At 61.6% G+C, this 55,235-nt stretch carries 55 protein-coding genes (2 of these 55 running past the window's edge); 20 read left to right on the plus strand and 35 right to left on the minus strand.

Annotation, left to right across the window (positions count from 1 at the left end; translation table 11 throughout):
• Positions 1-260 carry the 5' end (the start) of a DUF2868 domain-containing protein gene (locus ACVWSC_RS01040; RefSeq protein ID WP_442111425.1) on the minus strand. 1,132 nt of this gene lie to the left of the window's left edge, so only the first 260 of its 1,392 coding nucleotides appear in the window; the start codon lies at positions 258-260; the stop codon falls past the left edge of the window.
• Between the two features lie 63 nt (positions 261-323).
• Between ACVWSC_RS01040 and ACVWSC_RS01045 the strand changes: the two genes are divergently transcribed.
• Positions 324-842, plus strand: coding sequence for a dihydrofolate reductase (locus ACVWSC_RS01045; protein WP_442111427.1), 519 nt, complete (start codon positions 324-326; stop codon positions 840-842).
• Between the two features lie 60 nt (positions 843-902).
• Here ACVWSC_RS01045 and ACVWSC_RS01050 read toward each other — a convergent pair whose 3' ends face one another.
• The 12 genes from ACVWSC_RS01050 to ACVWSC_RS01105 all read right to left on the minus strand — a co-directional run bounded on the left by ACVWSC_RS01050 (position 903) and on the right by ACVWSC_RS01105 (position 13,321).
• Positions 903-2,294: an L-cystine transporter gene (locus ACVWSC_RS01050; protein WP_442111429.1), complete on the minus strand. Its 1,392-nt coding sequence runs from the start codon at positions 2,292-2,294 to the stop codon at positions 903-905.
• Between the two features lie 222 nt (positions 2,295-2,516).
• Positions 2,517-3,161 carry a methionine ABC transporter permease gene (locus ACVWSC_RS01055; protein WP_442111431.1) on the minus strand — a complete coding sequence of 215 codons (645 nt, stop codon included), beginning with the start codon at positions 3,159-3,161 and terminating at the stop codon, positions 2,517-2,519.
• Positions 3,151-4,275 carry a methionine ABC transporter ATP-binding protein gene (locus ACVWSC_RS01060; RefSeq protein ID WP_442111433.1) on the minus strand — a complete coding sequence of 375 codons (1,125 nt, stop codon included), beginning with the start codon at positions 4,273-4,275 and terminating at the stop codon, positions 3,151-3,153. Before ACVWSC_RS01060 ends, ACVWSC_RS01055 begins: the two co-directional genes overlap by 11 nt.
• A 1-nt stretch (position 4,276) precedes the next feature.
• A complete protein-coding gene (locus tag ACVWSC_RS01065; protein ID WP_442111435.1) occupies positions 4,277-5,080 on the minus strand; it encodes a MetQ/NlpA family ABC transporter substrate-binding protein in 804 nt (267 codons plus the stop codon).
• Complete coding sequence (locus ACVWSC_RS01070; RefSeq protein ID WP_442111437.1) at positions 5,073-6,458, minus strand: LLM class flavin-dependent oxidoreductase; 1,386 nt, start codon at positions 6,456-6,458, stop codon at positions 5,073-5,075. The genes ACVWSC_RS01065 and ACVWSC_RS01070 overlap by 8 nt, the downstream gene beginning before the upstream one ends.
• Complete coding sequence (locus ACVWSC_RS01075) at positions 6,458-7,663, minus strand: SfnB family sulfur acquisition oxidoreductase (protein ID WP_442111439.1); 1,206 nt, start codon at positions 7,661-7,663, stop codon at positions 6,458-6,460. The genes ACVWSC_RS01070 and ACVWSC_RS01075 overlap by 1 nt, the downstream gene beginning before the upstream one ends.
• A gap of 21 nt (positions 7,664-7,684) precedes the next feature.
• Entirely contained in the window at positions 7,685-8,926 is a 1,242-nt protein-coding gene (locus ACVWSC_RS01080; RefSeq protein WP_442111441.1) for an SfnB family sulfur acquisition oxidoreductase, read from the minus strand.
• A gap of 174 nt (positions 8,927-9,100) precedes the next feature.
• On the minus strand, positions 9,101-9,820 hold the full coding sequence (locus tag ACVWSC_RS01085; RefSeq protein ID WP_442111442.1) for a hypothetical protein: 720 nt from the start codon (positions 9,818-9,820) through the stop codon (positions 9,101-9,103).
• Positions 9,821-9,990: 170 nt separating this feature from the next.
• Entirely contained in the window at positions 9,991-10,752 is a 762-nt protein-coding gene (gene tcyN / locus ACVWSC_RS01090; RefSeq protein ID WP_442111444.1) for an L-cystine ABC transporter ATP-binding protein TcyN, read from the minus strand.
• Between the two features lie 3 nt (positions 10,753-10,755).
• Positions 10,756-11,424: a cystine ABC transporter permease gene (gene tcyL, locus ACVWSC_RS01095; RefSeq protein WP_442111446.1), complete on the minus strand. Its 669-nt coding sequence runs from the start codon at positions 11,422-11,424 to the stop codon at positions 10,756-10,758.
• Positions 11,421-12,215, minus strand: a complete 795-nt coding sequence (gene tcyJ / locus ACVWSC_RS01100; protein ID WP_442111448.1) for a cystine ABC transporter substrate-binding protein — start codon at positions 12,213-12,215, stop codon at positions 11,421-11,423. Before tcyJ ends, tcyL begins: the two co-directional genes overlap by 4 nt.
• A gap of 107 nt (positions 12,216-12,322) precedes the next feature.
• Positions 12,323-13,321: a D-cysteine desulfhydrase gene (locus tag ACVWSC_RS01105; protein ID WP_442111450.1), complete on the minus strand. Its 999-nt coding sequence runs from the start codon at positions 13,319-13,321 to the stop codon at positions 12,323-12,325.
• A gap of 250 nt (positions 13,322-13,571) precedes the next feature.
• On the opposite strand from ACVWSC_RS01105, the gene epsC reads away from it, so the two are divergent.
• Entirely contained in the window at positions 13,572-14,504 is a 933-nt protein-coding gene (gene epsC / locus ACVWSC_RS01110; RefSeq protein ID WP_442111452.1) for a serine O-acetyltransferase EpsC, read from the plus strand.
• Between the two features lie 257 nt (positions 14,505-14,761).
• Complete coding sequence (gene betT, locus ACVWSC_RS01115; RefSeq protein WP_442111454.1) at positions 14,762-16,723, plus strand: choline transporter BetT; 1,962 nt, start codon at positions 14,762-14,764, stop codon at positions 16,721-16,723.
• Between the two features lie 81 nt (positions 16,724-16,804).
• Here betT and tauD read toward each other — a convergent pair whose 3' ends face one another.
• The 4 genes from tauD to tauA form a co-directional block, all read right to left on the minus strand.
• Positions 16,805-17,638 carry a taurine dioxygenase gene (gene tauD / locus ACVWSC_RS01120; RefSeq protein WP_442111456.1) on the minus strand — a complete coding sequence of 278 codons (834 nt, stop codon included), beginning with the start codon at positions 17,636-17,638 and terminating at the stop codon, positions 16,805-16,807.
• A gap of 19 nt (positions 17,639-17,657) precedes the next feature.
• On the minus strand, positions 17,658-18,497 hold the full coding sequence (gene tauC, locus ACVWSC_RS01125) for a taurine ABC transporter permease TauC (RefSeq protein ID WP_442111458.1): 840 nt from the start codon (positions 18,495-18,497) through the stop codon (positions 17,658-17,660).
• The gene (gene tauB / locus ACVWSC_RS01130) at positions 18,494-19,288 is read right to left on the minus strand and encodes a taurine ABC transporter ATP-binding subunit (protein WP_442111460.1); all 795 of its coding nucleotides are present in this window, start codon (positions 19,286-19,288) and stop codon (positions 18,494-18,496) included. The genes tauC and tauB overlap by 4 nt, the downstream gene beginning before the upstream one ends.
• Before the next feature lie 75 nt (positions 19,289-19,363).
• Positions 19,364-20,338, minus strand: coding sequence for a taurine ABC transporter substrate-binding protein (gene tauA / locus ACVWSC_RS01135; protein ID WP_442111462.1), 975 nt, complete (start codon positions 20,336-20,338; stop codon positions 19,364-19,366).
• A 455-nt stretch (positions 20,339-20,793) separates the two neighbouring features.
• Between tauA and ACVWSC_RS01140 the strand changes: the two genes are divergently transcribed.
• The 8 genes from ACVWSC_RS01140 (at position 20,794) to ACVWSC_RS01175 (ending at position 27,833) form a co-directional block, all read left to right on the plus strand.
• Complete coding sequence (locus ACVWSC_RS01140) at positions 20,794-22,128, plus strand: OprD family porin (protein ID WP_442111464.1); 1,335 nt, start codon at positions 20,794-20,796, stop codon at positions 22,126-22,128.
• A gap of 158 nt (positions 22,129-22,286) precedes the next feature.
• Positions 22,287-22,925 (plus strand): peroxiredoxin, encoded by a 639-nt coding sequence (locus ACVWSC_RS01145; protein ID WP_442111466.1) that lies wholly within the window; start codon positions 22,287-22,289, stop codon positions 22,923-22,925.
• A gap of 200 nt (positions 22,926-23,125) precedes the next feature.
• Entirely contained in the window at positions 23,126-23,719 is a 594-nt protein-coding gene (gene ssuE / locus ACVWSC_RS01150) for an NADPH-dependent FMN reductase (protein ID WP_442111468.1), read from the plus strand.
• A 93-nt stretch (positions 23,720-23,812) separates the two neighbouring features.
• Entirely contained in the window at positions 23,813-24,778 is a 966-nt protein-coding gene (locus ACVWSC_RS01155; protein WP_442111470.1) for a sulfonate ABC transporter substrate-binding protein, read from the plus strand.
• A 58-nt stretch (positions 24,779-24,836) separates the two neighbouring features.
• Positions 24,837-25,985 carry an FMNH2-dependent alkanesulfonate monooxygenase gene (gene ssuD, locus ACVWSC_RS01160; protein ID WP_442111472.1) on the plus strand — a complete coding sequence of 383 codons (1,149 nt, stop codon included), beginning with the start codon at positions 24,837-24,839 and terminating at the stop codon, positions 25,983-25,985.
• 10 nt (positions 25,986-25,995) lie between these two features.
• On the plus strand, positions 25,996-26,790 hold the full coding sequence (gene ssuC, locus ACVWSC_RS01165) for an aliphatic sulfonate ABC transporter permease SsuC (protein WP_133216432.1): 795 nt from the start codon (positions 25,996-25,998) through the stop codon (positions 26,788-26,790).
• On the plus strand, positions 26,787-27,599 hold the full coding sequence (gene ssuB / locus ACVWSC_RS01170; RefSeq protein ID WP_442111474.1) for an aliphatic sulfonates ABC transporter ATP-binding protein: 813 nt from the start codon (positions 26,787-26,789) through the stop codon (positions 27,597-27,599). Before ssuC ends, ssuB begins: the two co-directional genes overlap by 4 nt.
• Before the next feature lie 18 nt (positions 27,600-27,617).
• Positions 27,618-27,833 carry a TOBE domain-containing protein gene (locus ACVWSC_RS01175; protein WP_010221227.1) on the plus strand — a complete coding sequence of 72 codons (216 nt, stop codon included), beginning with the start codon at positions 27,618-27,620 and terminating at the stop codon, positions 27,831-27,833.
• Between the two features lie 47 nt (positions 27,834-27,880).
• On the opposite strand, the gene ACVWSC_RS01180 is transcribed toward ACVWSC_RS01175, so the two are convergent.
• The 4 genes from ACVWSC_RS01180 to ACVWSC_RS01195 form a co-directional block, all read right to left on the minus strand.
• Complete coding sequence (locus tag ACVWSC_RS01180; protein WP_442111477.1) at positions 27,881-28,528, minus strand: TetR/AcrR family transcriptional regulator; 648 nt, start codon at positions 28,526-28,528, stop codon at positions 27,881-27,883.
• 1 nt (position 28,529) lies between these two features.
• A complete protein-coding gene (gene gshA, locus ACVWSC_RS01185) occupies positions 28,530-30,116 on the minus strand; it encodes a glutamate--cysteine ligase (RefSeq protein ID WP_442111479.1) in 1,587 nt (528 codons plus the stop codon).
• A gap of 153 nt (positions 30,117-30,269) precedes the next feature.
• Positions 30,270-30,653: a PaaI family thioesterase gene (locus ACVWSC_RS01190; RefSeq protein ID WP_442111481.1), complete on the minus strand. Its 384-nt coding sequence runs from the start codon at positions 30,651-30,653 to the stop codon at positions 30,270-30,272.
• The gene (locus ACVWSC_RS01195) at positions 30,653-32,971 is read right to left on the minus strand and encodes a Tex family protein (protein ID WP_442111483.1); all 2,319 of its coding nucleotides are present in this window, start codon (positions 32,969-32,971) and stop codon (positions 30,653-30,655) included. Before ACVWSC_RS01195 ends, ACVWSC_RS01190 begins: the two co-directional genes overlap by 1 nt.
• Before the next feature lie 240 nt (positions 32,972-33,211).
• Between ACVWSC_RS01195 and ompR the strand changes: the two genes are divergently transcribed.
• Positions 33,212-33,952, plus strand: coding sequence for an osmolarity response regulator transcription factor OmpR (ompR, locus tag ACVWSC_RS01200; RefSeq protein WP_442111485.1), 741 nt, complete (start codon positions 33,212-33,214; stop codon positions 33,950-33,952).
• Between the two features lie 126 nt (positions 33,953-34,078).
• Complete coding sequence (locus ACVWSC_RS01205) at positions 34,079-35,392, plus strand: ATP-binding protein (RefSeq protein WP_442111487.1); 1,314 nt, start codon at positions 34,079-34,081, stop codon at positions 35,390-35,392.
• A gap of 36 nt (positions 35,393-35,428) precedes the next feature.
• On the opposite strand, the gene rimK is transcribed toward ACVWSC_RS01205, so the two are convergent.
• A complete protein-coding gene (gene rimK, locus ACVWSC_RS01210; RefSeq protein WP_442111489.1) occupies positions 35,429-36,334 on the minus strand; it encodes a 30S ribosomal protein S6--L-glutamate ligase in 906 nt (301 codons plus the stop codon).
• Positions 36,331-36,813: a retropepsin-like aspartic endopeptidase RimB gene (gene rimB, locus ACVWSC_RS01215; protein WP_133216441.1), complete on the minus strand. Its 483-nt coding sequence runs from the start codon at positions 36,811-36,813 to the stop codon at positions 36,331-36,333. The genes rimK and rimB overlap by 4 nt, the downstream gene beginning before the upstream one ends.
• A 141-nt stretch (positions 36,814-36,954) precedes the next feature.
• On the opposite strand from rimB, the gene ACVWSC_RS01220 reads away from it, so the two are divergent.
• From ACVWSC_RS01220 to ACVWSC_RS01235, 4 genes are all read left to right on the plus strand, one after another.
• The gene (locus ACVWSC_RS01220) at positions 36,955-37,356 is read left to right on the plus strand and encodes an RNA-binding S4 domain-containing protein (RefSeq protein ID WP_442111492.1); all 402 of its coding nucleotides are present in this window, start codon (positions 36,955-36,957) and stop codon (positions 37,354-37,356) included.
• Between the two features lie 62 nt (positions 37,357-37,418).
• Positions 37,419-38,321 (plus strand): Hsp33 family molecular chaperone HslO, encoded by a 903-nt coding sequence (hslO, locus tag ACVWSC_RS01225; protein ID WP_442111494.1) that lies wholly within the window; start codon positions 37,419-37,421, stop codon positions 38,319-38,321.
• Positions 38,322-38,500: 179 nt separating this feature from the next.
• Positions 38,501-40,048 (plus strand): phosphoenolpyruvate carboxykinase, encoded by a 1,548-nt coding sequence (locus tag ACVWSC_RS01230; RefSeq protein ID WP_442111496.1) that lies wholly within the window; start codon positions 38,501-38,503, stop codon positions 40,046-40,048.
• Positions 40,049-40,256: 208 nt separating this feature from the next.
• Positions 40,257-40,685 carry an acyl-CoA thioesterase gene (locus tag ACVWSC_RS01235; protein WP_442111498.1) on the plus strand — a complete coding sequence of 143 codons (429 nt, stop codon included), beginning with the start codon at positions 40,257-40,259 and terminating at the stop codon, positions 40,683-40,685.
• 11 nt (positions 40,686-40,696) lie between these two features.
• Here ACVWSC_RS01235 and ACVWSC_RS01240 read toward each other — a convergent pair whose 3' ends face one another.
• The 4 genes from ACVWSC_RS01240 to ACVWSC_RS01255 all read right to left on the minus strand — a co-directional run bounded on the left by ACVWSC_RS01240 (position 40,697) and on the right by ACVWSC_RS01255 (position 45,544).
• Positions 40,697-41,182 carry a glycine zipper domain-containing protein gene (locus ACVWSC_RS01240; protein ID WP_442111500.1) on the minus strand — a complete coding sequence of 162 codons (486 nt, stop codon included), beginning with the start codon at positions 41,180-41,182 and terminating at the stop codon, positions 40,697-40,699.
• Between the two features lie 212 nt (positions 41,183-41,394).
• Complete coding sequence (locus ACVWSC_RS01245) at positions 41,395-43,731, minus strand: FdhF/YdeP family oxidoreductase (protein WP_442111502.1); 2,337 nt, start codon at positions 43,729-43,731, stop codon at positions 41,395-41,397.
• Positions 43,728-44,564, minus strand: a complete 837-nt coding sequence (fdhD, locus tag ACVWSC_RS01250; protein ID WP_442111504.1) for a formate dehydrogenase accessory sulfurtransferase FdhD — start codon at positions 44,562-44,564, stop codon at positions 43,728-43,730. The genes ACVWSC_RS01245 and fdhD overlap by 4 nt, the downstream gene beginning before the upstream one ends.
• Before the next feature lie 92 nt (positions 44,565-44,656).
• Positions 44,657-45,544, minus strand: coding sequence for a LysR family transcriptional regulator (locus tag ACVWSC_RS01255; RefSeq protein ID WP_442111506.1), 888 nt, complete (start codon positions 45,542-45,544; stop codon positions 44,657-44,659).
• Between the two features lie 84 nt (positions 45,545-45,628).
• Here ACVWSC_RS01255 and lysM point away from each other — a divergent pair, with 84 nt between their 5' ends.
• The gene (gene lysM, locus ACVWSC_RS01260; protein WP_442111508.1) at positions 45,629-46,069 is read left to right on the plus strand and encodes a peptidoglycan-binding protein LysM; all 441 of its coding nucleotides are present in this window, start codon (positions 45,629-45,631) and stop codon (positions 46,067-46,069) included.
• Positions 46,070-46,355: 286 nt separating this feature from the next.
• Here lysM and yrfG read toward each other — a convergent pair whose 3' ends face one another.
• The gene (gene yrfG / locus ACVWSC_RS01265) at positions 46,356-47,018 is read right to left on the minus strand and encodes a GMP/IMP nucleotidase (RefSeq protein ID WP_442111510.1); all 663 of its coding nucleotides are present in this window, start codon (positions 47,016-47,018) and stop codon (positions 46,356-46,358) included.
• Positions 47,019-47,098: 80 nt separating this feature from the next.
• Between yrfG and nudE the strand changes: the two genes are divergently transcribed.
• Positions 47,099-47,665, plus strand: coding sequence for an ADP compounds hydrolase NudE (nudE, locus tag ACVWSC_RS01270; protein ID WP_133216452.1), 567 nt, complete (start codon positions 47,099-47,101; stop codon positions 47,663-47,665).
• The gene (gene cysQ, locus ACVWSC_RS01275) at positions 47,662-48,489 is read left to right on the plus strand and encodes a 3'(2'),5'-bisphosphate nucleotidase CysQ (RefSeq protein ID WP_442111512.1); all 828 of its coding nucleotides are present in this window, start codon (positions 47,662-47,664) and stop codon (positions 48,487-48,489) included. The genes nudE and cysQ overlap by 4 nt, the downstream gene beginning before the upstream one ends.
• Here cysQ and ACVWSC_RS01280 read toward each other — a convergent pair.
• The 7 genes in view from ACVWSC_RS01280 to rfbB are tightly spaced (at most 35 nt apart) and all read right to left on the minus strand, a layout consistent with a single transcriptional unit that may run on beyond the window.
• Positions 48,478-48,933 carry a YiiD C-terminal domain-containing protein gene (locus ACVWSC_RS01280; protein ID WP_442111513.1) on the minus strand — a complete coding sequence of 152 codons (456 nt, stop codon included), beginning with the start codon at positions 48,931-48,933 and terminating at the stop codon, positions 48,478-48,480. The genes cysQ and ACVWSC_RS01280 overlap by 12 nt on opposite strands.
• Complete coding sequence (locus ACVWSC_RS01285) at positions 48,930-50,342, minus strand: sigma-54-dependent transcriptional regulator (RefSeq protein WP_442111515.1); 1,413 nt, start codon at positions 50,340-50,342, stop codon at positions 48,930-48,932. The genes ACVWSC_RS01280 and ACVWSC_RS01285 overlap by 4 nt, the downstream gene beginning before the upstream one ends.
• Positions 50,339-52,153 (minus strand): sensor histidine kinase, encoded by a 1,815-nt coding sequence (locus ACVWSC_RS01290; protein WP_442111517.1) that lies wholly within the window; start codon positions 52,151-52,153, stop codon positions 50,339-50,341. The genes ACVWSC_RS01285 and ACVWSC_RS01290 overlap by 4 nt, the downstream gene beginning before the upstream one ends.
• 35 nt (positions 52,154-52,188) lie before the next feature.
• Positions 52,189-53,064, minus strand: coding sequence for a dTDP-4-dehydrorhamnose reductase (gene rfbD, locus ACVWSC_RS01295; RefSeq protein WP_442111519.1), 876 nt, complete (start codon positions 53,062-53,064; stop codon positions 52,189-52,191).
• On the minus strand, positions 53,061-53,606 hold the full coding sequence (gene rfbC / locus ACVWSC_RS01300) for a dTDP-4-dehydrorhamnose 3,5-epimerase (RefSeq protein WP_442111521.1): 546 nt from the start codon (positions 53,604-53,606) through the stop codon (positions 53,061-53,063). Before rfbC ends, rfbD begins: the two co-directional genes overlap by 4 nt.
• On the minus strand, positions 53,606-54,478 hold the full coding sequence (gene rfbA / locus ACVWSC_RS01305; RefSeq protein ID WP_442111523.1) for a glucose-1-phosphate thymidylyltransferase RfbA: 873 nt from the start codon (positions 54,476-54,478) through the stop codon (positions 53,606-53,608). The genes rfbC and rfbA overlap by 1 nt, the downstream gene beginning before the upstream one ends.
• Positions 54,475-55,235, minus strand: partial view of a dTDP-glucose 4,6-dehydratase gene (rfbB, locus tag ACVWSC_RS01310; RefSeq protein WP_442111524.1) — the 3' portion only. 322 nt of this gene lie beyond the right edge of the window; the window shows 761 of its 1,083 coding nt (coding positions 323-1,083); its start codon lies beyond the right edge, outside the window — the gene reads right to left on this strand; its stop codon occupies positions 54,475-54,477. The genes rfbA and rfbB overlap by 4 nt, the downstream gene beginning before the upstream one ends.

The following is a 55,235-nucleotide window of genomic DNA, read 5'->3' on the forward strand; positions in this document are numbered from 1 at the left end:
ACGATCGCCAGTACCACAAGCAGTGCCAACGCCAGGCGCGCACCTTGCTTCCAGTGCTGCAGGGCGCTGCGCATGCCGTCGCGTTCGGCCAGCCACAAGGCGCGGTGCTCGATGCGCGTGGGCAGATCGCCGCCCAGTTGGCGGGCGCGGCGATTGGCTTCCTGGTCTTCCAGGGCGCCAGCGTGTTCCTCGCGCAGGCGTACCGCTTCAGTCAGCCAGTGTTTGTCCAGGTCAGTCAGTGCAGTCACGCGGTCTTCCATTGATCAGGTCAGCCCAAAGCATAACCCAGGCATCGAACAACGGGCTTTGCTATCCTCGCCGACATGAAAACATCACTTCCTCTGAGCCTGATCGCGGCCCTCGCCGAGAACCGCGTTATTGGCATCGACAACAGCATGCCCTGGCACCTGCCGGGGGATTTCAAGTACTTCAAGGCCACCACCCTGGGCAAGCCGATCATCATGGGGCGCAAAACCTGGGACTCGCTGGGGCGGCCGTTGCCTGGGCGTTTGAACCTGGTGGTCAGTCGTCAGCCAGGCCTGCAGCTCGAGGGTGCCGAGGTGTTTGCCTCGCTCGACGAGGCCATGCTGCGCGCTGAGCAGTGGGCGCTGGCGCAGGGCGTGGATGAGCTGATGCTGATCGGCGGCGCGCAACTGTATACCCAGGCGATTGAGCGGGGGCTGGCAGACCGACTGTACCTGACGCGGGTGGAACTGAACCCGCAAGGGGATGCCTGGTTTCCCGAATTTGATGCGGGGCAGTGGCGGTTGGCGTCGAGCCAGGAGAATCCGGCTGAAGGGGACAAGCCGGCGTTTCATTTTGAGGTGTGGGAGAAGGTTTGAAAGCATCGCGGGGCAAGCCCGCTCCTACCGTAGGAGCGGGCTTGCCCCGCGATTATTGCCTCAGGAATGCGACAGCTGCGCATGCTCCTGAGCATCAAGCAGCGACTTGTCGGTCTGCTTGAGCATTTGGCTGGTGATCGCCCCGGCGGTCATCGAGCCATTCACGTTCAACGCGGTACGGCCCATGTCGATCAGCGGCTCAACCGAGATTAACAACGCCACCAGTTCCACCGGCAAGCCCATGGCGGGCAGCACGATCAGCGCGGCAAAGGTTGCTCCGCCACCCACGCCAGCCACACCGGCCGAGCTCAGGGTGACGATTGCCACCAGCGTAGCGATCCACAGCGGGTCCAGCGGATCGATGCCAACGGCGGGCGCGACCATGACCGCGAGCATCGCCGGGTACAGGCCGGCACAGCCGTTCTGACCGATGGTTGCACCAAACGAGGCGGCAAAGCTGGCGATCGACTGCGGAATGCCCAGGCGAAGAGTCTGTGCCTCGATGCTCAACGGAATGCTGGCTGCGCTGGAGCGGCTGGTGAAGGCAAACGTCAGTACCGGCCAGACCTTGCGGAAGAAGCGCAGCGGGTTGACGCCGCTGATCGCCAGCAACACGCCATGCACCACGAACATCAGCCCCAGGCCGAGGTAAGACACCAGCACAAAGCTGCCGAGCTTGAGGATGTCGTCCAGGTTCGAGCTGGCTACCACCTTGGTCATCAGCGCCAGAACGCCATACGGGGTGAGCTTCATCACCAGGCGCACCAGGCGCATGACCCAGGCTTGCAGGGTGTCGATGGCGTTCAGTACGCGATTGCCTTTTTCGGCATCATCTTTGAGCAGTTGCAGCGCGGCCATGCCGAGGAACACGGCAAAGATCACCACACTGATGATCGAAGTCGGTTTGGCCCGTGCCAGGTCGCCCACAGGGTTGCTTGGAATGAACGACAGCAGCAGTTGCGGGATGTTCAGGTCGGCAACCTTGCCCACGTAATCGCTCTGGATCGCCTGCATCCGCGCGGTTTCGGCCGTTCCGGCGACCAGGCCTTCGGCGTTCAGGCCGAACAGGTTGGTCAGGACGATACCGATCAGCGCGGCGATGGCCGTGGTGAACAGCAGGGTGGCAATGGTCAGGAAGCTGATCTTGCCCAGCGACGAGGCGTTGTGCAGACGGGCGACCGCGCTGAGGATCGAGGCGAAGATCAGCGGCATGACGATCATTTGCAGCAACTGCACGTAACCGTTACCGACCAGGTCAAGCCAGCTGATGGTGGCCTTGAGGATCGGGTGACCGGCGCCATAAATGGCATGCAAGGCGGCCCCGAACAGCACACCGAGAATCAGACCGACCAAGACTTTCTTGGCCAGGCTCCAGTTGCCATGACGGGTTTGTGCCAGGCCTAGCAGCAATGCCAGGAACGCCAGCAGATTGAGTGACAGCGGCAGGTTCATTAAAGCTCCAGAGAAAAAGCGGGGGCATCGCCTCTGTGTGCGATTGCGAACGGAAATGCTAACAGCATGAAAACGAACGAATTTATATCAATCGGTTATTTACTTAGCTGTTTTTGGAATATATGACACCCCTGTAGGAGCGGGCTTGCCCCGCGATGCGATGTGACTGACGAATCGCAATCGCGGGGCAAGCCCGCTCCCACAGGTGGTGCAAGACAAGGGTCAGCGTTTGTTGAGGTTTTTCGCCAGGCGGTCGCCGCCCAGCTGGATCAGCGCAACCAGGGCCACCAGCATGACAATCACGGTCAACATGATCTGGCTGTCGAAGCGCTGATAACCATAGCGGTAGGCAATATCACCCAGGCCGCCAGCACCGATGGCGCCAGCCATGGCCGAGGAGTTGATCATGGTCACCAGGGTGATGGTGAAGCCGCCGACAATGCCCGGCAGCGCTTCGGGCAGCAGTACGTGCCAGACGATGTGCCAGCGTCGGCAACCCATCGCCTGGGCCGCTTCGATCAGACCATGATCAACCTCGCGCAGGCTGACTTCGGCAATTCGCGCAAAAAACGGTGTAGCCGCAATGGTCAACGGCACCACTGCCGCCCAGACCCCATAGGTGGTGCCGACGATCAGCCGGGTGAACGGGATCAGCGCGACCATCAGGATCAGAAACGGGATCGAGCGAAACAGGTTAACGAAAGCCCCGAGCACCCGGTTCAGGCTGGGTGCTTCGAAGATTCCACCTTTGCCGCTGGTGACCAGAATCACCGCCAGGGGGATTCCGGCGAGCAAGGCGATCAGCGATGACACACCAACCATCAACAAGGTATCGAGTACGCCCTGGAGCAAGCGATCAGTCCACATAACCCAGTACCTCTACCTGCGTGGCCCACTGCCGGGCGCGTTCGATGATCTGTTCATGGCGGTGCGGCGAGTGCGTGACGCTGATCAGCAGTTGCCCCAGCGGTCGCCCCTGGATCGGCTCGATGCCACCCTGCAACAGGCTGATGCGCCCACCGAGGCTGGCGAACAAGGTGGATAACTCGGGCGCTTGCTGGTCACTGCCGGTGACCTTCAGGTTCAGCACCAAGGCTGAGTCGACGCTGGCTGGCTGGCTTTGCAAGCGTGCCTGCAATGCCGTAGGCAGAGGCGCCTGCAAGGGCGCGAGCAGGGTTTTGCTGACGTCATGCTGTGGGTCACCGAACACCTTCCACACCGCACCTTGTTCAACGATTCGCCCACGTTCGAGCACCACCACCCGATGGCAGATATCGCGGATCACCGCCATCTCGTGGGTGATCAGCACGATGGTCAGGCCCAGGCGCTGATTGATGCTGCGCAGCAGCTCAAGGATCGACGCGGTGGTCTCCGGGTCGAGTGCAGACGTGGCTTCGTCGCAGAGCAGGATGTCCGGGTCATGCACCAGCGCCCGGGCGATGCCGACCCGCTGCTTTTGCCCACCGGACAATTGCGCAGGGTAAGCCTGATGCTTGTGTTCAAGCCCGACCAGCTCCAGCAGCTCGGCGACTTTGCGCTGGCGCTGGGCCTTGGGGACGCCCGCGACCTTCAGCGGCAACTCGACGTTCTGCCAAACGGTTTTTGCCGACATCAGGTTGAAGTGCTGGAAGATCATGCCGATGCGCCGACGCAGGGCGACCAGGCGGTCTTCATCGAAGCTGCCGATGTCCACCTGGTCGATCAGCACCCGCCCGCTACTGGGTTGTTCCAGGCGGTTGATGGTGCGGATCAGCGACGACTTGCCCGCGCCACTGCGGCCGATGATGCCGAAGATCTCCCCGCGCTGGATGTTCAGGTCAATGCCTTCAAGCGCCGCAGCGGATTGCCCCGGATAGGTTTTGCCCAGGCCGATAAAGCGCACATGGGCAGTGCTCAGCTCAGGGTGCAGGGCCTGGCGCGGCGCCTGTGGCAACGGCGCGCGGGTGTCGTGCTCTGGTTTCAGGCGGGCAGCGGCACTCATCTCAGCTCTCCCAGCCCGGTTGGTACAGTTTGCCGTGGGCCTTGTCGAGCGCCGCGCGGACTGCTGGCGAGTGCTGGTAGATGTCGATGAACTTGGCCAGGCGTGGGTCATCCTTGTTTTGCGGGCGAATGACGAACTGGATCACGTATTCCTTGTGATCGAGGCCATCGAACAGCAGCGCCGAGGTGGCATCGAAGGTGTTGGCCAGGCGGATGTAGGCCGGATAGCCCTGTACCAGATCGGCATCGTCATAGGCACGTACCAGCTGCACCGCTTCGACCTGAAGGATCTTGAGCTGCTTGGGGTTGCTGACGATGTCGTCTTCGCTGGCTTTGTAGCCGACGCCCGGCTTGAGGGTAATCAGGCCGGCCTTGGCCAGTAGCTGCAGGCCGCGTCCGCTGTTGATCGGGTCGTTGGCGATGGCCACGCTGGCGCCGTTGGGCAGCTCGTCGAAGCTTTTGTACTTTTTCGAGTACAGGCCAACGTTATTGATGATGCCCGGGGCGAGCGGTACCAGGTCAAAACCGGCGGCCGCCTTGGCGTTTTCCAGGAAGGGAATGTGCTGGAAGTAGTTCACGTCGATGTCACCGCTGGCGAGGCTGACATTCGGTGCGATCCAGTCGCTGAACTCGATCAGTTCAACCTCCAGTCCCTGTTTCTTCGCTTCGCTGACGGCCGCTTCCAGCGGGATGGCGAAGGCGGCGGTGGTGCCGACCTTCAAGGCATCAGCGGCCTGGGCCGCGCTCAGCAGACCAAGGCTCAAGGCCAGTGCCGCGACGGGGCGGGCAAGAAAAGTTTTAAGCATGCTGTGGCGCTCCAGTCGGGGTGGTGTGGCGGTAGCTGGCGCCGGGGTGATCGGCGGGCAGCAGAGGGTTGTCGGTGGCGAAGAGTTTTTCGCGCAGGCTGCCTGGTTCGTAGGCGGTTTTGTACGAACCACGGCGCTGCAGTTCGGGGATCACCAGGTCGATGAAATCGACATAGCTCTCCGGGGTTACCGTGCGGGTCAGGTTGAAGCCATCCAGGCCGGTTTCGGCAATCCAGCTTTCCAATTCGTCGGCCACCTGGGTCGGTGAGCCCACCAGGGTGATGTAGCGGCCGCCAAGGGCGTGCTGGTCAAGGAGCTTGCGCCGGGTCCAGTCGTTGTTCTGCAGGGCTTTGGTTGCCGACTGGATGGCGTTGCTTTTGACGTACTGGATCGGCTCGTCCAGTTCGTAGGCGGAAAAGTCGATGCCGGTCGAGCTGGAAAAATGCGCGACACCGGCCTCGGCGCTGGCGTAGCGCAGATATTCGGCGTGCTTGGCATGGGCTTGCTCTTCGCTGCGGGCGACGATCACGGTCAGGCCCATGAACACCTTGATGGCTTCAGGGTCACGGCCAGCGGCCACGGCAGCGGCACGCACCTTGTTGACCTGGGCGCGGGTGGCGGCTTTGCTCTGGCCACTGATGAACACGCACTCGGCGTGACTGCCGGCAAAGCCCAGGCCGCGCTCGGAGCTGCCGGCCTGGAACAGGACCGGGGTGCGCTGTGGCGAGGGCTCGCACAGGTGATAGCCCTCGACGCGGTAGAACTCACCCTGATGGTTGACCTTGTGCACCTTGTCCGGGCGGGCATAGACCCGTTGCTGGCGATCATTGACCACCGCGTCGTTGTCCCAGCTGCCTTCCAGCAGTTTGTACAGCACCTGCAGGTATTCGTCGGCCTGGTCGTAGCGGCGGTCGTGCTCTGCCTGTTGCTCAAGGCCCATGGCCCGGGCGGCGCTGTCGAGGTAGCCGGTGACAATGTTCCAGCCCACCCGGCCACGGCTCAGGTGATCGAGGGTCGAGAGCTTGCGGGCGAAGAGGTACGGCGCCTCGTAGGTCAGGTTGGCGGTCAGGCCGAAACCCAGGTGGCGAGTGACGGCGGCCATGGCCGAGACCAGCAGCAGCGGGTCGTTGACCGGCAGCTGGATCGACTCTTTGAGCGGCACCTCGACGCTGTTCTGGTAAACATCGTAAACGCCGACGATATCGGCGATGAACAGCCCGTCGAACAACCCGCGCTCGAGCAGTTGTGCCAGTTCGGTCCAGTACTCCAGCTGTTTGTACTGGCTGGAAGTGTCGCGCGGATGGGTCCACAGGCCGTGGTTGATGTGGCCAATGCAGTTCATGTTGAAGGCATTGAGGAGGATTTTTTTCTTCGCCATCAGATGGTCCCCCGCAGTGGTGGGTTCTCATCGTTGAGGTAGTAGTTGCCGATGGCGTGGTACTTCCAGCGCACCGGGTCGTGCAGGGTGTGCACGCGGGCGTTGCGCCAGTGGCGGTCAAGGCCATGTTCGGCCAGGGTGGCCTGGCTGCCGGCCAGTTCGAACAGGGTGGTGCCTGCGGCCAGGGAAATCTCGGTGCTGATTGCCCGCGCTTCGGCCACCGCGATAGAGGCGGCGGCCACGCTGCTGGCCGTGAGATCGGCCTGGGCGCGGTCCAGGTAGTGGCCTGCGCGTTCCAACAGGGCTTCGGCCGCGTGCAGGCGGATAGCCAGATGGCCGAACGACTTCAGGGTCAAGGGGTCGTCGCTGGCGTTGTCGCTGCCTGAGTCGATCCACGGGCGGCTGCGGGTGCGTACGAACTGCAAGGCATCTTCGTAGGCGGCGCGGGCAATCCCGGTGTCGATGGCGGCATGAAGAATCTGCGCCAGCGGGCCGACGCTGGTCGGACGCTCGAAGGCGCTCTGGAATGGCACCACATCGTCGGCAGCAACCGCGACATTGTCGAATACCACCGAGCCACTGCCGGTGGTGCGTTGGCCAAAGCCGCTCCAGTCGTCGATCACTTGCAGCCCGCTGCTGTCGGCTGGCACAAAAGCCAGGTGCTGCACGCCGTGCTCATCAACCACTGAGGTGGGAATACGCTGGGCATAAATAGCGCCGGTGGCGTAGAACTTGCGCCCGTTGATTCGGTAACCCTCACCGTCCCGGCTCAGGGCGGTGGTGCGGTCGTGTGCGGTTTTGGTGCCCAGTTCGGCGAGGGCATTGCCAAAGCGTTTACCGGCCAGCACTTCGGCGTACAGACGCTGTTGTTGCTGTGGGCTGCCATTTACCCGCAGCACTTCCAAGGCATAGAAATGGTTCTGTGGAATTTGTCCGAGCGAGGCGTCGGCCTGGGCGATACGGGCGATGACTTTGGCCAGGGTGACGTTTGACACGCCAGCGCCACCAAAGGCTTTCGGGACGCTGATGCCCCATAGCCCGGAACGGCTGAACAGGGCCAGCTCCGGGTGCGGCAGGCGGCGTTCGCGGTCGCGCAGCGCGCTGTCGCGGCGCAGCTCGCCTGCCAGTTCTTCGACAACCTGCAATGCCTGGGCGTCAGTGTGGATGACCGCGACGTTTTCGTGCGGTTGCGGCAGATGGCTCATAAATAGGCTCCAGTGGTCTGGTCAGATCCAGGAATGCCGGGCAGGCAAAGTACCGTTGAGGTGGTAGGCACCGACGGCGTGGTATTTCCAGCGCACCGGGTCGTGGAGGGTGTGGACGCGGGCATTGCGCCAATGCCGGTCGAGGTTGAACTCGGCCAGGGTGGCGCGGCTGCCGGCCAGCTCGAAGAGCTTCTCGCTGGCCAGCAGGGCGATCTCGGTGGTCAGCACCTTGGCTTCGGCCACGGCAATCGAGGCGCGGGCCGCCGACGCGGCGTCCACCGGTGCGGCATCGACCTCATCCAGAGTGCGCGCAGCCTTGCTCAGCAACGCCTGCGCAGCATGCAGCTCAAGTTGCAGGCGGCCGATATCGGCGATCACGTAGAGGTCATCGCTGGCACGTTCGACCTTGGCATCGATCCACGGCCGTGATTTTTCCCGCACAAAGCTGATGGCATCGGCCACCGCCGCTTCGGCAATGCCGGCATCGATGGCCGCCTGAATCAATTGCGAAACGGCGCCCTGGATGTTCGGCACCTCGTTCTGGCGCCAGTTGTCGATCACCAGCTCCGGTTCGACCTGAACCCGATCGAGCAATACGGTGCCAGAGGCGGTGGTGCGCTGGCCGAAGCCAGACCAGTCATCGACGATACGCAGCCCAGGGGTGCCACGGCGCACGAAGGCCATGACCTGACGACCGTCATCGTTCAACGCTTTGACTGCAACCCAGTGAGCGAACAGGGCGCCAGTGGAATAGAACTTCTGGCCGCTGAGCACATAGTGATCGCCCTCGCGGGTGATCCGCGCCTTGAGCTCCAGGGTGTTCTTGCTGCCGCGCTCAGGCCCGGCATTGCCGATTCGCCAGCCGTCGAGCACCGACTTGAACAGCAGTTCCTGCTGGCGCGGGCTGGCGCTGCCTTTGAGCAGTTGCAGAATGCCGAACTGGTTTTGCGGGATCTGCCCCAACGCCGGGTCGGCGGCGCTGATGATGCGAAACACGTCGGCAAGGGTGACAAACGAAACCTGCGCACCGCCGAAGGCACGGGAAATGGAAATACTGCCCAAGCCGCTGCGGGTGAACTGCTCGATTTCGGCCCAGGGCAACTTGCGTTGCTGGTCGCGTCGGGCGGCCTGGCTGCGGGCCGCTTCGGCCAGCTCATGGGCGGCCTGCAGCGCTTGCGCATCGTTGACCAGCACCTTGGCGGGCAACAGCAGCGGGGCGCTGTCCAGGTCACTGTGGACGTTGATATCTGCCAGACTGGACATCAGTACTGCTCCTTGGCTGTACTCAATGCCCTGGCGTTACGCACTGGGGTGATTGTGTTCCTGACCATACCTTACCTCACGTATTAGAAAGGTCGGCGCGCGCTGCGCCGACGGAAATGCGCTGGTCCGGTGGTCCGGTTCATATACCCTAATGCTGTATAAAAATTAAATAAACTAACCTTTTGGAATATACATAGAAGTACTCACGGATCGCCCGCTGAACACCCGGAGCGCTGTGCACGGCGCCCACTGCGAGCGATTGCCGACCCGGTCGAGGATGCAGTAGCTCAGTTCCAGGTGCGGGTCGGCACCGCACTCTTGAATCAGCGTTTGTGGGATTTTCGCCGCAACCGGATGGCCGATTTGCGCGCGTTTCAGCGGCGGCAGGTCGAGGCGCAGGTCACCCCAGCGCAGGGTGATCTGGTCGCCTTCGGCCATGTTGCCGTAAGGGGCCAGGCTACACGCCAGGTCGCCTGTCAGGGTTTCCAGGCACAGGCCTTCGCGACGTAACCGACGTGGCAGCTGCAGGGGTTGCAGGCGGTGTTCTGCGCCATTGCCGCCGGGGCAATCGAGTTTGACCAGCACCTGCCGCTCAGGGGATCTCAACGGGCGGTTGTTGGGCTTGAACAGGCGGTAATGCAGGCGCTGGATACCGTTGTGCAGCATGCCGCCGGGAATGCGCAACTCTACGTAGCCCGTTGCTTGCCCGGCTTGCAGGGTATGGGCGGTGACAAAACGCTGCCCCCAGAACAGCGCGATCAGATCGCCGGCTTCCATCGGCGGCTCAATCGGTATGCGCGCCCGCAGCCGGGCAGCGCTGTGCCGTCCGATTCCGGCGGCATTGATACCAGGCAGGGCAGGGAGGGGAAGTTGGATTGCTGGGCTGACAGACATGGCGCACATCCTTGGCTTGAGTCGCTGCGGGAATGGCGGTTATTGGCCAGCAGGCGCAGCGGATCAAGCCCGGTCACTGCCCTTTGCGCGGCAGCGACGAACTTCGGAACAGGCCTACGGCGCTATGGCAGGCAGCAGGCGTGCGCGGGGGACAGGGTCTGTTGGGGAACTCAGTACCCGGTGTTCTGGGTGCCGAGGAACTTGCCGAGGAACTGACGGGTGCGTTCTTCCCGGGGATGGGCAAACAACGCGCGGGCCTCGCCCTGTTCGACGATCACACCCTTGTCGAAAAAGATCACCCGGTTGGCAACATCCCGGGCAAAGCTCATTTCGTGGGTAACGATGATCATGGTGCGGCGTTCTTCGGCCAGGCCGCGAATGGTCGCCAGCACCTCGCCGACCAGTTCGGGGTCCAGGGCTGAGGTCGGTTCATCGAACAGAATCACCTCAGGCTCCATGGCCAGGGCGCGGGCTATCGCCACCCGCTGTTGCTGGCCTCCGGAGAGCTTGCGCGGGTACGAAGCTTCCTTGCCTGCCAGGCCAACCTTGGCCAGCAGCTTCATGCCCAGGGCCACGGCTTGTTCACGCGGGGTCTTCTTGACCACCAACGGGCCTTCGATGACGTTTTCCAGTGCCGTGCGATGCGGGAACAGGTTGAAGTTCTGAAACACAAAGCCGACCTGTTGGCGCAGTTTGCGGATCAGGCCTTGCTGCTGGTTGAGCGGGCGAGCGGCATCGATCTCCACGTCGCCGACCTGAATGCGGCCGCTGCTCGGGGTTTCCAGCAGGTTCAGGCAGCGCAGGAAGGTGGTTTTGCCCGAACCACTGGGGCCGATGATGGCGATGACTTCACCGGCCTCGACCTTCAGGCTGATGTCGTTCAGTACGGTCTGGCCATTGAACTGCTTGCTCAGTCGCTCTACCACGATCATGCCTCAGGACTCCTGGTCGTGCCGGTTGACCCGCGCTTCCAGGCGGTTCTGCAGGTGCGCAAGAACGCTGGCCAGCACCCAGTAGATCAGTGCGGCGGCAAGGTACATGGTGAAAATTTCGAAGGTCCGTGCGGTGATCAACTGCGCCTGGCGGAACAGTTCCGGTACCTGGATGGTGGCGGCCAGGGCCGTGTCCTTGACCAGCGAAATGAAGCTGTTGCCCAGCGGCGGAAGGGCGGTGCGCGCGGCTTGCGGCAGGATTGCCCGGCGCATCGCCTGGCCCCGGGTCATGCCGATACTGGCTGCCGCCTCCCATTGGCCGCGATCGATCGAGCCGATGGCGGCGCGCAGGATTTCACAGGCATAAGCGGCCATATTCAACGAGAAGCCGATCAGCGCCGCTGGCAATGGGTCCAGCTCGATGCCCAGTTGCGGCAGGCCGTAATAGATCATGAACAGCTGCACCAGCAGCGGCGTGCCGCGAAAGAACGACACGTATACCCGCGCTGTCCAGCTCAGCAGCTTGAGCGACGACAGGCGCATCAGCGCCAGGCCAAAACCCAGCAACAGGCCGAAGAACATTCCGCCGAGGCTGAGAATGACCGTGTAGTACGCGCCCTTGAGCAAAAAGGGCGCGCTGTCGAGCGCAAGCTGCAGACTTTCTTCGATCATTTAGTCACGTCGTCGCCAAAGTACTTCTCGGACAACTTGGCCAGGGTGCCGTCAGCGCGCAGTTTATCCAGGGCCTTGTTGAGGGCGTCGAGCAGTTCCGGTTCACCCTTGCGCAGGGCGATGCCGGCTTCCTGACGGGAGAAGGCTTCGCCGGTGACGCTGGTGTCCTTGGCTTTTTTCGCGTATTCCAGGGCGGCGAGGCGGTCGATCAGGGTGGCGTCGATGCGGCCTACGCGCAGGTCCTGGAACTTGCTGGGGTCGTCGTCGTAGGTTTTGATGACTGCCTGCGGGACGTTCTCTTTGAGCCACTGCTCGTAGTTGGTGCCCAGGCCCACACCGACCTTTTTGCCGGCCAGATCGGCGGCAGACTTGATGTTCAGCTCATCCTTTTTCTTGGTCAGCACCAGCGCCTGAATACCGGAGACGGTGTAGGGCTGGGAGAAGTCGTATTTCTTTTTGCGCTCTTCGGAAATGGTCACCTGGTTGATCACCACATCCAGGCGTTTGGACTCCAGCGCGGCAAGAATGCCATCCCATTTGGTCGGTTGCAGCTTGGCTTTGACCCCCAGCTCCTTGGCCAGCGCCTCGGACAGCTCCACCTCGAAACCGGCCAGCTTGCCGTCGGCATCGACGAAGCTGAACGGCGGGTAAGTACCTTCCAGGCCGACGCTGATCGTGCCCTTGTCCTTGATCGCCTGCAATTGCTCGCCGGCAATGGCCTGACCGAGCAAGCTGGCGCCGAGCAGCAGGACGACGCCTGCGTGGATAATCTGTTTAGCGATTACTGTCATGACCAAGCCCCAATGTTGTTGTGTCGTGGATGGCGACTATAGGGTGACGCTAATAGGCTTAAAAATAATATAAATTCATTTTCTTATGCCTTTAGTGCACAAGCAGTTCAACTATTCCAGACCTCAGGGTAGGCGAATAATGCCGGAGCCCCACCGGTATGCAGGAAAATCAGCGGACCCTCGTCGAATCGCTGCCGGGAAATGCCGTCGAGCAGGCCGGCCATGGCCTTGCCGGTGTATACCGGATCGAGTAACAAGCCTTCCTGACTCGCCAGCAGGCGAATCGCGGCAAGGGTGCCAGCGTTCGGCTCGCCATAGCGTGGGGCGAAATACTCGTCCCACAGTTCGACGTTGAACGCCTCTGGCAGGCGTACACCCAGAAGTTCTGCCGTACGCTCGGCCAGGCCTTGCACTTTCGGCCGTTGCGCTTCGTCGCTACGCGACACGGTGACGCCGATCACTGGCAATTGCGGCAAGGTTTGCGCCAGGGCCAGGGCCAGGCCGCTGTGGGTACCGGCGCTGCCGGAGGCGAGGACCACGCCAGCGAAACGTTGACCGCTTTCTTTGATCTGCTCGGCCAGCTCCAGCCCGGCGCGTACATAGCCCAGGGCGCCGAGCGCGTTGGAGCCGCCAATCGGCACGATGTAGGGTTTGCGGCCGCTGGCGTGCAGACGCACTGCCAGGGCTTGCAGCAGCTCATCAGCGTTGTCGAGGTTATCCACCCGCTCGACCTTGGCATCGAACAGCTCCAGCAGCAGACGGTTACCGTTGCCCTGGTAGTTGAGAGAGTCGGTGTTGATCGGGTTTTCCAGCAGTGCGACACAGTTGAGGCCCAACTGCGCGGCCAGCGCTGCGGTCTGGCGTACATGGTTGGACTGAATCGCGCCGGCAGTGACCAGGGTATCGGCGCCCTTGCTCAGGGCATCGGCGGCCAGGTATTCGAGTTTGCGCAGCTTGTTGCCACCCAGGGCGAGCGGTGTGCAGTCGTCGCGTTTTACATAGATATCTCGGCCGGTCCAGGCCGAGAGGCGCTGCAGCTTTTGCAGCGGGGTGGGGGCGCCAAGCAGGTCGAGACGATTGAAGCGTGAAAGCTGTCGGTCGATCATGGCGAATCATCTGTAGGGAAAATCCGACTATAGGCAGGCCCGGCCCGGTGAGCAAATTCTGCGCTTGTGCTCCTGTGTAGGAGCGGGCTTGCCCCGCGATTGCGGTTTGTCTGTTTCACCGCATCGCGGGGCAATCCCGCTCCCACCCATGAAAAAGCTGTTTTTTCCCTGACCGCCATTTGCCGTACAGTGGTTGTCTATCTGGCGGCTTTCTCATTCCATTACCGCCGCCGCGGCAGGAGACGTAACCGTGAGCGAAAACGCGCAAACAGGGCATTGGCAACTGCAAAGCATCGTAGCCGACTTGCGTAGCGCCCGAGATGTATGGCGCAGCAGCAATGGTCGCAGCAGTGGTGAACAGGGCGGGCGTGAGTTGCCTTCGCGTGAAGCCATGCGCCATATCCTTGAACAACTGTGCGGGGCATTGTTTCCCATGCGCCTGGGGCCGGTGGACCTGCGCGAGGAGAGCGAAGATTTCTACGTCGGGCATACCCTCGACTCGGCCCTGACCGCCTTGCTGGCGCAGGCGCGTCTGGAATTGCGCTACGTTGCCCGTCATGGCAAGTGCAACACCGCGGAAGTCGATGCCAAGGCACTGCGCTTGATCCAGGACTTCGCCGCGGCGCTGCCGGGCCTGCGCCGTTTGCTCGACACCGATGTGCTGGCAGCTTTCCACGGCGACCCGGCGGCGCGCAGCGTTGATGAAGTGCTGCTGTGCTATCCAGGCATTCTGGCGGTCATTCACCACCGCCTGGCCCATCACCTTTACCGTGCCGGCTTGCCGTTGCTGGCGCGGATCAGCTCGGAACTGGCGCATTCGGCGACCGGTATCGATATCCACCCGGGCGCGCAGATCGGCCCGAGTTTCTTTATCGACCATGGCACCGGTGTGGTCATCGGCGAAACCGCGATCATTGGCGAGCGGGTACGCATCTACCAGGCTGTGACCCTGGGGGCCAAGCGCTTCCCGGCAGACGAAGACGGGCAACTGCTCAAAGGCCAGCCGCGTCATCCGATCGTCGAGGACGACGTGGTGATTTATGCCGGTGCTACGATTCTTGGACGCATCACCATTGGTAAAGGCTCGACCATCGGCGGCAACGTCTGGTTGACCCGCAGCGTGGTACCGGGCAGCAACCTGACCCAGGCTAACCTGCAGCATGATGATGGTGCTCAGAAGTAAGGATTAGAGGGCTTTTCGCGGGGCAAGCCCGCTCCTACAACAGTCATCTGTGGGAGCGGGCTTGCCCCGCGATGGTCGCATTACGGACCCCATCCATGTTTAACTTGAACGCTTGTTCAAGTTAAAACGGTGGTCCGCTGCCGGCGTTCAACAGGAGGAAACCCTTTGCTGAACCCGTTCAATCCGAGCTTTTCCCCTCATTTCGAGGTGCACGTTTAATGGGTGCACCGAGTTCTTTATCCAGCGGCAAGATCCGCATGAATCCGCCCGTTTTCTATTTCTCGGCGGGCTTTATTCTTATTTTCGCGTTGGTGGTCATCAGCAATCCGCAAGCAGCGGGTGAATGGTTGCTGGCCGCACAAAACTGGGCAGCCAACACCGTCGGCTGGTACTACATGCTGGCGATGACCCTGTACCTGGTCTTCGTGGTGGTCACCGCCTTGTCTGGCTACGGCAAGATCAAACTCGGTGCCGACCACGACGAGCCCGAGTTCAGCTATTTGTCCTGGGCCGGCATGCTGTTCGCGGCGGGCATCAGCATCACCCTGTTCTTCTTTTGCGTCTCCGAACCACTGACCCACATGCTGCAGCCACCGCAAGGCGAGGCCGGTACCGTCGAGGCCGGGCGTCAGGCGATGGAGCTGCTGTTCCTGCATTGGGGCCTGCATGGTTGGGGCGTGTTTGCCTTCGTCGGTATGGCCTTGGCGTACTTTGCCTACCGTCACAACCTGCCACTGGCGTTGCGCTCGGCGCTCTATCCGCTGATCGGCAAGCGCATCAACGGGCCCATCGGTTACGCGGTGGACGGCTTCGGCATCATCGCCACGGTGTTCGGCCTCGGCGCTGACATGGGCTTTGGCGTATTGCACCTGAACTCCGGGCTCGATTACCTGTTCGGCATTGCCCACACCCAATGGGTGCAGGTGGTGCTGATCACCCTGATGATGGGCGCAGCGGTGGCTGTCGCTGTGGCCGGGGTCGAGAAGGGCGTGCGGGTGATGTCGGACATCAACATGGTCCTGGCCTGCGCGCTGCTGTTGTTCGTGCTGTTCGCCGGGCCTACCCAGCACCTGTTCAACACCTTGATCCAGAACCTTGGTGACTACCTCGGCGCGTTGCCGCGCAAGAGCTTCGATGTCTATGCCTATAACGAGGCCCAGGACTGGCTGGGTGGCTGGACCGTGTTCTATTGGGCCTGGTGGATTGCCTGGGCGCCCTTTGTCGGCCTGTTCATTGCGCGGATCTCCCGTGGCCGCACGATCCGTGAGTTTGTCTTCGGTGTGCTGCTGATTCCGTTGGGCTTCACCCTGGCGTGGATGTCGATCTTCGGCAACAGCGCTATTACCCAGGTGCTCGACAATGGCATGACCGCGCTCGGCCAGTCGGCCCTCGACAACCCGTCGATGACCCTTTACCTGCTGCTGGAAACCTACCCGTGGAGCAAGGCGGTCATTGCCGTCACGGTGTTTATCAGCTTTGTGTTCTTCGTCACCTCGGCCGACTCTGGCACCGTGGTGCTCTCGACCCTGTCGGCGCGTGGCGGCAACCCGGATGAAGACGGGCCGAACTGGTTGCGGGTGTTCTGGGGCGCGATGACCGCCCTGGTGACCATCGGCCTGTTGTTCGCCGGCAGCATCGACTCGTTGAAGTCGGCGGTAGTGCTGACCTCGTTGCCGTTCTCGGTGATTTTGCTGGCGATGATGTGGGGGCTGCACAAGGCGTTCTACCTGGAGTCGCAACGCCAGATCGCGCAGATGCATTCGTTGGCACCGTTCGCCAACTCGCGCCGTGGACGTGGTGGCTGGCGCCAGCGTTTGAGCCAGGCGGTGCATTTTCCGTCGCGCGATGAAGTCTACCGTTTCATGGATGACGTGGTGCGCCCGGCGATTGCCGAGGTCACTGAGGTGTTTGTCGAGAAGGGCTTGAACGTCATTACTCAGGAAGACCCGAGCCATGACAACGTCAGCCTGAAGATCGGCCATGGTGAGGAACAGCCGTTTATCTATCAGGTGCAGATGCGGGGTTACTTCACACCGTCATTCGCCCTGGCCGGGCTGGGTACCCAGGAGTTGAAGAACCGGCGCTACTACCGCGCCGAGGTGCACCTCAGTGAAGGCAGCCAGGACTATGACCTGGTCGGCTACAGCAAGGAGCAGATCATCAACGACATCCTCGATCAGTACGAGCGGCACCTGCAGTATCTGCATTTGGTGCGTTGATCGTGTCGCGGGGCAAGCCCGCTCCCACAGAGGGATGACAACCCAAACTGTGGGAGCGGGCTTGCCCCGCGATCTACCCTGTCAAAACGGCGCATCCCCGAGAATCGTCGCCCGATGCATCACCCGCCGCTGCGGCCGGTAATCATCCACGGCGTAATGCTGGGTGACGCGATTGTCCCAGAACGCCACGTCGTTTTCCTGCCAGCGCCAGCGAATGGTGAACTCCGGACGCGTGGCGTGGGCGAACAGCAGCTTGAGGATCGCCTCACTCTCCGCCTCGCTCAGCTCATTGATCCGCGTGGTGAAGCCTTCATTGACGAACAGCGACTTGCGCCCGCTGACCGGGTGAGTGCGAATCACCGGGTGTGACAACGGTGGATTGTTGCGCCGCGTTGCTTCCCAGCGCTGCAGATCTTCAGGGGTGGTGCCGAAGCGCTCCAGCGGAAATGACTTGGTGAAGTCATGGGTTGCGGTCAAGCCATCGAGCAACTGCTGCAGTGGCGCTGACAACGCCTCGAACGCAGCAATGCCGCTGGCCCACAAAGTGTCGCCACCATACGCCGGTAGCTGCTTGGCGCTGAGCACCGCGCCCAATGCCGGGGTGGGCAGGAAGGTGACGTCGGTGTGCCAGATGGCATTGTCGCGCACATCGGTAACGGCGGTGTCGAGCACCAGCACCTGCGGGGTTTCCGGCACATTGGGGTAGATCGGGTGAATGTGCAGGTCGCCAAAGCGTGCGGCGAACGCGGCCTGTTGTTGCGGACTGATCGGCTGGTCACGGAAAAACAGCACCTGATGCTTGAGCAGGGCGTGTTCGATCGCGTCACGCTGTTCGCTGTTGATCTCGCGGTTCAGGTCAATACCGCTGATCTGTGCGCCGAGTGCAGTGCTCAGCGGAGTAATGGTCAGGCTCATGGTTGTTCTCGACTTGTCTTCAATGACTCTGGCCGTGCCAGGGCACCAATTTGCGCTGCAGGGCGCGCAGGCTCATTTCCAGGGCGAAGGCGATCAACGCGATCACCAGGATGCCCAGTACCACCACATCCGTAACCAGGAACTGCGCCGCCGACTGCACCATAAAGCCCAGGCCGCTGGTGGCGGCGATCAGTTCGGCGGCTACCAGGGTTGACCAGCCGACACCGAGGCCGATGCGCACGCCGGTCAGAATGTCGGGCAGGGCGCTGGGCAGAATGACGTGGCGCACCAGCTGCGCACGGGTAGCCCCCAGCGATTGCGCCGCGCGCAGCTTGGCCGGGTCGACCGTGCGCACGCCGGTGGCAGTGGCAATGGCAATCGGGGCGAAGATCGCCAGGTAGATCAACAGCACCTTCGACAGCTCACCAATACCGCACCAGATCACAATCAGTGGCAGGTAGGCGAGGGGCGGAATCGGCCGGTAGAACTCGATCAGCGGATCGAGAATGCCGCGGGCGATACGGTTGTGACCAATCGCGATGCCAATCGGAATGGCGGTGACAATCGCCGCAGCCAGCGCCAGGCCGATGCGCCCCAGGCTTGCACCGAGGTGCTGCCACAGGGTCGATTCCATATAGCCTTGGGTCAGCAACAACCAGGCCTTGCTCAACACCGCCTCAGGAGACGGCAAAAACAATGGCTCGATCCACTCGGCGGCGGTCACCGCCCACCACAGCAGGAGCAGCGCGGCGAGGGTCAGGCCGCTGATCCAGCGGGTGCTCAGGGAGCGTGGGGTTACCGCAGCCGATGTTGAGGGGCTGCGCTGTTTGGCCGCCACCGGCAGGTCCAGGCTGCTCATGCGAACTCCTGCCGCGGTGCGGCGCTGCGTTGAGAAAACACCCGGCTCAGCACGTGCTCGCGGGTTTCGATAAAGCGCGGGTCAGACTTGATCGCCCGGGCCGACTCGCCTGCGGCATAGCGCTGGCCGAAGTCCAACTGCAGGCGTTCGACAATCTGCCCGGGGTTGGGCGCCAGCAGAATCAGGTCGGTGGCGAGGAACACCGCTTCTTCGATGTCGTGGGTAATCAGGAACACCGGTTTGGCGGTGCGCTGCCAAACCTGCAACAGCAGCTCCTGCATCTGTTCACGGGTAAAGGCATCGAGGGCGCCGAAAGGCTCGTCCATCAACAGCACCCGCGGATCGGCCGCCAATGCACGGGCCAGGCCCACGCGCTGCTTCTGGCCGCCAGACAACTGCCAGATGCGTCGCGCGCCGAAATCGGCCAGGTCGACCAGGGCGAGTATTTCCCGGGCTTTGCGCTCACGCTCGGGGCGTGGCACACCGGCCAGTTCAAGGCCGAAGGCGACGTTGCCGAGCACATCCTGCCAAGGCAACAAGGCATCGTCCTGGAACACCACGCCACGCTCGGCACTCGGCCCTTGCACCGGTACACCGTCGAGGGTGATACGCCCGCTGCTGGGGGTGACGAAACCGGCAATCAGGTTGAGCAGCGAGGTCTTGCCGCTGCCCGAAGGGCCGAGGGCCACCAACAACTGCTGTGGGCCCAGGCTCAGGTTGATATCGGCCAGCACCGCGTCGGCGGCGCCGGGGTACTGTGCGCTGATGCGCTCCAGCTCTAGCAATGCCATGACAAACTCCGATCAATTGGCTGCGGGATCGCGGGGCAAGCCCGCTCCTACAGTGGGCTTGCCCCGCGATACAGATCACTGCACGAAGCGCGCACTCACAAACGGTGCGTAATCCGGCAGCACGGCCTCGACCTTGCCCTGCTCCTTGAGGAAGGTTGCGGTGTTGGTAATCGCCTGAGTGGTCGGTGTACCAAGCGCTACGACCTGATCGGCAGCCAACGGGTAAACGTTGCCTTGCAGCAAGGCTGGAATGTCAGTGGCCTTGGCGCCGGAAAGCTTGACCAGCTTGTCGACGTTGCTCTGATTGGCCAGCCAGGCTTGTGGATCTTTGCGGTAGTCGGCGTAGGCATCGAGGGTGACTTTGGCGAAGGCTTTGACGATGTCCGGATGCTTGGCAGCGAAGTCCTTGCGCACAATCCAGGCGTCGAAGGTGGGTGCGCCTTTCTCGGCCAGCTCACCCGAGGTAATCAGCACCTTGCCATTCTCTTTGGCCACACCCAGGGCTGGGTCCCATACGTAAGTGGCATCAATGTCACCGCGCTTCCAGGCGGCGATGATCGCTGGTGGCGCCAGGTTGAGGATCTGCACCTTGGCCGGGTCGATGTTCCACTGCTTGAGTGCCGCCAGCAGGCTGTAGTGCCCGGTCGATACGAAAGGCACGGCGATCTTCTTGCCGATCAGGTCTTGCGGCGAGTTGATCCCTGCACCCTCACGGGCCACCAGCGCTTCGGCCGCGCCGATCTGGGTGGCGATCAGAAAGGTTTCCACCGGCAGCTTGCGGGTAGCCGCGGCCGCCAGTGGGCTGGAGCCGAGGTAGCCGATCTGCACGTCGCCCGAGGCCACGGCGGTGATCACATCGGCGCCGCTGTCGAATTTGCGCCAGTCGATGCTGGCCTTGCTGGCTTTTTCATAGTCGCCGTTCACCTGGGCGACTTTCGCCGGGTCAACGGTGGTTTGGTAGGCGACGGTCAGGTCGGCCGCCTGAGCGAACCAACTGGCGCCAGCCAGGGTCAGGGCGGCGAACAGGCGCAACGGAGCGTGCAGGGTCATGGTGAACTCCTTCTCAGGCGGGTCGGTGAGAGACGATGAGATGGAGACTAAATGATCTAAAAATCTAAAAATAAATAACTTTTTAGCATTAGCTTAGGAGCCAATCGCTTTAAGGCGACTGGCGTGGCGCCGAACAGGACTGCGAATGGTTTGATCTAACAGGGAGAGCGCTAATAGCCTTTAGGAATTAGCTTATGTGCCGATAACGACAGCGGAGAAAATATCGGTTCATATTCCGTAATAATCTGAAAATTTACGAAATAAGTCTTTTTGGATTTATAGGATTGTCATTATCCTTGACCGCAATGGCTGGCGCATTAGACCAAAGTAGTGAAATGAATAGTTACGATTGACTTGACGGTCACGCTTTGGTGCTAATCGCCAATCGACGTCGAGCGGGACGATAGATCCTGCCGTAAGCGACACACAAAAATTAGAAATCAGAGGAGCAAAACATGTACAAGTCGACCCTGGCATTCGCCGTGGCCGTAGGGGTGCTTGCCCAGCAAGCAAACGCTGCCGGTTTCGTTGAAGACAGCAAGCTGTCGCTCAGTTCGCGGACCATGTATTTCGATAACGACGACCGTGAAACCGGAGGCTCCAGCAGCCGTGAGTCTGGCCAAGGGTTCAAGCTGGATTACCTGTCCGGCTACACTCAAGGCACCGTAGGCTTCGGTGTTGACGTTCAGGCGCTGTGGGGTATTCATCTGGATGGTGGCAAAGGCCATCACCCGAACAGCAGTACTTTCTTCCCAAGCGATTCCGACGGCTCGGCTGTTGATCAGTGGGCACGTATCGGCGGTAACGCCAAAGCGCGTTTCTCCAAAACTGAAGCCCGCTTCGGCAGCGCCTTGGCACCTAACCTGCCAATCCTGGTTGCCAACGACGGTCGTCTGCTGCCACAAACCTTTGAAGGTGGCACCATTCAGTCGAAGGAAATCGACAACCTGACTCTGAACGCCGGTCAGCTGACCCACGCCATGGGTCGTGCGTCGAGCAACCGTACCGGTCTGGCCGTTGCCGGTGGTACTCAGGACAGCAACAAGTTCCAGTTCGCTGGTGGCGACTGGAAGGTCACCAAAGACCTGACCCTGCAGTACTACTACGCAAACCTGGAAGACTACTACAAGCAGCACTTCCTGGGCCTGACCCACGTTTTCCCGATTGCTGAAGACCAGTCCTTCAAAACCGACCTGCGCTACTTCGACAGCAGCAGCGACGGCGCGAACGGTGATGCCACTCACTTCTTCAACAACAACGGCGGTTATGCCAAGAACAAAGGCGAGGTCGACAACAAGACCTGGAGCGCCATGTTCACTTACACCCTGGGTGGTCACTCGTTCTTGCTCGGTCACCAGCAGGTCGGTGATGACGGTGGTTTCGTCTACCTGGGCCAAGGTGATGTCTTGCGAGATGGCACCAACCGCAACGAAGGCAACGGCGGTTCGAGCTTCTACCTGTTCACCGATAGCATGATCAACTCCTTCGTTCGTGCTGGCGAGAACACCACGTTCGGTCAGTATGCGTATGACTTCGCACGACTGGGCGTGCCGGGCCTGAAGGCTTCGGTCAACTACCTGCGTGGTGATGACGTTCGTTACAAGTCTGGCAACGGCACTTATGACGAGTGGGAGCGTGACGCTCGTGTCGACTACGTCATTCAGGAAGGCGCCCTTAAAGGTCTGGGCGCCAGCCTGCGTCACGGTGTTTACCGTGGCGAAGGCAGTGAGTCTGCTCGCGACCAGGACCAGACCCGCCTGATCTTCAACTACACTTACAGCTTCATGTAAGTCCGGTTGAAACGAGAAGCCTCGCCTAGTGCGAGGCTTTTTTTTACCTGCTCGCCAATAGCGTTAAAAGTTATAAATAAATCAATATTTATTCTTTTTGTTTTTATCACGGTGCAGGCACAGTAACCCCATCACGTACTCAGCCAAGGAGCCGCACCATGAGCCTCAGACTCGGCGATATCGCCCCCGACTTCGAACAGGAATCCAGCGCCGGCAAGATCCGTTTCCATGAATGGCTGGGTAACAGCTGGGGCGTGCTGTTCTCGCACCCGGCCGACTTCACCCCGGTGTGCACCACCGAGCTTGGCTTTACCGCCAAGCTCAAGGAGCAGTTCGCCGAGCGCGGGGTCAAAGCCATTGCCCTGTCGGTAGACCCGGTGGATTCGCACCACCGCTGGATCGAAGACATCAACGAAACCCAGAACACCATCGTCAACTTCCCGATCCTGGCCGATGCCGATCGCAAGGTGTCCGACCTGTACGACCTGATTCATCCCAATGCCAGCGACACCCTGACGGTGCGCTCGTTGTTCGTGATCGACCCGAACAAGAAGATCCGCCTGACCATCACTTACCCGGCCAGTACCGGGCGCAACTTCCACGAGATTCTGCGGGTGATCGACTCGCTGCAACTGACCGACAACCACAAGGTGGCCACGCCGGCCAACTGGCAGGACGGTGACGAGGTGGTGATCGTGCCGTCGCTCAAGGATGAAGACGAGATCAAACAACGCTTTCCAAAAGGCTACCGGGCGGTCAAACCGTACCTGCGTTTGACCCCACAGCCTAATCGTTGATGAGCTGATCGCGGGGCAAGCCCGCTCCCACAGAACCTGTAGGAGCGGGCTTGCCCCGCGATTTTTTCAATAGCTCGAAAACGAATAAACAAATGAAAAAATATGATTTATTGATATATGCGGCAGGCTGTTAAGGTCACTGCATTCCAGCGAGAACTCAACCTCGCGGCCTTTTAGAACACGATCAAGGATACGCGCCAATGTTGGTTGTTTCTGTCGGTGGTAGTCCCAGCCTGCGCTCACGCTCCGGTGTATTGCTTGAACGCAGTCGCCAGTGGCTGCAAGGTCAGGGCGTTGAAGTGGTGACGTTCCATGTGCGCGACTTCCCTGCCGAAGACCTGCTGCATGCGCGATTCGATAGCCCCAAGGTGCAGCATTTCCTGCAATTGGTAGAGCAGGCTGACGGCCTGATCGTCGCCACACCGGTGTACAAGGCATCGTTTGCCGGTGCGCTGAAAACCCTGCTCGACCTGCTGCCTGAGCGCGCCCTGAACCACAAGGTGGTATTGCCCATCGCTACCGGTGGCAGCATCGCCCATATGCTGGCGGTGGACTACGCCCTCAAACCGGTGCTGTCTGCGCTCAAGGCCCAGGAAACCCTGCAAGGGATCTTCGCCGACGACAGCCAGATCGCCTACGGCCAAGGCAGCGCTGCCGCGCAATTGGCACCGGTGCTGGAGCAACGCTTGCACGAATCGCTCGAACTGTTTCACAGCGCCCTGGCACGCCGACCGAAACCGGTCGCGCCCGGTGTACTGAACGAACGCCTGCTCAGTGCTCGCTGGAGCATCTGAGTTTCCTCAACCGTTTTACTGCAACTCCCACCTTACTCGCCCGCCAACGGGCAAGCAGGTGCAGCCTGAACCCAACCGCAAAAGGAGAGCGCTATGCGCACTGTCATTTTGCGTCGTGGTCTGGTCGCTCTGTTTGCTGCGGCTGTGTCCTTCGGCGCTATTACTCAAGCTCAGGCAGAAAGCCTGCGTATCGGTTATCAAAAGTACGGCACCCTGGTGCTGCTCAAGGCCAAAGGCTCGCTGGAGAAGCGCTTGGCCGCCCAAGGCATCCAGGTGCAATGGACGGAGTTTCCCGGCGGCCCGCAGCTGCTGGAAGGCTTGAACGTCGGCTCCATCGATTTTGGTGTCACCGGTGAAACCCCGCCCGTATTTGCCCAGGCCGCCGGTGCCGACCTGCTGTATGTCGCTTACGAGCCGCCCGCGCCACACAGTGAAGCGATCCTGGTGCCCAAGGGCTCGTCGATCCAGTCGGTGAAAGACCTCAAGGGCAAGAAAGTCGCGCTGAACAAAGGCTCCAACGTGCACTACCTGCTGGTCCGTGCGCTGGAAGATGCCGGCCTCAAATACTCCGACATCCAGCCGGTGTTCCTGCCGCCTGCCGATGCCCGCGCCGCTTTCGAGCGTGGCAGTGTCGATGCCTGGGTGATCTGGGACCCCTATCAGGCCGCTGCTGAACAGCAATTGCAGGCCCGTACCCTGCGTGACGGCAAGGGCATCGTCGACAACCACCAGTTCTACCTGGCAACCAAGCCTTACGCGCAAAAACACCCTGAGGTGATCAGCGTGCTGGTGGACGAAGTGCGTGCGGTCGGCGAATGGTCGAAGGCCAACCCGCAAGAGGTGACCGATCAGGTTGCGCCGCTGCTGGGCTTGCCAGCTGACATCACCCTGACTTCGGTGAAACGCCAGGGTTACGGCGCTCACTTCCTGACCCCGGATGTGGTCAGTGCCCAGCAGAAAATCGCCGACACCTTCCACACGCTCAAGCTGATTCCCAAGCCGTTGAGCATCAAGGATGTGATCTGGACTCCCCCGGCCAAGGTTGCCACCGCGCCTTGACGATTTGCCTGCGCCGGGCGCTGTGCCCGGCTTGCGTTCCCTTTAGGAGACAACTCCAATGAGCCTCAACGTTTTCTGGTTTCTTCCTACCCATGGCGACGGCCACTACCTGGGCACCGCTGAAGGTGCGCGTGCGGTCGATCACGGCTACCTGCAGCAAGTCGCCCAGGCGGCCGATCGCTTGGGTTTTGGCGGTGTGCTGATCCCGACCGGTCGTTCCTGCGAGGACTCCTGGCTGGTTGCCGCGTCGCTGATTCCGGTAACCCAGCGCCTGAAATTCCTGGTTGCCCTGCGCCCCGGCATCATCTCGCCGACCGTGGCGGCACGGCAGGCCGCCACCCTCGATCGGCTGTCTGGCGGCCGGGCGTTGTTCAACCTGGTCACCGGCGGTGATCCGGAAGAGCTGTCCGGCGACGGCTTGTTCCTCAGCCACGAAGAGCGTTATCAGGCCTCGGTGGAGTTCACCCGCATCTGGCGACGGGTGCTGGAAGGTGAAACCGTTGACTACGACGGCCAGCATATTCAGGTCAAAGGCGCGAAACTTCTGTATCCGCCGATCCAGCAGCCGCGTCCGCCACTGTATTTCGGCGGCTCTTCGGAAGCGGCACAAGACCTCGCCGCCGAGCAGGTCGAGCTGTACCTGACCTGGGGCGAGCCACCGGCGGCGGTGGCCGAGAAGATCGAGCAAGTACGCGCCAAGGCCGCCAAGCAAGGCCGCACGGTGCGCTTCGGTATTCGCTTGCATGTGATTGTGCGTGAGACCAACGCTGAAGCCTGGCAGGCTGCCGAGCGTCTGATCTCGCACCTGGACGACGACACCATTGCCCGCGCCCAAGCCTCGCTGGCGCGTTTTGATTCGGTGGGCCAGCAACGCATGGCCGCACTACACGGCGGCAACCGCGACAACCTGGAAGTCAGCCCCAACCTCTGGGCCGGAGTTGGCCTGGTGCGTGGTGGTGCCGGTACCGCGCTGGTGGGCGACGGGCCGACCGTGGCGGAGCGGGTCAAGGAGTATGCGGCACTGGGTATCGATACCTTCATTTTCTCGGGTTATCCACACCTGGAAGAATCTTACCGGGTCGCCGAGCTGCTGTTCCCACACTTGGATGTGCAGCGTCCTGAACTGCCGAAAAGTGCTGGCTACGTGAGCCCATTCGGGGAAATGGTCGCCAACGACATCCTGCCCAAATCCGCAGCGCAGCGCTGAGGGTACGGCCATGAGTCGAGCATCCACTCCCTGGCCGCAGCGCCTGGCACCTTGGGCGCTGCCGTTGCTGCTATTGGCGGTCTGGCAACTGGCAGTCAGCGCGGGCTGGCTGTCAACGCGCATCCTGCCGGCCCCCAGCGCAGTCTTCAGCGCAGGCGTCGAATTGGTACGCAGCGGTGAAATCTGGACCCACTTGGCGATCAGTGGCTGGCGCGCGGCGCTGGGCTTCGTGATCGGTGGTTCGATCGGCCTGGCGCTGGGCTTTATCACCGGCCTGTCGCGCTGGGGCGAACGCCTGCTCGACAGCTCGGTGCAGATGATCCGCAACGTGCCGCACCTGGCGCTGATTCCGCTGGTGATTCTGTGGTTCGGTATTGATGAGTCGGCGAAGATTTTCCTGGTGGCGCTGGGCACCCTGTTCCCGATTTACCTCAATACCTACCACGGTATCCGCAACGTCGATCCGGCGTTGGTGGAAATGGCGCGCAGCTATGGCTTGTCCGGCTTTGAGCTGTTTCGCCAGGTGATTCTGCCGGGGGCCTTGCCTTCGATTCTGGTCGGTGTGCGTTTTGCCCTGGGCTTTATGTGGCTGACCCTGATCGTTGCCGAAACCATTTCGGCCAACGCCGGCATCGGCTACCTGGCCATGAATGCCCGCGAGTTCCTGCAGACCGACGTCGTGGTCCTGGCGATTGTGCTGTACGCCGTGCTCGGCAAATTGGCTGATCTGGCGGCACGTGGGCTGGAGCGGGTCTGGCTGCGCTGGCACCCGGCGTATCAACCGACCCGGGGAGAAGGCGCATGACCCTCCTCAAAGAAGCACCTCAGCACTTGCTGCGCGGTATTCCGCTGGCGGCCAACAACCTGCAGAAAACCTTTGGCCAGCGCACCGTGCTGCGTGACATCGACCTGCATATTCCTGCCGGGCAATTCGTGGCCATTGTCGGCCGAAGCGGGTGCGGCAAAAGCACCCTGCTGCGCCTGCTTGCCGGGCTCGATCAACCAACGGGCGGTGAGCTGCTGGCAGGCTCGGCGCCGTTGAGCGAAGCGCGCGAAGACACTCGTCTGATGTTTCAGGAAGCGCGTTTGCTGCCGTGGAAAAAGGTTATCGACAACGTCGGCCTGGGGCTGTCAGGCAACTGGCGCCCGCAGGCCTTGCAAGCCCTGGAGGCAGTCGGCCTGGCCGAGCGCGCCAATGAGTGGCCGGCAGCCTTGTCTGGCGGCCAGAAGCAGCGTGTGGCGCTGGCCCGTGCGCTGATTCACCAGCCGCGCCTGTTGTTGCTCGACGAACCACTGGGCGCGCTCGACGCCCTGACGCGCATCGAGATGCAGCAACTGATCGAACGGCTGTGGCGTCAGCATGGCTTCACCGTATTGCTGGTTACCCATGATGTCAGCGAAGCGGTAGCGGTGGCTGACCGGGTGATTCTCATTGAAGACGGCGAGGTGGGGTTGGACCTGACCATCGACTTACCCCGCCCGCGTGTCCGCGGCTCCCATCGCCTGGCGGCGCTGGAAACCGAAGTTCTCAACCGCGTTCTCTCGGTTCCGGGCGCACCGCCCGAGCCGGAACCCGTAGCACCTTTGCCAACGCAACTGCGTTGGGCTCATTAATGTGAAGGAAGCAAAGCGATGACTATCAAAGCGATCAACGTACGTAACCAGTTCAAAGGCACCGTGAAGGAAATCCTCGAAGGGCCGGTGCTGTCGGAAATCGACGTGCAGACGGCCTCGGGTATCGTCACCTCGGTGATCACCACCCGCTCGGTGCGTGAATTGGAACTGACCATTGGCAGTGAAGTGATTGCCTTTGTGAAGTCCACCGAAGTGTCCATCGCCAAGCTGTAAATCTGGTAGGAGCGGGCTTGCCCCGCGATAGGGGTGTATCAGTTACATCACATCGCGGGGCAAGCCCGCTCCCACTTTGGCAGGAACGGCGGCAGGTACAACCCCAGGTAGGCATCGAACACCCGCATGCCTTCTTCAGCCATGCGCGGGGTAATCTGGCCGTGCAACTGCACCGAACGGGCATACACCCGGTCACCCAGTTCCATCGCCAGCGCGAATACATCCACATCATCCGGTAGCACCGGCAACTGGAAATGCTGGGCAAACAGCTTATGCATCAGCGCGCCCAGCTCAATGTCGTGCTGACGGTCAGCCTGGGTCACTTCGCTCAGACCATGCTGGGCCAGAATCAGCTGACGCGCAGCGGCATCTTCGTTGTAGATGCTCAGCATGCGCTGCTCAACCAGCCGCGACAGGTCGTGCCAGGTGTTGAGTGTCGAGGCTTCGATCGGCGCCGCCAGGCACGCCCGAAACGCGCCATGCACATCGGCCGTCAACGCTTCGAGCAACGCCGGCACACTGGCGAAAAAGTGATACACCGACGACGGTGGAATCTGCGCGCGCTCGGCAACGCTGTAGATCGACAGGCTGGCCACACCCTCACTGGCCAACAGGGTGCGGGCCGCCTCAAGGATCGAGTCGATCCGCGCCTGGCTGGCGGCGCGGGGTTTGCGTGGGGTGACAGTGCGGCTCATGTCAGTTGCTGATCGCCAGAATGCTCGCCTGGTAGGCGCTGACGAACAGGTCGAAATCAACCTTGTCCTCTTCGCGCTCAAGCGTGGCCTGGGCCTCCAGCGACTCACGGGCCGCTGCTTCAAAGCTCTGCTGCTCCTGCGCTGGCAGGGCCTGGGCGCGGAAGAATTCGGCATGCGCCTGGCTTTGGCGCAAGGCAAAGCGGCTGAAGCTTTCCTTGTGCTCTTTCATGCTCGCCAGTACCTGCGCCGATGGCGTCAGCGACGGATCGCTGACCTTGGCCTTCTGCAGTTCCAGCGCCTTGGCATGCTCGTCACCGGACTGGCTGCGGTCGAGCAGCTCGGCCAGGGGGGCAATGCGTTCAAGCAGTTCGTTCGCCCATTCCTTGAGCGCAACCGGCTTGCCGTGGCGTTGCAGCATCAGATCCGGACGACGGCCTTCCTTGACCACACTGAGGAAGTTGCCGGTGCAGTTGCCACACTCCAGGTAACCCAGCAGCGGGCTGTCTTCCAGGGCGCAGAACAACAGGAAAGCGTCGAGGAAGCGTGCTTCGTTGAGGTCGATGCCGGTGGGCAGGAACGGGTTGATGTCCAGGCAACGCACCTCGACGTACTGGATGCCACGCGCCATCAGCGCCTGGATCGGACGTTCGCCGCTGTAGGTCACGCGCTTTGGACGAATGTTGGAGTAGTACTCGTTTTCGATCTGCAGGATGTTGGTGTTCAGCTGAACCCACTCGCCATCCTTGTGCGTGCCGATCTCGACATAGGGCGCATACGGGGTGGCGACGGCCTTGCGCAGGCTGTCGGTGTAGCTGCTCAGATCGTTGTAGCACGGGGTCAGGCCTGCCTGGGCATTGCTCTGGTAACCCAGGTCGCTCATGCGCAGGCTGGTGGCGTACGGCAGGTACAGGGTGTCGGCGTCGAACTGTTCGAGCTGGTGTGGGCGACCACGCAGGAAACCGGCGTCGAGCGCTGGCGAGGCACCGAACAGGTACATCAGCAACCAGCTGTAACGGCGGAAGTTGCGGATCAGGGCGATGTAGGCCGCCGACTGATAGGCGCGATCGTCGAGGCTGCTGCCTTCAGCGGCACGCAGCAGCGGCCAGAGTTTTTCTGGCAGCGAGAAATTGTAGTGAATCCCGGCAATGCACTGCATGGTGCGGCCGTAACGCAGGGCCAGGCCCTTGCGATAAACGTACTTGAGCTGACCGATGTTGGAGCTGCCGTACCAGGCAATCGGAATGTCTTCCTCGGCCGGTAGCGGGCAGGGCATGGAAGGGCTCCACAGGTATTCGCTGCCCAGTTTGCTGTAGGCGAAGCGGTGGATGCTCTCCAGGCTTTCGAGGGTCTGCGCAGGGTCGGCCAGGGCTGGGGTAATGAACTCCAGCAGCGACTCCGAATAGTCCGTGGTGATCTGCTCATGGGTCAACGCCGCACCGAGCGCTTCGGGATGCGGGGTCTGTGCCAGGCGACCTTCCTCGGTCACACGCAAGCATTCGCGCTCGATGCCGTGCAGGCACTGCTTGAGCAGGGAGAGGTTGTCGCCTTCGCCGAGCAGGCTCAGGCGGCGGTTGAGAAGTTCGCTCAAGATGGATTCCTTCACGCGTCAGTCGCCCCAATATGGGGGTGGAATTGACGGTCTACAAGGGTGGACAGAGGAACTGGCGTTGTCGCCTGGTATTGGCCGGCTTTCGGCAGTGCCTGCGCTCTGCCGAAAATATCGCAATTTAGCTGCTGACGGCTAGAGGATGACGAAGGTTCCCTGGGCTTTTGCCACCAGCTTGTCGCCCTGAAGCACATCGGCGTCGACCACCAGCGTGCGCCGCCCGGCATGCAGCACGCGGGCGATGCACTGCACTTCGCCTTCGCTGACGGCGCGCAGGTAGTTGATCTTGCACTCCAGGGTCACGCTCTGCTGGTCGAAGCCATGGGCGCTGGAACAGGCCAGGCCCATGGCGGTATCGACCAGGCTGAAGATGGCCCCGCCGTGCAGCTTGCCGCCGCGGTTGCGCAAATGCGGTTCCAGGGCCATTGTCATTTCTGCAACGCCTGCTTCCAGGCGTTGCAGGCTGCAGCCAAGCAGGTGGCTGAAGGCGCTGAGCACGACGTCTTCTGGGGCCTCCATCACTTCTTCTTCAGCTGTTTGGCGTTGGCGAACAGCGCTGCCATGGCATTGTTGGTCGGTGCCGGGGTTTCCTTTGCACGCGGCGCGGCGCTTGGCTGACGTGGCGCTGAACCCGGGCGGCTGCCACGGGCGCCATCGATCTTCTCGCCCGGGGTGTCGCTCATGCGCATCGACAGGCCGACGCGTTTACGCGGGATGTCGACTTCCATGACCTTGACCTTGACCACGTCGCCAGCCTTGACCGCTTCGCGCGGATCTTTGATGAACTTCTCCGACAGCGCCGAGATGTGCACCAGGCCGTCCTGATGGACGCCGATGTCGACGAAGGCACCGAAGTTGGTCACGTTGGTGACTACGCCTTCGAGGATCATCCCCAGTTGCAGGTCTTTGAGGTCTTCGACGCCTTCCTGGAATTCAGCGGTCTTGAACTCGGGACGTGGGTCGCGGCCGGGTTTGTCCAGTTCCTGGAGGATGTCGGTGACGGTCGGCAAACCGAAGGTTTCGTCGGTGAACTTCTTCGGGTCAAGGCGCTTGAGGAAGCCGCTGTCGCCAATCAGCGAGCGGATATCGCGGTCGGTGTCGGCCGCAATACGCTGCACCAGCGGGTAGGCCTCAGGGTGCACCGCCGAGGCGTCCAGCGGGTTGTCGCCATTCATTACGCGTAGGAAGCCTGCCGCTTGCTCGAAGGTTTTTTCGCCGAGTCGGCTGACTTTCTTCAACGCAGCACGGGTTTTGAACGCGCCATTGGCGTCGCGGTGGCTGACGATGTTTTGTGCCAGGGTGCTGTTGAGGCCAGAGATGCGCGACAGCAGGGCGACCGAGGCGGTGTTGACGTCAACGCCGACGGCGTTCACGCAGTCTTCGACCACAGCGTCCAGGCCGCGGGCCAGCTTGAGTTGGGAAACGTCATGCTGGTACTGGCCGACTCCGATGGATTTCGGATCGATCTTCACCAGTTCCGCCAGCGGGTCCTGCAGGCGGCGGGCAATCGATACCGCGCCACGGATCGACACGTCCAGGTCCGGGAACTCACGGGCAGCCAGTTCCGACGCCGAGTACACCGAAGCACCGGCTTCGGAGACCATGATCTTGGTCATTTTCAGTGCTGGGTATTTTTTGATCAGCTCGGCGGCCAGCTTGTCGGTTTCGCGGCTGGCGGTGCCGTTGCCGATGGCGATCAGCTCGACCGAGTGCTTGGCGCACAGCGCGGCAAGTACGGCGATGGTCTGGTCCCACTGGTTTTTCGGGACGTGCGGGTAAACCGTGGCAGTGTCGAGCAACTTGCCGGTGGCATCGACCACCGCCACCTTGCAGCCGGTACGCAAGCCCGGGTCGAGGCCCAGGGTGGCGCGCGGGCCGGCCGGAGCGGCCAGCAGCAGGTCGTGCAGGTTGTGGGCGAAGACGTTGATGGCTTCGCTTTCGGCGTTGTCGCGCAGCTCACCGAACAGGTCGGTTTCCAGGTGGCTGTAGAGTTTGACCTTCCAGGTCCAGCGCACCACTTCAGCCAGCCACTTGTCAGCTGGGCGGTTGTGGTTCTGCAGGCCAAAGCGCTCGGCAATCATCAGTTCGCACGGGTGCAGGGTGCCTGGCAGCTCTTCGCCGACCTTCAGCGAAGCGGCGAGCACGCCCTCGTTTCGGCCACGGAAAATCGCCAGGGCACGGTGCGACGGAACGCTCTTGAGCAGTTCATCGTGTTCGAAGTAGTCGCGGAACTTGGCGCCTTCCTCTTCCTTGCCAGCCACCAGACGGGCGCTAAGCACGGCTTCCTGCTTGAGGAAGTTGCGCAGCTTGTCGAGCAGGCTGGCGTCTTCGGCAAAGCGCTCCATGAGGATGTACTTGGCGCCTTCGAGGGCAGCCTTGACGTCGGCCACGCCTTTTTCCGCATCAACAAAGCGCGCGGCTTCGGCTTCTGGGCTCAGTTGCGGGTCGTTGAGCAGACCGTCTGCGAGCTCGCCAAGGCCCGCTTCCAGGGCGATCTGGCCCTTGGTGCGACGCTTCTGTTTGTACGGCAGGTAAAGGTCTTCGAGGCGCGTCTTGGTGTCAGCCAGTTTGATCTCGCGGGCCAGTTCCGGGGTGAGCTTGCCTTGCTCTTCGATGCTGGCCAGGATGCTGGCGCGGCGGTCGTCCAGCTCACGCAGGTAGCGCAGGCGCTCTTCCAGATGACGCAGTTGGGTGTCATCCAGGCTGCCGGTCACTTCTTTACGGTACCGGGCGATAAAAGGCACCGTCGAGCCTTCATCAAGCAGGGCCACGGCCGCTTCGACCTGTTGCGGGCGGACGCCGAGTTCCTCGGCGATGCGGCTGTTGATGCTGTCCATAAAACCACCTGACAATGTGTGAATACAAAGGCCGCGGGCGGGCGCCATAGGGCGCTCGAAGCAATGCGGCGCTGGCTGAAAGGGGCGCATTATACCCAGCACGCCGGGCTTGCGGTGATAGCAGGGCGCCAGCTCCCCAGGCTGTGAAACTGGCGCAGCGGGAAAAATCTGCTAACAATGCACACGGCACGGCCAATGGCGGCTAAGCCATAATGCGTGCCGAGATTAGAGGAGTAATTCATGAGCAGCACTGCACAAACCGCTGAAGGCGAAAAAATTCTCATCGTCGATGACGACCCGGGCTTGAGCAGCCTGCTGGAACGTTTCTTCACCAGCAAGGGCTACCGCGCCCGTGCAGTCCCCAATACCGAGCAAATGGACCGCCTGCTGGCTCGCGAAGTATTCAACCTGGTGGTGCTCGACCTGATGCTGCCCGGCGAAGACGGCCTGACCGCCTGCCGCCGCCTGCGCGCCGCGAACAACCAGATCCCGATCATCATGCTTACCGCCAAGGGCGACGAGCTGAGCCGTATCAAGGGGCTGGAGCTGGGTGCAGACGATTACCTGGCCAAACCGTTCAACCCCGACGAGCTGATGGCCCGGGTCAAGGCCGTGCTGCGTCGCCAGGCCCCTGCCGTACCCGGCGCGCCAGGCAGCGAAGACGAAACCGTCACCTTCGGTGACTACGAGCTGTCGCTGGCAACCCGTGAACTGAAGCGTGGCGAAGAAGTGCACATGCTCACCACCGGTGAGTTCGCCGTACTCAAGGCGCTGGTCATGCACGCCCGTGAGCCGCTGACGCGTGACAAACTGATGAACCTGGCTCGCGGCCGTGAGTGGGATGCGCTGGAGCGTTCCATCGACGTGCAGATTTCCCGTCTGCGCCGGATGATCGAGCCTGATCCTTCGAAGCCACGTTATATCCAGACGGTCTGGGGTGTTGGCTACGTTTTTGTACCGGATGGCAACGCCGCTAAGTGATGTTTCGATTGTAGGAGCCAGTCACAGCCAGCAGGGCGATCCTTCGGGGTGCCCTGTTTTTGCCTGTGGTGGGTCCGCAAAGCCTGCGAGCCATGCTCGTGCCTGCAAAGTGTGTAGCCGTTGTCGATGAAAACGCCCTTGTGGTTCCCGCAAAGCTTCTTCGCCCGCACCCTCTGGTTGGTGCTGATCGTCGTGCTGTTTTCCAAGGCGTTGACCTTGGTTTACCTGCTGATGAACGAAGACGTGTTGGTCGATCGCCAGTACAGCCACGGGGTGGCCCTGACGTTGCGCGCCTATTGGGCGGCGGACGAATCCAACCGCGAGAAGATCGCCGAAGCGGCAGGGTTGATCCGGGTGGTTGGCTCCGGTGTGCCTGAAGGCGAACAGCATTGGCCCTACAGTGAAATCTATCAACGTCAGATGCAGGCCGAACTGGGTGCCGACACCGAAGTGCGCCTGCGCATCCATGCGCCACCGGCCCTTTGGGTGCGGGCACCGAGCCTGGGCGCTGGCTGGTTGAAGGTGCCGCTGTATCCGCACCCGTTGCGTGGTCAGAAAATCTGGAGCGTCCTCGGCTGGTTCCTGGCGATTGGCCTGTTGTCCACGGCCTCGGCGTGGATTTTTGTCCGTCAGCTCAACCAGCCCCTCAAACGCCTGGTATTTGCTGCCCGGCAACTGGGTCAGGGGCGTAGCGTCAGGTTGCCGGTCAGTGATACACCCAGCGAGATGACCGAGGTGTACCGCGCCTTCAACCAGATGGCCGAAGATGTCGAGCAGGCCGGGCGCGAGCGTGAGCTGATGCTGGCTGGCGTGTCCCACGACCTGCGAACCCCCTTGACCCGCTTGCGCCTGTCGCTGTCGTTGCTGGCCAACGAAAACGATCTGACCGACGACATGGTGCGTGACATCGAAGACATGGACGCCATTCTCGATCAGTTCCTCGCCTTCATTCGTGACGGGCGTGACGAGCCGGTGGAAGAGGTCGACCTGAGCGACCTGGTGCGCGAGGTGGTAGCCCCCTTCAATCAGCCAGAAGAGCGGGTACGCCTGTGTCTTGAGCCGATTCCGCCTTTCCCGCTGCGCCGGGTGTCGCTCAAGCGTTTGCTCAACAACCTGATCGGCAACGCCCTGTACCACGCCGGTAAAGGGGTTGAAGTGGCAGCCTATGTGTCTGGCGACAGCAGTGCGCCTTATGTGGTGCTGAGCGTGCTGGACCGCGGTGCAGGCATCGACCCGAACGAGCTGGAAGGGATCTTCAACCCGTTCATTCGCGGTGATCGCGCCCGCAGTGGCAAAGGTACCGGGCTGGGGCTGGCGATCGTCAAGCGTATCGCCGCCCAGCATGGCGGTAATGTCGAACTGCGCAACCGCTCTGGCGGTGGGCTTGAAGCCCGTGTGCGGCTGCCACTGGGCCTGCTGCTACCCCGCGATGCGGTGTAACTGACAAATCGCAATCGCGGGGCAAGCCCGCTCCTACTAGCCTTTGCCTTTGGTGCGGGTCAGGTTCGGCCCGCCGTTCTTCTCCAGGTGTTCGATGATCATCCCGGCAACGTCCTTGCCGGTGGTGACTTCGATGCCTTCCAGACCAGGTGACGAGTTCACCTCCATCACCAGTGGGCCATGGTTGGAGCGCAGGATATCCACACCCGCCACGCTCAAACCCATGACCTTGGCCGCGCGAATGGCGGTCATGCGTTCTTCGGGGGTGATTTTGATCAGGCTGGCGCTGCCACCGCGGTGCAGGTTGGAGCGGAACTCGCCGGGTTTGGCCTGGCGCTTCATCGAGGCAATCACCTTGTCACCGACCACGAAGCAGCGGATATCGGCACCACCGGCTTCCTTGATGTATTCCTGAACCATGATGTTCTGTTTCAGGCCCATGAACGCTTCGATCACCGACTCGGCCGCCTTGGTGGTTTCACACAAGACCACGCCAATGCCTTGGGTGCCTTCGAGCACTTTGATCACCAGTGGCGCACCGTTGACCATTTGGATCAGGTCGGGAATGTCGTCGGGTGAGTGCGCAAAGCCGGTAACCGGCAGGCCGATACCACGGCGCGACAGCAGTTGCAGCGAGCGCAGTTTGTCCCGCGAGCGGGCGATGGCCACCGATTCGTTCAGCGGGAACACCCCCATCATCTCGAACTGGCGCAGTACCGCGCAGCCATAGAAGGTCACCGAGGCGCCGATGCGCGGGATTACCGCATCGAAACCCTCAAGGGGTTTGCCGCGGTAGTGGATCTGCGGCTTGTGGCTGGCGATGTTCATGTAGGCGCGCAGGGTATCGATCACCACCATTTCATGGCCTCGTGCAGTACCGGCCTCAACCAGACGACGAGTGGAATACAGACGCGGGTTCCGCGACAGCACAGCGATCTTCATGCAACACCTGTGGAGGGAGAAATAGTGGCCGGGAATGCCGGTTTGTCTTGTACGTATTTAAGGCCCGGGTTGACCACCAACTGGCCATGGATCAGGGCTTTGGAGCCGAGCAGCAGGCGATAGCGCATGGCTTTTCGGCAGGCCAGGGTGAATTCCACTTCCCAGACCCGGTCTCCCAGGGCCAGTGGCGTGCGGATCACGTAGCGCACCTGCGCCTGGCCATTGGAGCTCTTGATGGTTTTCATGGTCACCAGCGGCGCTTCGCAGCGGCGGTGACGCAGTTGCACGACCGAGCCCAGGTGCGCGTTGAAGCGCACCCACGGCTGGCCATTGCGTTCGAAGGTCTCGACCTCGGTGGCATGCAGGCTGGAGGTGCTGGCGCCGGTGTCGATCTTGGCGCGCAGGCCCGCCACGCCAAGGTCGGGCAAGGCCACCCACTCGCGCAGGCCGATCACAGTCAAATGGTCAAATGTCTTCAAATTGCTCAACCAGCGTAAAAAGTCGCAAGGCCAGAAACGGCGTGCGCGACAGGTCGGTGAACTGTAAGCACGCCGCAGATTTTTTGCATCCGCCAGATACGGTAGTACAGTTCGGTGAACGAAAAAATGCGGGGAAATGTCATGGCACAAAAGCCGGAAGAGGACGACAAGGTTCGTCTGGACAAATGGCTGTGGGCAGCACGCTTCTACAAGACCCGGGCGCTGGCCAAGGCCGCCATTGAAAGTGGAAAGGTGCATTGCCGGGGCGAGCGTTGCAAGCCGGGCAAGGAGCCACGACTGGGCGACGAATTCGTCTTGCGCACCGGCTTTGATGAGCGCACGGTGGTGGTCAAGGCGCTTTCGGTGGTGCGCAAAGGTGCGCCCGAAGCCCAGACGCTGTACGAGGAAACCGCCGAAAGCATCGCCCGCCGAGAGCAGGCCGCCGCCATGCGCAAGGCCGGGGCGCTGGGCATCAGTACCGACGGTCGGCCAACCAAGAAACAGCGGCGTCAGCTCCACCAGCTTCATGACAGCGCCGGTTAACGGGCGCGGGGCGCACTGATAAACTAGGTGCCATTAACTCATTTATGTGAAAACCCGAACCCATGTCTGAATTGCCGGATACCGATTACACCCAACGCTTCCTCTTCGACGACCGCGATGTACGCGGTGAAATGGTCGTGCTGGAGCGTAGCTACGCCGAGGTGCTGGCCAAGCATCCTTACCCGCAACCCGTTGCGCAGCTGCTCGGTGAGCTGATGGCGGCCGCCGCGCTGCTGGTCGGCACGCTGAAATTCGATGGTCTGTTGATCCTTCAGGCGCAGTCGAGTGGCCCGGTGCCCCTGCTGGCCATCGAATGCACCAGCGAGCAGGAGATTCGCGGCCTGGCGCGCTATGAGGCCGAGCAGATCAAGGACGACGCCACCCTGGCCGACTTGATGCCTGGCGGACATCTGGTGCTGACCATCACTCCGGTCAACGGTCAGCGTTACCAGGGCACGGTGGAGCTGGACGGCAAGGACTTGTCGGAGTGCTTTACCAACTATTTCGTCATGTCCCAGCAGGTCAACACCTGTATTTCCCTCGCCGCCGATGGTCAGCGCGCCCGCGGCCTGCTGGTGCAACAGCTGCCTGCCGATCGCCAGAAAGACATCGAAGAGCGTGAAGAGAGCTGGAACCACGTCAAAGCCTTGGCCAACACGGTGAAAGCCGAAGAACTGCTGGGCCTGGACAACGAAACCATGCTGCATCGCCTGTATCACGAAGACGCCGTGCGTCTGTTCGATATCTTGCCGCTGCACTTCCGTTGCAGCTGCTCGCGCGAGCGCTCTGGCAATGCGTTGATCAGCCTCGGTGAACATGATGCGCTGGCGCTGGTCAATGAACATGGCGGCAAGATCGAGGTCGATTGCCAGTTCTGCAACCAAAGCTATCAGTTCGATGCCGCCGATATTGAGCAATTGTTCGCCGGTGGCGGTGTAGACGCGCCGTCAGATACTCGGCACTAAAACGTTTCATCACAGGTAAATCTCCTGTCTAACGCCGGAAAATCGCCGTTCTGACAGGAGGGCTCTACTTTTTTTGGGCGTTTCTGGCATAATCCGGCCACTTTTTTCGCTGTAGTAGTTTTCAAAGCTCTACTACAAAACGTTTGGAGCACTCGGCCTCAGGCCGGATGGGGAATCTCATGACGCAAGCCAACAACACCGTGTACACCGACCTGAGCGTCGATGAGCTGGTAAAAGAAGCGCTGAACCGCGGTGAAGGCGAGCTGGCCGATACTGGCGCACTGGTTGTGAAAACGGGTCATCGCACCGGTCGTTCGCCGGTTGACCGTTTCATCGTCGAAGAGCCGTCCACGCAGGACGCCATCGCCTGGGGCCCGATCAACCGCAAGTTCCCGGCCGACAAGTTCGATGCCTTGTGGGACCGCGTCGAAGCGTTCAACAACGCGCAAGAGCACTTCGTTTCCTACGTCCACGTAGGTGCAGCCGCCGAGCACTACCTGGCGGTGAAAATGACCACCCAGACTGCCTGGCAGAACCTGTTCGGCCGTTGCCTGTTCATCAACCCGGAGCAGGGCCAGTACAACCCGGCCGGTCGTGATGAGTGGCAGATCCTCAACGTTGCCAACTTCGAGTGCGTACCAGAGCGTGACGGCACCAACTCCGATGGCTGCGTGATCCTCAACTTCGCCCAGAAGAAAGTTCTGATCGCAGGAATGCGTTACGCCGGCGAAATGAAGAAGGCGATGTTCTCGGTGCAGAACTTCCTGCTGCCAGCTGCCGACGTGCTGCCAATGCACTGCGCCGCCAACATCGGCGAAGAAGGCGATGTCACCCTGTTCTTCGGTCTGTCCGGTACCGGCAAGACCACCCTGTCGGCTGACGAAAGCCGTTACCTGATCGGTGACGACGAGCACGGTTGGGGCGAAGGCGTTGTCTTCAACATGGAAGGCGGCTGCTACGCCAAGTGCATCGACCTGTCCGAGAAGAACGAGCCGGTCATCTGGAAAGCCATCAAGCATGGCGCTGTGCTGGAAAACGTCGTTATCGACGACGCCAAGCACGCCGACTACACCGATGTCAGCCTGACCCAGAACAGCCGCGCTGCCTACCCGCTGGAACACGTTGCCAAACGTGCTGAAGCGAACCTGGGCGGCGAGCCGAATGCAGTCATCTTCCTGACCTGCGACCTGACCGGCGTACTGCCGCCAGTGTCGATCCTGAACAACGAGCAGGCGGCCTACCACTTCCTGTCCGGCTACACCGCGCTGGTCGGTTCCACCGAAATGGGTTCGGGCGGCGGCATCAAGTCGACCTTCTCCACCTGCTTCGGCGCACCGTTCTTCCCGCGTCCGGCTGGCGAGTACGCTGAGCTGCTGATCAAGCGTATCAAGGGCTTCAACTCCAAGGTCTACCTGGTTAACACCGGTTGGACTGGCGGTGGCTACGGCGTTGGCAAGCGCTTCAACATTCCGACCACCCGTGCGGTGATCGCAGCCATCCAGAGCGGCGCGCTGATCGGTGCTGAAACCGAGCACCTGGACATCATCAACCTGGACGTGCCGAAGCAGGTTCCTGGCGTTGAAACTGTTCTGCTCAACCCACGCAACACCTGGGCTGACTCGGCGGCTTATGATGAAGCTGCCAAAGGCCTGGCCAACCTGTTCATCGAAAACTTCAAGAAGTTCGAAGTTTCCGACGCCATCAAGGCCGCTGGTCCACAGCTGTAAGCTGCAGACCGCGTGACGCAAAAAGCCGCCCTCATGGGCGGCTTTTTGTTTTTGCTGTGCCTTCTGGTGGAATCAGGCACTGTAGGCAACTGTCTTGCACCACCTGTGGGAGCGGGCTTGCCCCGCGATTGTAGCCCGACGTTGTATCGAATCGCGGGGCAAGCCCGCTCCCACAAAAGCCCGCTCCTACCCGGTGTAGAGGTCATCCATGTCCGAGACTCTTCAGCGTCACCAATTTCTTCATCATCAGCCGATCCTCACGCGCTGGCAGGACAGCGACCTCAACGGCCATATCGCTGGCGCTACGGTGTACAGCTACTTTGACACGACGATTCAGGCATTCCTGCAGCAACACGCGGGCCTGGACCCTCAGGACGGTGAAGTGATGGGGTTTGTGGTGAGTTCAGCTGCAGACTTTTTCGCCTTGCCGGCGTTTCCTGACACGCTGGAGGTCGGCTTGCGCGTTGCGCGCCTGGCCGGTAGTACGGTGGAGTATCAGTTAGGTCTGTTTCAGGCGGGAGAGCAGCAGCCTTGTGCCGCAGGTAAGGTGGTGCAGGTGTTTATCGAGCGGGCCTCGGGGCGGCCGGCGCAACTGCCAACAGCCCTGCAGACGGCATTGCTGCGCCTGCAGGGCTGAGTCCACCGCACTTAGCGGTGACGCCAGTGCTTCTTGTGCTTGCGATGGCCGTAGTGGTGACCACGGTCGTGGTAGTAGCGACGGTCGTCGTAGCCACGACGGTAGCGACGGGCATCGTCACGTTCGTCGTCGTCGGCCTTGTTGCCCAGGTAGTTACCCAAGGCACCACCAGCACCACCACCTGCGGCTGCACCGATGTAACTACCGGTAGTGCCGCCCACGCTGCGACCTACCACGTTACCGCCAGCAGCGCCCAGTGCACCGCCGATTGCCGCTTCGCCACGTTGGCGCTTGTCGGCACCCAGGGCACCACCGGCTGCACCACCCAGGCCAGCGCCGATTGCACCGCCAGTGCTACCGCCGACCGATTGGCCGACCACTGAGCCCAGTACCCCACCCAACGCGCCGCCAATACCGGCTTCGGTATTGCCGCCGGCTGAGGCAACGCCACTGAGCAGGCCAAGAGACAACAACAGAATCGAGGAGTACTTCATCAAGAGAGCCTCATAGGGATGACGAGGCGATCCTGAGGCTGGCGAGGGGCGCTGGCAACGCAAATCCGACGAGTAACACGACTTGTACACAATTCGCTAAGTTACTGTTTTAGCTGTGAAACTTTCTTGATTTTGCGCTGTCTGAGCTTACTTGAGACAAGGCCCCGGCATCGCTGCCAGGGCCTTTTTTATTGGGTGTCGAACCGCAGATTCTGTCAGAGGATGCGCGCGTTGTCGCTGGCGGCTTCCAGTTTGATCGCGACAAACTTCGATGTCGGGGTGTGGCTGCCATCACCGACGCTTTCCAGCGGCACCAGCGGATTCACCTCCGGATAATACGCCGCCGCCTGACCGGCCGGAATATCGAATGCCAGCAGGGTGAAGCCCTTGACCCGACGTTCGCGGCCATCGCTCCACAACGAGACGATATCGGCCTTCTGCCCCGGATGGAAGCCCAGGCGGATGATGTCGGCTTCATTGGCAAACAACACATTGCGCTGGCCTTTGACGCCACGGTAACGGTCATCGAGCCCGTAGATGGTGGTGTTGTACTGATCATGGGAGCGCATGGACTGCATGATCAGGTCAGGCGCCTGGCCGGTGGCGCGTACGCGCTCGTGCAGCAGGTCGTCAGGCAAGCCGTTGGCTTTGAAGTTGGCGCGGCCGCTGGCGGTCTTCCATTGGCGTTTGCCGGCGCTGTTACCCAGATAGAAGCCACCAGGATGCGCCAGGCGCTGATTGAAGTTGTCGAAGCCGGGGATGGTGTCGCTGATCAGGTCACGGATGCGCCCGTAGTCAGCCACCAGCCAGTTCCAGTCCACAGGTTTTGCACCCAGCGTGGCGGCGGCGATCCCGGCGATCACCGCAGGCTCTGAGCGCATTTGCCGCGACAATGGCTGCAGTTGGCCGTTGGAGGCATGCACCATGCTGAACGAGTCTTCCACGGTAACGGCCTGTGGGCCATCGCTTTGCAGGTCGATGTCGGTGCGGCCCAGGCAAGGCAGGATCAGCGCCTGCTTGCCGTGGATCAAGTGGCTGCGGTTGAGTTTGGTGCTGATCTGTACGGTCAGTTCACAGCTGCGCAGGGCCTGGGCAGTGCGTTCGGTGTCGGGGGTTGCCTGGGCGAAGTTGCCGCCCAGGCCGATGAACACCTTGGCTTGGCCGGCGAGCATGGCGCCAATCGCTTCGACGGTGTTGTGGCCATTGTGACGTGGTACCTGGAAGCCGAAGCGGCGCTCCAGCGCGTCGAGTAGGGCAACTGGCGGGCGTTCGTTGATGCCCATGGTGCGGTCGCCCTGAACGTTGCTGTGGCCGCGTACCGGGCACAATCCGGCGCCTGGCACGCCGAGGTTGCCGCGCAACAGCATGAGGTTGGCGATTTCCTGAATGGTCGCCACCGAATGGCGGTGCTGGGTAATTCCCATGGCCCAGCACATGATGACTTTCCTGGCTTTGCAGTACATCCGCGCGGCGTGCTCGATCTGTTCGAGGTCGAGGCCGGACTGCGATTCGATCTGCTGCCATGAGGTGCTGTCGACGGCGGCCAGGTAATCCAGCACACCGTCAGTGTGCTGATTGAGAAACTCATGGTCGAAAATGGCCGGGGCATTGCTGGCCTGGGCCTCGCGTTCCCATTGCAGGAGGAACTTGGCCATGCCGCGCAGCACGGCCATGTCGCCACCCAGTGCCGGGCGGAAATACGCGGTGTTGGTCGGGCGGTCGCCGTTGGTCAGCATCTCCAGCGGATGCTGCGGGTGCTGGAAACGCTCCAGGCCCCGTTCTTTGAGAGGGTTGATGCACACCACCTGCGCGCCACGTTTGACGGCTTCACGCAGCGGTTCGAGCATGCGCGGGTGGTTGGTGCCAGGGTTCTGACCCCAGACGAAAATCGCGTCGGCGTGCTCGAAGTCGTCAAAGGTCACCGTGCCTTTACCCACCCCGACACTTTGGCCCAGGGCCACGCCACTGGCTTCGTGGCACATGTTGGAGCAGTCCGGGAAGTTGTTGGTGCCATAGGCGCGGACGAACAGCTGGTACAGGTAGGCCGCTTCGTTGCTGGCCCGGCCCGAGGTGTAGAACTCGGCCTGGTCGGGGCTTTCAAGACGCTGCAGATGGCTGGCGATCAGGGCAAAGGCGGCGTTCCAGTCAATGGGTCGGTAACGGTCGGTGCTGGGCTCGTAGACCATCGGCTCGGTAAGACGGCCCTGATATTCAAGCCAGTAGTCACTCTGGCTGAGCAGCGAGGTGACGCTGTGGCGGGCAAAAAACGCCGCATCGACTCGGCGCTTGGTGGCTTCCCAGTTCACCGCCTTGGCGCCGTTTTCGCAGAACTTGACCATGCCGCTTTCCGGCGAATCACCCCAGGCGCAGCCCGGGCAGTCGAAACCACCGTTCTGGTTGGTCTTGAGCAGGGCGCGGATATTCTTCAGTGCGTTGTCACTGCCGATCCAGGCCTGCGCCACGCTGCGCAGTGCACCCCAGCCGCCCGCGGCACCGTGGTAGGGCTTGTAACGCGGAACGGGTTTTTGGTCGGCTTGATGATGCAGGCTCACGGGCGATTCTCCAGCACGGGGCTGAACACCCGTGGCGCACTGTGTTTAGGCAGATGGATCAGGTTGAGGTTGTGTTGGCGTGCCCACTGCAGCGCCAGGCCGGTCGGTGCCGACAGGCTGACCAGGGTCTGGATGCCGGCACGCAGGACTTTCTGGATCAATTCCAGGCTGCAGCGGCTGGTGACAACCGCCAGGCCGCCTTCGAGGCTGATGTGTTGGCGCAGCAGGGCGCCGATCAGTTTGTCCAGCGCGTTGTGGCGGCCGATGTCTTCGCGGCCCAGCAGCAGTTCGCCCTGGTTGTTCATGAACAACGCCGCATGCACCGCGCCGCAGTGCTGGCCCAAAGGCTGGAAGGCATCGATGCGTTGGCGCAGGCCGTCGAGCCAGTGTGCCGGCGGCAGCGGGGCACCCGGTAGCACCTTGAGTGCTGGCAGGGCTTGCTCCAACGCCTCGACCCCACACAGGCCGCAACCACTGGTGCCGGCCAGTTGCCGACGCTGGTTTTTCAGATTCCAGAAGGCGCGGCTGGCGATTTCCACTTCAGCGTTGATCGCTGATCCGCAGCCGCTGAGCTTGAGGTCGTAGATTTCGTCTGGCGAGCTGATGATGCCGCTGCCTAGGCTGAAGCCAACGATAAAGTCTTCAAGGTCGGTGGGGCTGACCAGCATGACCGCCTGGTTGATGCCGTTGTAGGCAATGCCCAGGGCAACTTCTTCGGCCAACGGTGTGCTGGCCGGGCTGTTGTCGGTCAGGTGGCTGTAGTCATAGGTATTGCTGGCCGCGGGCGCAGTCAGGGGAGCGGACGCCGCGCAGGCCGGAGGTGTTGTGCTCATCAGAGATACCGGCGGCTGGTCTGGTTTAAGCCTAGGCTTGCGCTCGGGTATCGTCTAATCGCTAATGCTGATGCCGTGATAGAGCCCGTCGATCAGGCACGGCTTTGCATGGCCTGAAACTCGGCCAGACAGGCTTCGGCCAGCGCCGAGCGTGGCGCGGTACGCCGCATGATCAGGCCCAGCGGTGCGAGGGTGCTGGCCTGTTCGATCGGTTGCAGGCGCAGCCGCTCGGTGAGGACTTCAAGGCCCGCCGCCAGCGGCATGATCGCGCAACACAACCCGCCACCGACGGCCTGCACCAACTGATGGACGGCATCGGTCTGCAGCAGCAATCGGGGCGCCAGCCCACGGCTGTGGAAGTTGTGGTCAATCGACTGGCGAAAGTGCATGCCTGCGGTCAGCAGACCCAACGGCAGTTCAGCCAGTGCCTGCCAGCTTAAGGGCTGTGGCGCGAAGGCAAAATGATCTGGGTCATACAACAGCCCCATGCGGGTTTCACCCAAGGGCAAGGACAAAAAGCGTTCGTGGTCCAGGCGATCCAGGTAAGAAACGCCCAGGTCCAGGCGGTTGCTGGTCAGTTGCTCGAGGATTTGCTCGGAGCTTAATGCGCTGAGTTCGAAATTCAGGTCCGGGTGCTGCTGGTGCAGGCGTTGCAACAGCGGCAGCGGGTCGAAGCTCGACAGCGGCACCACCCCCAGGCGCAGGTTGCCGACCAGATGCCCGCGACAGGCGGCGGCTTCGGCGTGCAGGCCATCGTAAGCGGCAATTACCGTGCGAGCCCAGGCCAGTACCCGCTCACCCTGGGCGGTGAAGCCTTCGAAACGCTGACCACGGTTGACCAGGGCCAGGTCCAGCTCCTGCTCCAGGTTGCGCAGGCGCATCGACAGAGTGGGTTGGGTCACGTGACAGCGGGCCGCCGCCTGGCCGAAATGACGGGTTTCATCCAGTGCGATGAGGAATTTCAGTTGTTTGATGTCCATCGTCGCTCCTTGGCGTAAAGCAGGCGAAGCATTCTAACCTGTCCTAGACTGCTTGCTCCGGGATTCATCACCAAGGAGAGCGGTATGAGCATTTTGAGCTTCATCAAAGAGGCCGGTGAGAAAATCATCGACCTGCTGACCCCTGGGAACGCCAATGCCAGTGAGCAATTGCAAAAGCACGTCGAAGCAGTTGGCCTCGGTAATCCGAACATCAAGGCGACGGTCGATGGCGACAAGGTAGTCGTCACCGGTGAAGTGGCCAGTCAGGAAGAGAAGGAGAAGATTCTCCTGGCGTTGGGCAACATTGCTGGTGTTGCGTCAGTCGATGACCAGATCACTGTTACCGGGCCGGCCGTGGCTGCTGCCCGCTTCGTTGTGGTGCAAAAGGGCGACACTCTTAGCGCTATTTCGCTGACGGTGTATGGCAATGCCAATCTGTACAACAAGATCTTCGAGGCCAACAAACCGATGCTCAAGCATCCCGACAAGATCTACCCTGGGCAGACTCTGCGCATTCCAGAGTAACCGTCCGTCTATCACATCGCTTCGCGGGACAAGCCCGCTCCCACAGATCCAGCGCGGTAGGAGCGGGCTTGACCCGCGATAGCGGTTCGTCTGTCACATCGCTTCGCGGGGCAAGCCCGCTCCCACAGATCCAGCGCGGTAGGAGCGGGCTTGACCCGCGATGGCGGTTTGTCTGTCACATCGCTTCGCGGGGCAAGCTCGCTCCCACAGATCCAGCGCGGTAGGAGCGGGCTTGACCCGCGATAGCGGTTTGTCTGTTACATCGCTTCGCGGGGCAAGCCCGCTCCTACAGGCCTTCGAGGAGGGTTCGGTAGTCTTCTACGGCGGCGAATTCTTCGGTATCACGCGGCCCTTTGCGGCTGTCCGGCTGGCGCACCGCAAGCAGGTGTGCCACGCCGAAGCGGCCGGCGCTGCGCAAAATCGACAAGGTGTCATCAATAAACAGGCTGCGCGCTGGCGTAAAGCCGATATCGGCCTGCAACGCTTCCCAGAACTGCGGGTTTTCCTTGGGATAACCGTAGTCATGAGAGCTGATCAGGCGCTCGAAGTAGGGGGCAAGCTCGACCTTTTCCAGCTTGAGCGACAACGAGTCACGGTGGGCGTTGGTGATCAGGATTACCCGCTTGCCGGCCTGTTTGATCGCCTGCAGAAAGGTGTCGGCGTCCGGACGCAAGGCAATCAGGTGTGCAATTTCCAGTTTCAGCTCACGCACTGGAAGGTTCAGCTCACGGCTCCAGAAATCCAGGCAGTACCAGTTCAGCGAGCCGGCGTGGCGTTCGAACAACGGCTCCATTTCCAGCTGGGCCATCGCCAGGCTGATGCCGTGCAGGTCGGCATAGCGCTGCGGCAGGTGTTCGAGCCAGAAGTGATTGTCGAAGTGCAGGTCCAGCAAGGTGCCGTCCATATCCAGCAGTACGGTGTCGATGGTGGACCAGGCTAAAACAGGCATATGAAATTCTCGGACAGTCAGGGCAGCAGTGGCCGGGCAAGCCACGGTATAGTAACCCGTTCACGCCCAGGAGCCTCCCCATGCGCCAGAAACCTACCGTCCTCTCCCGCGAGATTGTCGCCAGCAGCCGTTTGTTTCGGGTCGAAGCTGTGCAATTGCGCTTTGCCAATGGCAACGAGCGTACCTACGAGCGCTTGGTGGGACGCGGCAACGGCTATGGTGCGGTGATGGTGGTGGCCATGCTCGATGCCGAGCATGCAGTGCTGGTGGAAGAGTACTGTGGCGGTACCGACGAGTACGAGTTGTCGTTGCCCAAGGGCTTGATCGAGCCGGGTGAAGACGTGCTGGCAGCGGCAGACCGCGAGCTCAAGGAAGAGGCCGGCTTTGGTGCCCGCCAGCTTGAGCATCTGACCGAGCTGTCGCTGTCGCCTGGCTACATGAGCCAGAAGATTCAGGTAGTGCTGGCCACCGACTTGTACGAAGAGCGCCTTGAAGGCGATGAGCCGGAGCCGATGCGCGTCGACAAGATCAACCTGCGTGAATTGTCGGCATTGGCGCAGCACCCGCAGTTTTCCGAAGGCCGCGCGCTGGCAGCACTGTACCTGGTGCGTGACCTGCTGACGCAACGCGGGGCGTTCAGCGCATGAATGATCTGCAACTGATGCAGCAGGTGGTCGAGCTGGCACGTCAGGCGGGCAACGCCATTCTGCCGTTCTGGCGCGCTGATGTCGCAGTGACGACCAAAGCCGATGAGTCGCCGGTGACCGCTGCCGACCTGGCTGCCCATGCGGTGATTGCCAAAGGCTTGCAAGCCCTGGCACCAGAGATCCCGGTACTGTCGGAAGAAGACTGCAATATTGCCTTGAGTGAACGTCAGCAGTGGCAGCGCTGGTGGCTGGTTGACCCGCTCGACGGCACCAAGGAGTTCATTGCCGGGACTGAAGAGTTCACCGTCAATATTGCCCTGATCGAGCGTGGCCGGGTGGTGTTTGGCGTGGTGGCGATTCCCACCAATGGTCGCTGCTATTACGGCGGTCAGGGGCTGGGTGCCTGGTGCGCCGAGACCAACGCTGCGCCGCACGCCATTAACGTGCGCCAAGCGCCAGCGCCGGGGGAGGCGTTCACTGTGGTCGCCAGCCGCCGTCATTCAAGCCCGCAACAGGACGCCCTGCTGGCCGGCTTGAGCAGCGCGGTAGGTGAGCTGAAACTGGCCAATATCGGCAGTTCGTTGAAGTTTTGCTTGTTGGCCGAAGGGGCGGCCGATTGCTATCCGCGCCTGGCGCCGACCTCGCAGTGGGATACCGCAGCGGCCCAGGGCGTGCTGGAAGGCGCGGGGGGCGAAGTGCTCGGCCTCGACGGCCAGGCTTTTACTTACCCACCACGCGAGTCGTTGCTCAACCCTTACTTCCTGGCCATCCCGGCCGCCGCCGCGTGGCGCGAGCGGTTGCTGCAACTGGCTTCAACGATGTAGCACGTACTGGCCGCTGAATTGCACTGCGGCCTCGTCACTGCCGGCATTGCACACACGGGTGTTCAGGGTCAGGCGTGCGCGGCCGCGGCGCTGGTAGGTGGCAATGAAGCGTTCCCAGACTTTCGCTTCCGGCGCTTCGCACACGGCGATGGCGGCGCCGGTGACCGGCAACGGGTAGCTGATCTGGCCTTCCTGAATGACGATATGGCCATCGTCGATCCCCGCTTCGCGCAGGCGCAAGTGCAGCCAGCCCCAGCCCACCAGCACGCTGGCACAGTACAGACTGCCGCCGAACATGGTGCTCTTGTGATTGACGTTGGGCGCCAGCGGCAATTGCAGGCGCAGTTGCTGGTTGTGCCAGTCGAGCACTTCCATGCCCATCTCGCGGGTCAGCGGAATGTCGCTGTGCAGCACTGATTGCAGGTAGTGGCTGTCCGTGGTCATGGGCGGTTGTCCTCTGTTTCGTCAGGGCTGGCGTTGCTGTCGGCGAAGCTCAAGCCATGTTTGCGCAGTTTGTCGTGCAGGGTCTTGCGCGGAATGCCCAGCGCTTCGGCCAGGCTGCGCATGGAGCTGTGCGGTTGGCTCAGTTCGGCGGCAATCAGCGAGCGCTCGAACTGCTCGACCTGATCACTGAGGTTGCCGCCCGTAGCCAACGCCGGTTGCTCGTGGGGTTGCTCCGGGGCCTGGCCATCAAGAGCCAGTTCCAGCCCCAGGGCGAAGCGTTCGGCGGCATTTTGCAGCTCACGCACATTGCCGGGCCAATTGTGGCGCAGTAGCAGCCCACGCTGGGTTGGCTGCAAGGTATGAGCAGGCAGACCGTGGCGCTGGCTCGCGGCATCGGCGAAGTGCTGGAACAACACCAGGATGTCATCACCGCGTTCGCGCAGCGGTGGGATACGCAGCGGCGCAACGTTCAGGCGATAGTACAAGTCGGCGCGAAAGCGCCCCTGGTCAGCGGATTGGCGCAGGTCTTCTTTAGTGGCAGCGATGATGCGGATATCCAGCGGGATCTGCTGGTTGCCGCCCAGGCGCTCAACCACTCGCTCTTGCAGCAAGCGCAACAGCTTGACCTGAACATCCAGGCTCATGCTTTCGATTTCGTCGAGAAACAGGGTGCCGCCGTTGGCGAACTCGAATTTGCCGATCCGGCGCTTTTGCGCCCCGGTGAAGGCGCCGGGCTCGTGGCCGAACAGCTCGCTTTCGACCACCGACTCGGCCAGGGCGCCAGCGTTGATGGCGACAAAAGGCCCATCGCGGCGGCTGGACAAGTCATGCAGGGCGCGGGCCACCACTTCCTTGCCGGCGCCGGTCTCACCGAGGATCAGCACATCGGCGCGGGTCGCCGCCAGGGCACCGATTTGCTCGCGCAGCCGCGTCATCGAAGGCGACTGGCCGACCAGGCGGGTGCTGAGTTGCTGGCGATCGCTCAGGGCCAGGCGCAGGCTGCGGTTTTCCAGGACCAGACGGCGCAGGGCCAGCGCGCGGCGCACGCTGTCGAGCAGGGCATCGCTGGCAAACGGCTTTTCGAGAAAGTCGTAGGCACCGGCGCGCATGGCTTGTACCGCCAGCGGTACATCCCCGTGGCCGGTAATCAGCAGCACTGGCAAATCAGGGTCTTGGGCATGCACCTGTTGCAGCAGTTCCATGCCGTCGATGCCGGGCATGCGGATATCGCTGACCAGCACACCCGGCCAGTCAGCTTCGATACGCGAGGCCAGATGCTGCGCATCGCTCAACGACAGGACTTTAAGGCCGGCAAGGTCGAGGGTCTGACTCAAGGCCTGGCGCAGGTGCGGATCGTCGTCGACCAGGATCACCTGAATGCGGCTGTCGATGGGCGGCTCGGTGGTCATGCCGATGGGTCCTCTGAGGTTTGCAGGTTGGCGCCAGGGGTGGCCACGCGCAGTTGCAGGGTGAGCAGGGCGCCACCTTCAGGGTGATTGCCAAGCAGCAACTCGCCGCCCAGCGCGCGCATCAAGGTATCGCAGATCGCCAGGCCCAGGCCAAGACCCTGGGTACGCGTCTTGGTGGTGAAAAACGGTTCGCGTGCCCGGGCCAGTGCTTCGCTGGTAAAGCCCGGGCCGTTGTCGCGAATGTACAGGTAGACGTTGCCATCACGCTGTTCGGCACTGAGCATGAGCCTGCGCGGGTTGGCTTTTTCGGTCAGGGCATCGAGGGCGTTGGCCAGCAGGTTGCCCAGCACCTGACGCAGGCGGGTTTCACCGGCCTGTACCCACAGTGTGGCGTCGGGCAGGTCACGTACCAGCTCCACCGCCATCGCCCGTCGGCGCTTGGCCAGCAGGGCCAGGGCGTCATCCAGTGCGGGCTGGAGTGCCACGCTTTCCGGGGCATGCCGGTCGCGGCGGGCAAAGGCGCGCAGGTGGGCAATGATCGAGGCCATGCGCCCGGTCAACTCGCTGATCAGCTTGAGGTTGCTGCGGGCGTCATCGGTGCGTTGATGGTCGAGGAGGATTTCGGCGTTTTCGGCATAGCTGCGGATCGCCGCCAGGGGCTGGTTGAGCTCATGGCTGATGCTCGCCGACATGGTGCCCAGCACCGACAGTTTGCCAGCCTGGACCAGCTCGTCCTGGGCGCGCACCAGCTCTTGCTGGGCCTGCTCACGCTCCAGCACTTCAGTTTTCAGTCGGGTATTGAGGCCTTCGAGGTCGGCGGTGCGCTCGATTACGCGCTTTTCCAGCTCGTGACGGGCGTGGGCCTCGAAATCAATGCGGTCCATGTAATGACGGCGCCGCTGCATCATCAGGCCGAGCAACAGCATGAGCACCAACAGGGTGGCGCCGCCGATGGCGACAACGGTGTTCACCGAGCGGTCGATCAGGGTGCGCGGCGCAAGGATGCTGACTTGCCAGCCGGTTTCTTCAATGGCCTGGGTCTGGATCAACCAGGCGTCCTGGTTCAGGTTCAGGGGCTGCGGGGTTTGCGTTGGGTAAGGCTGAATGGCGGCGATGGCTTCACGCTCGGTGTCGGTCAGCGGCCGGGTCGCCCGGAAGCGCCAGTCGGGGCGTGAGGTGAGAATCACCACGCCGTTATGGTCGGTGAGCAGCAGTTGCTCAGGTGTTTTGCCCCACAAGGTTTCGGTGTGATCGAGATCGACCTTGACCACCAGTACACCAATGATCTGCTCGCGGTCGCGCACGGCGGCAGCGAAAAAATAGCCACGTTTGGCGGATGTGGTGCCTTGGCCGAAAAAGCGTCCCAGGCGCCCTTGCACGGCATCGGTGTAGTAGGGCCGGAAAGTGAAGTTACGGCCAACGAAACTGTCTTGTTTGTCCCAGTTGGAGGCCGCCAGGGTGTTGCCCTTGACGTCCATCAGGTACATGACTTCGGCGCCGGTCTGGGTGGCGATGTCTTTGAGCAGGCGGTTGGCGTTGGTCAGGGTTTCCAGGCGCAGCGGGTCAGCCAGCACCGCCCGCAATGCCGGCAGGTCGCCGAGGATCTGCGGCAGGGTTTCATAGCGGTGCAGGGTGCCGAGCAGGTTGGCCACGTAGAGGTCGAGGGTCTGGCGGTTTTGCCCAGCCAGCTCGTCCTGGTAGTAGTGTTTGGCCAGGTGCTGCAACGGCCAGAGCAACGGCGCCAGACACACGGCCAGCAAGGCCAGGCTGCGCCATCGCGGGCGACGGGGAAGTGGTGGAATCTTGATCATCGTAAATGCGCCAGAATCGTCTGGCGCATTATGCGCTACTTCAGGCAGTCGATCAGCGCCTGCTGCCAGTGCGGTTGGCTGACCTGCCATTCGCGTTGCAGGCGACTGCAGTCCAGGCGCGAGTTCAACGGGCGGCGGGCCGGGGTCGGATAGTCACTGGAAGGAATAGGCAGCAACTGAGCGCAGGGCAGGCCCTGGGCCTTGAGCTGCTCGGCGATGGCCTGGGCGAAACCGAACCAGGAGGTTTCACCTTGCGCGGTCAAGTGGTAGATACCCCAGGCACCGGCCTGGCCGGCCTGCCAGCGTTCGATCAGGGCGCGGGTGCTGAGGGCGATGGTGCCTGCCCAGGTGGGCGCGCCGATCTGGTCGGCAACGATGCGCAGTTCCGGCTTTTCCTGCAGCAAGCGCTGCATGGTGAGCAGGAAGTTACGCCCGTGTCGCGAGTACACCCAGCTGGTGCGCAGGATCAGGTGCTGGCCACCGACAGCGCTGATGGCCTGTTCGCCTGCCAATTTGCTTTGACCGTAGACACCCAGCGGATTGGGCGGGTCATCTTCGTTGTAGGCGCCGTCTTTGCTGCCGTCGAAGACATAGTCGGTGGAGTAGTGAATCAGCGGGATGCCGAGCTTCTTCGCTTCTTCTGCGAAAATGCCCGGTGCCTGGGCATTGATCGCAAAGGCCAGCTCCGCTTCGCTTTCAGCTTGATCCACCGCAGTGTGGGCAGCGGCGTTGATGATCAGGTCTGGCTTGAGCGCTTGGACCTGTTGGCGGATAGCCTCCGGCTGGGCCAGATCGAGCTGTTCGCGGCCCAGCACATGCAGCTGGCCGAGGTCACCCAGGCGCTGTTGCAGCTCCCGGGAAACCTGACCGTGCTGGCCGCTGATCAGGATGCTCAGGTGGCGTGCCGTCATGGGAACACGTCCAGCTCTTTGAGCAATTTGCCGGCCTGGTCTTTTTCAGACAGGCGCGGCGCTTCGCTCAATTGCCAGTCGATGGCCAGGTCCGGGTCATCCCAGCGAATGCAGCGTTCGGCTGCCGGGTTGTAGTAGTCGGTGGTTTTGTAGACAAACTCGGCGCTGTCGCTGAGCACCACGAAGCCGTGAGCGAAACCTTCCGGCACCCACATCTGGCGACGGTTGTCGGCCGACAGCCGCGCAGCGACCCACTTGCCGAAGTGTGGCGAGCTGCGGCGAACATCGACGGCCACATCCAGCACTTCACCGTGAATCACACGCACCAGCTTGCCCTGGGTATTTTCCAGTTGGTAGTGCAAGCCACGCAGCACGCCTTTCTCGGACTTGGAATGGTTGTCCTGAACAAAGGTGGTGATGATGCCGGTCTGTTCTCTGAAGACTTTCTCGTTAAAGCTTTCGAAGAAAAAACCGCGGCTGTCACCGAACACTTTCGGCTCGATGATCAGCACGTCGGGTAGATCTGTTTTTATAACGTTCATTAATGTTCTTCAGCCAAGCCGTAGAGGTATTGTCCGTAGCCGGTCTTGCCAAATGCCTTGGCACGTTCCAGCAGTTGTGTGCGGTCGATCCAGCCCTGCTGGAACGCAATTTCTTCCAGGCAGGCCACCTTCAGGCCCTGGCGGCGCTCAATGGTTTGCACGTACTGCGACGCTTCCAGCAGGCTGTCGTGGGTACCGGTATCGAGCCAGGCAAAGCCACGGCCGAAACGTTCGACGCGCAGGTCGCCACGTTGCAGATAGGCGTTGTTGACGTCGGTGATTTCCAGTTCGCCGCGTGGCGAAGGTTTAACGTTTTTGGCGATTTCCACCACATCATTGTCGTAGAAATACAGGCCGGTTACTGCATAAGGCGACTTGGGTTTGGCAGGTTTTTCTTCGATCGACAGTGCACGGCCATGTTGATCGAAGTCGACCACCCCGAAGCGCTCCGGATCTTTGACCAGGTAGCCGAATACCGTAGCACCGGAGGGCTGGCGGATAGCCCGCAGCAGTTGCTCGCTGAAGCCCTGGCCGTGAAAGATGTTGTCGCCCAGGATCAGGCACACTGGATCGTTACCGATGAATTCTTCGCCAATCAAAAAGGCCTGGGCCAAACCGTCGGGCGAAGGCTGTTCGGCATAGCTGAGGGTGATACCAAACTGGCTGCCGTCACCGAGTAGCTGTTTGTACTGGGGCAAGTCATTCGGTGTAGAGATCAGCAGGATTTCCCGGATCCCGGCCAGCATCAGCACGGAAAGCGGGTAGTAGATCATCGGTTTGTCATAGATCGGCAGCAGTTGTTTGGACACGCCCAGGGTGATGGGGTGCAAGCGGGTGCCGGAGCCACCGGCCAGAACGATACCTTTGGTCATGCAATAAGATCCTTGAAGTTGCTGAAGCCAAGGCGCTGCCCTTGATAACTACCGTCCTGTACCCGTTGGCACCATTCCAGGTTTTCCAGGTACCACTGCACGGTCTTGCGCAGCCCGCTGTTGAAGGTTTCTGTCGGAGTCCAGCCCAGTTCACGTTCGATCTTGCTGGCGTCGATGGCATAACGCTGGTCGTGGCCCGGGCGATCCTCAACGAAGGTGATCAGGTCGGCATACTGCGCCACGCCTGCCGGGTGCTGTGGGGCGAGCTCTTCGAGCAAGGCGCAGATGCCGCGCACCACATCGATGTTTTTCTGCTCGTTGTGGCCGCCAATATTGTAGGTTTCGCCCACCTGGCCCTCGGTGACCACCTTGAGCAAAGCGCGGGCATGGTCTTCAACGAACAACCAGTCACGCACCTGCAGGCCATTGCCATACACCGGCAGTGGCTTACCGGCCAGGGCGTTGAGGATGACCAGCGGAATGAGTTTTTCCGGAAAGTGGAAAGGCCCGTAATTGTTCGAGCAGTTGGTGATCAGCACCGGCAGGCCATAAGTGCGCTGCCAGGCGCGGACCAGATGGTCGGACGCCGCCTTGCTCGCCGAGTAAGGTGAGCTTGGCGCATAGGGCGTGGTTTCGGTGAACAGGTCATCAACGCCATGCAGGTCGCCATACACTTCATCGGTGGAAATGTGATGAAAGCGAAAAGCTGCGCGCGCTTGCGCAGGCAGCGTCATCCAGTAGGCGCGTGTTGCTTCCA

The organism is Pseudomonas sp. NUPR-002 (genome assembly GCF_056322725.1).

Excerpts from the sequence above, each read along its gene's own strand:
- ACVWSC_RS01175 (WP_010221227.1), top strand. The coding sequence starts at position 27,618 with ATGACTATCAAAGCGATCAACGTACGTAACCAGTTCAAAGGCACCGTG.
- ACVWSC_RS01055 (WP_442111431.1), bottom strand. The coding sequence starts at position 3,161 with ATGTGGACTGATCGCTTGCTCCAGGGCGTACTCGATACCTTGTTGATG.
- ACVWSC_RS01190 (WP_442111481.1), bottom strand. The coding sequence starts at position 30,653 with ATGGAGGCCCCAGAAGACGTCGTGCTCAGCGCCTTCAGCCACCTGCTT.
- rfbC (WP_442111521.1), bottom strand. The coding sequence starts at position 53,606 with ATGAACGTTATAAAAACAGATCTACCCGACGTGCTGATCATCGAGCCG.
- ACVWSC_RS01105 (WP_442111450.1), bottom strand. The coding sequence starts at position 13,321 with ATGATCGACCGACAGCTTTCACGCTTCAATCGTCTCGACCTGCTTGGC.
- tcyL (WP_442111446.1), bottom strand. The coding sequence starts at position 11,424 with ATGATCGAAGAAAGTCTGCAGCTTGCGCTCGACAGCGCGCCCTTTTTG.
- ACVWSC_RS01060 (WP_442111433.1), bottom strand. The coding sequence starts at position 4,275 with ATGAGTGCCGCTGCCCGCCTGAAACCAGAGCACGACACCCGCGCGCCG.
- ACVWSC_RS01290 (WP_442111517.1), bottom strand. The coding sequence starts at position 52,153 with ATGATCAAGATTCCACCACTTCCCCGTCGCCCGCGATGGCGCAGCCTG.
- ACVWSC_RS01075 (WP_442111439.1), bottom strand. The coding sequence starts at position 7,663 with ATGAGCCATCTGCCGCAACCGCACGAAAACGTCGCGGTCATCCACACT.
- ACVWSC_RS01080 (WP_442111441.1), bottom strand. The coding sequence starts at position 8,926 with ATGTCCAGTCTGGCAGATATCAACGTCCACAGTGACCTGGACAGCGCC.
- ACVWSC_RS01220 (WP_442111492.1), top strand. The coding sequence starts at position 36,955 with ATGGCACAAAAGCCGGAAGAGGACGACAAGGTTCGTCTGGACAAATGG.
- tcyN (WP_442111444.1), bottom strand. The coding sequence starts at position 10,752 with ATGATCGTGGTAGAGCGACTGAGCAAGCAGTTCAATGGCCAGACCGTA.
- ACVWSC_RS01285 (WP_442111515.1), bottom strand. The coding sequence starts at position 50,342 with ATGACCACCGAGCCGCCCATCGACAGCCGCATTCAGGTGATCCTGGTC.
- ACVWSC_RS01155 (WP_442111470.1), top strand. The coding sequence starts at position 23,813 with ATGCGCACTGTCATTTTGCGTCGTGGTCTGGTCGCTCTGTTTGCTGCG.
- ACVWSC_RS01045 (WP_442111427.1), top strand. The coding sequence starts at position 324 with ATGAAAACATCACTTCCTCTGAGCCTGATCGCGGCCCTCGCCGAGAAC.
- ACVWSC_RS01145 (WP_442111466.1), top strand. The coding sequence starts at position 22,287 with ATGAGCCTCAGACTCGGCGATATCGCCCCCGACTTCGAACAGGAATCC.
- ompR (WP_442111485.1), top strand. The coding sequence starts at position 33,212 with ATGAGCAGCACTGCACAAACCGCTGAAGGCGAAAAAATTCTCATCGTC.
- tauA (WP_442111462.1), bottom strand. The coding sequence starts at position 20,338 with ATGACCCTGCACGCTCCGTTGCGCCTGTTCGCCGCCCTGACCCTGGCT.
- ACVWSC_RS01140 (WP_442111464.1), top strand. The coding sequence starts at position 20,794 with ATGTACAAGTCGACCCTGGCATTCGCCGTGGCCGTAGGGGTGCTTGCC.
- betT (WP_442111454.1), top strand. The coding sequence starts at position 14,762 with ATGAATCCGCCCGTTTTCTATTTCTCGGCGGGCTTTATTCTTATTTTC.
- ACVWSC_RS01065 (WP_442111435.1), bottom strand. The coding sequence starts at position 5,080 with ATGCTTAAAACTTTTCTTGCCCGCCCCGTCGCGGCACTGGCCTTGAGC.
- tauB (WP_442111460.1), bottom strand. The coding sequence starts at position 19,288 with ATGGCATTGCTAGAGCTGGAGCGCATCAGCGCACAGTACCCCGGCGCC.
- ACVWSC_RS01195 (WP_442111483.1), bottom strand. The coding sequence starts at position 32,971 with ATGGACAGCATCAACAGCCGCATCGCCGAGGAACTCGGCGTCCGCCCG.
- yrfG (WP_442111510.1), bottom strand. The coding sequence starts at position 47,018 with ATGCCTGTTTTAGCCTGGTCCACCATCGACACCGTACTGCTGGATATG.
- rimK (WP_442111489.1), bottom strand. The coding sequence starts at position 36,334 with ATGAAGATCGCTGTGCTGTCGCGGAACCCGCGTCTGTATTCCACTCGT.
- ACVWSC_RS01280 (WP_442111513.1), bottom strand. The coding sequence starts at position 48,933 with ATGACCACGGACAGCCACTACCTGCAATCAGTGCTGCACAGCGACATT.
- ACVWSC_RS01085 (WP_442111442.1), bottom strand. The coding sequence starts at position 9,820 with ATGTCTGTCAGCCCAGCAATCCAACTTCCCCTCCCTGCCCTGCCTGGT.
- tauD (WP_442111456.1), bottom strand. The coding sequence starts at position 17,638 with ATGAGCCTGACCATTACTCCGCTGAGCACTGCACTCGGCGCACAGATC.
- fdhD (WP_442111504.1), bottom strand. The coding sequence starts at position 44,564 with ATGAGCACAACACCTCCGGCCTGCGCGGCGTCCGCTCCCCTGACTGCG.
- nudE (WP_133216452.1), top strand. The coding sequence starts at position 47,099 with ATGCGCCAGAAACCTACCGTCCTCTCCCGCGAGATTGTCGCCAGCAGC.
- ssuC (WP_133216432.1), top strand. The coding sequence starts at position 25,996 with ATGAGTCGAGCATCCACTCCCTGGCCGCAGCGCCTGGCACCTTGGGCG.
- ACVWSC_RS01050 (WP_442111429.1), bottom strand. The coding sequence starts at position 2,294 with ATGAACCTGCCGCTGTCACTCAATCTGCTGGCGTTCCTGGCATTGCTG.
- cysQ (WP_442111512.1), top strand. The coding sequence starts at position 47,662 with ATGAATGATCTGCAACTGATGCAGCAGGTGGTCGAGCTGGCACGTCAG.
- ACVWSC_RS01235 (WP_442111498.1), top strand. The coding sequence starts at position 40,257 with ATGTCCGAGACTCTTCAGCGTCACCAATTTCTTCATCATCAGCCGATC.
- ACVWSC_RS01230 (WP_442111496.1), top strand. The coding sequence starts at position 38,501 with ATGACGCAAGCCAACAACACCGTGTACACCGACCTGAGCGTCGATGAG.
- ACVWSC_RS01205 (WP_442111487.1), top strand. The coding sequence starts at position 34,079 with ATGAAAACGCCCTTGTGGTTCCCGCAAAGCTTCTTCGCCCGCACCCTC.
- hslO (WP_442111494.1), top strand. The coding sequence starts at position 37,419 with ATGTCTGAATTGCCGGATACCGATTACACCCAACGCTTCCTCTTCGAC.
- ACVWSC_RS01180 (WP_442111477.1), bottom strand. The coding sequence starts at position 28,528 with ATGAGCCGCACTGTCACCCCACGCAAACCCCGCGCCGCCAGCCAGGCG.
- ACVWSC_RS01070 (WP_442111437.1), bottom strand. The coding sequence starts at position 6,458 with ATGGCGAAGAAAAAAATCCTCCTCAATGCCTTCAACATGAACTGCATT.
- rfbA (WP_442111523.1), bottom strand. The coding sequence starts at position 54,478 with ATGACCAAAGGTATCGTTCTGGCCGGTGGCTCCGGCACCCGCTTGCAC.
- tcyJ (WP_442111448.1), bottom strand. The coding sequence starts at position 12,215 with ATGACAGTAATCGCTAAACAGATTATCCACGCAGGCGTCGTCCTGCTG.
- lysM (WP_442111508.1), top strand. The coding sequence starts at position 45,629 with ATGAGCATTTTGAGCTTCATCAAAGAGGCCGGTGAGAAAATCATCGAC.
- ssuD (WP_442111472.1), top strand. The coding sequence starts at position 24,837 with ATGAGCCTCAACGTTTTCTGGTTTCTTCCTACCCATGGCGACGGCCAC.
- rfbD (WP_442111519.1), bottom strand. The coding sequence starts at position 53,064 with ATGACGGCACGCCACCTGAGCATCCTGATCAGCGGCCAGCACGGTCAG.
- ssuB (WP_442111474.1), top strand. The coding sequence starts at position 26,787 with ATGACCCTCCTCAAAGAAGCACCTCAGCACTTGCTGCGCGGTATTCCG.
- ssuE (WP_442111468.1), top strand. The coding sequence starts at position 23,126 with ATGTTGGTTGTTTCTGTCGGTGGTAGTCCCAGCCTGCGCTCACGCTCC.
- tauC (WP_442111458.1), bottom strand. The coding sequence starts at position 18,497 with ATGAGCAGCCTGGACCTGCCGGTGGCGGCCAAACAGCGCAGCCCCTCA.
- ACVWSC_RS01255 (WP_442111506.1), bottom strand. The coding sequence starts at position 45,544 with ATGGACATCAAACAACTGAAATTCCTCATCGCACTGGATGAAACCCGT.